Source organism: Streptomyces sp. NBC_01451 (genome assembly GCF_036227485.1).
Classification (GTDB): domain Bacteria; phylum Actinomycetota; class Actinomycetes; order Streptomycetales; family Streptomycetaceae; genus Streptomyces.
This window is the reverse complement of record NZ_CP109479.1, coordinates 632046-689519: the sequence shown is the minus strand read 5'-3', so window position 1 is coordinate 689519 and position 57474 is coordinate 632046. Positions and strand designations below refer to the sequence as shown.

Annotated in this window: 51 protein-coding genes and 1 pseudogene (2 of these 52 running past the window's edge); 25 read left to right on the top strand and 27 right to left on the bottom strand. The window is 71.3% G+C overall.

Annotated elements, in window-relative coordinates; translation table 11 throughout:
• Window positions 1-312: the beginning of a carbohydrate ABC transporter permease gene (locus OG595_RS03050; RefSeq protein WP_329267468.1), read on the bottom strand. 591 nt of this gene lie to the left of the window's left edge; the window shows 312 of its 903 coding nt (coding positions 1-312); it begins with the start codon at window positions 310-312; the stop codon falls past the left edge of the window.
• Between the two features lie 172 nt (window positions 313-484).
• On the opposite strand from OG595_RS03050, the gene OG595_RS03045 reads away from it, so the two are divergent.
• Window positions 485-1645 (top strand): ROK family transcriptional regulator, encoded by a 1161-nt coding sequence (locus tag OG595_RS03045; RefSeq protein ID WP_329267466.1) that lies wholly within the window; start codon window positions 485-487, stop codon window positions 1643-1645.
• Window positions 1646-1754: 109 nt separating this feature from the next.
• Complete coding sequence (locus tag OG595_RS03040; RefSeq protein ID WP_327699462.1) at window positions 1755-1940, top strand: hypothetical protein; 186 nt, start codon at window positions 1755-1757, stop codon at window positions 1938-1940.
• A 73-nt stretch (window positions 1941-2013) separates the two neighbouring features.
• On the opposite strand, the gene OG595_RS03035 is transcribed toward OG595_RS03040, so the two are convergent.
• The 3 genes from OG595_RS03035 to OG595_RS03025 all read right to left on the bottom strand — a co-directional run bounded on the left by OG595_RS03035 (window position 2014) and on the right by OG595_RS03025 (window position 5395).
• Complete coding sequence (locus OG595_RS03035; protein ID WP_329267462.1) at window positions 2014-3372, bottom strand: S1 family peptidase; 1359 nt, start codon at window positions 3370-3372, stop codon at window positions 2014-2016.
• 148 nt (window positions 3373-3520) lie between these two features.
• Window positions 3521-4342 carry an SAM-dependent methyltransferase gene (locus OG595_RS03030; protein WP_329267459.1) on the bottom strand — a complete coding sequence of 274 codons (822 nt, stop codon included), beginning with the start codon at window positions 4340-4342 and terminating at the stop codon, window positions 3521-3523.
• Between the two features lie 84 nt (window positions 4343-4426).
• Complete coding sequence (locus tag OG595_RS03025) at window positions 4427-5395, bottom strand: hypothetical protein (RefSeq protein WP_329267456.1); 969 nt, start codon at window positions 5393-5395, stop codon at window positions 4427-4429.
• A gap of 185 nt (window positions 5396-5580) precedes the next feature.
• Here OG595_RS03025 and OG595_RS03020 point away from each other — a divergent pair, with 185 nt between their 5' ends.
• Window positions 5581-5973: a PPOX class F420-dependent oxidoreductase gene (locus tag OG595_RS03020; protein WP_329267453.1), complete on the top strand. Its 393-nt coding sequence runs from the start codon at window positions 5581-5583 to the stop codon at window positions 5971-5973.
• A 64-nt stretch (window positions 5974-6037) separates the two neighbouring features.
• Here the strand turns inward: OG595_RS03020 and OG595_RS03015 are convergent, their stop codons facing one another.
• From OG595_RS03015 to OG595_RS02995, 5 genes are all read right to left on the bottom strand, one after another.
• Window positions 6038-8827: an alpha/beta hydrolase family protein gene (locus OG595_RS03015; RefSeq protein WP_329267452.1), complete on the bottom strand. Its 2790-nt coding sequence runs from the start codon at window positions 8825-8827 to the stop codon at window positions 6038-6040.
• A gap of 182 nt (window positions 8828-9009) precedes the next feature.
• On the bottom strand, window positions 9010-9417 hold the full coding sequence (locus OG595_RS03010; RefSeq protein ID WP_329267451.1) for a Zn-ribbon domain-containing OB-fold protein: 408 nt from the start codon (window positions 9415-9417) through the stop codon (window positions 9010-9012).
• Window positions 9418-9528: 111 nt separating this feature from the next.
• Window positions 9529-10230: a TetR family transcriptional regulator gene (locus OG595_RS03005; protein ID WP_329282603.1), complete on the bottom strand. Its 702-nt coding sequence runs from the start codon at window positions 10228-10230 to the stop codon at window positions 9529-9531.
• Window positions 10231-10333: 103 nt separating this feature from the next.
• Entirely contained in the window at window positions 10334-11641 is a 1308-nt protein-coding gene (locus OG595_RS03000; protein ID WP_329267450.1) for a cytochrome P450, read from the bottom strand.
• Window positions 11642-11717: 76 nt separating this feature from the next.
• On the bottom strand, window positions 11718-13088 hold the full coding sequence (locus OG595_RS02995) for a glutamine synthetase family protein (protein WP_329267449.1): 1371 nt from the start codon (window positions 13086-13088) through the stop codon (window positions 11718-11720).
• A 352-nt stretch (window positions 13089-13440) separates the two neighbouring features.
• On the opposite strand from OG595_RS02995, the gene OG595_RS02990 reads away from it, so the two are divergent.
• From OG595_RS02990 to OG595_RS02945, 10 genes are all read left to right on the top strand, one after another.
• Window positions 13441-13629, top strand: coding sequence for a ferredoxin (locus OG595_RS02990; RefSeq protein ID WP_329267447.1), 189 nt, complete (start codon window positions 13441-13443; stop codon window positions 13627-13629).
• A gap of 37 nt (window positions 13630-13666) precedes the next feature.
• Entirely contained in the window at window positions 13667-14947 is a 1281-nt protein-coding gene (locus OG595_RS02985) for an NAD(P)/FAD-dependent oxidoreductase (RefSeq protein WP_329282601.1), read from the top strand.
• The gene (locus tag OG595_RS02980) at window positions 14944-15756 is read left to right on the top strand and encodes an acetoacetate decarboxylase family protein (RefSeq protein WP_329267444.1); all 813 of its coding nucleotides are present in this window, start codon (window positions 14944-14946) and stop codon (window positions 15754-15756) included. The genes OG595_RS02985 and OG595_RS02980 overlap by 4 nt, the downstream gene beginning before the upstream one ends.
• Before the next feature lie 126 nt (window positions 15757-15882).
• Window positions 15883-17349: an aldehyde dehydrogenase gene (locus OG595_RS02975; RefSeq protein WP_329267441.1), complete on the top strand. Its 1467-nt coding sequence runs from the start codon at window positions 15883-15885 to the stop codon at window positions 17347-17349.
• The gene (locus tag OG595_RS02970; RefSeq protein ID WP_329267440.1) at window positions 17342-18262 is read left to right on the top strand and encodes a 3,4-dihydroxyphenylacetate 2,3-dioxygenase; all 921 of its coding nucleotides are present in this window, start codon (window positions 17342-17344) and stop codon (window positions 18260-18262) included. The genes OG595_RS02975 and OG595_RS02970 overlap by 8 nt, the downstream gene beginning before the upstream one ends.
• A 1-nt stretch (window position 18263) precedes the next feature.
• Complete coding sequence (locus tag OG595_RS02965) at window positions 18264-19109, top strand: fumarylacetoacetate hydrolase family protein (RefSeq protein ID WP_329267439.1); 846 nt, start codon at window positions 18264-18266, stop codon at window positions 19107-19109.
• 44 nt (window positions 19110-19153) lie between these two features.
• Complete coding sequence (locus OG595_RS02960; protein WP_329267437.1) at window positions 19154-19762, top strand: TetR/AcrR family transcriptional regulator; 609 nt, start codon at window positions 19154-19156, stop codon at window positions 19760-19762.
• A 204-nt stretch (window positions 19763-19966) separates the two neighbouring features.
• Window positions 19967-21427, top strand: coding sequence for an APC family permease (locus tag OG595_RS02955; RefSeq protein WP_329267436.1), 1461 nt, complete (start codon window positions 19967-19969; stop codon window positions 21425-21427).
• A gap of 102 nt (window positions 21428-21529) precedes the next feature.
• A complete protein-coding gene (locus OG595_RS02950; RefSeq protein WP_329267434.1) occupies window positions 21530-23020 on the top strand; it encodes an aldehyde dehydrogenase in 1491 nt (496 codons plus the stop codon).
• Window positions 23017-23739 carry a gamma-glutamyl-gamma-aminobutyrate hydrolase family protein gene (locus OG595_RS02945; protein WP_329267433.1) on the top strand — a complete coding sequence of 241 codons (723 nt, stop codon included), beginning with the start codon at window positions 23017-23019 and terminating at the stop codon, window positions 23737-23739. The genes OG595_RS02950 and OG595_RS02945 overlap by 4 nt, the downstream gene beginning before the upstream one ends.
• 141 nt (window positions 23740-23880) lie before the next feature.
• Here OG595_RS02945 and OG595_RS02940 read toward each other — a convergent pair whose 3' ends face one another.
• From OG595_RS02940 to OG595_RS02925, 4 genes are all read right to left on the bottom strand, one after another.
• Complete coding sequence (locus tag OG595_RS02940; RefSeq protein ID WP_329267431.1) at window positions 23881-25581, bottom strand: amidohydrolase; 1701 nt, start codon at window positions 25579-25581, stop codon at window positions 23881-23883.
• A 130-nt stretch (window positions 25582-25711) separates the two neighbouring features.
• A complete protein-coding gene (locus OG595_RS02935) occupies window positions 25712-26704 on the bottom strand; it encodes an ABC transporter permease (RefSeq protein ID WP_329267428.1) in 993 nt (330 codons plus the stop codon).
• Complete coding sequence (locus OG595_RS02930; RefSeq protein ID WP_329267425.1) at window positions 26701-28416, bottom strand: sugar ABC transporter ATP-binding protein; 1716 nt, start codon at window positions 28414-28416, stop codon at window positions 26701-26703. Before OG595_RS02930 ends, OG595_RS02935 begins: the two co-directional genes overlap by 4 nt.
• Window positions 28417-28425: 9 nt before the next feature.
• Window positions 28426-29460, bottom strand: a complete 1035-nt coding sequence (locus tag OG595_RS02925) for a sugar ABC transporter substrate-binding protein (protein ID WP_329267422.1) — start codon at window positions 29458-29460, stop codon at window positions 28426-28428.
• A gap of 334 nt (window positions 29461-29794) precedes the next feature.
• Here OG595_RS02925 and OG595_RS02920 point away from each other — a divergent pair, with 334 nt between their 5' ends.
• Together OG595_RS02920 and OG595_RS02915 are read left to right on the top strand one after the other, a co-directional pair.
• On the top strand, window positions 29795-30877 hold the full coding sequence (locus tag OG595_RS02920) for a LuxR C-terminal-related transcriptional regulator (protein WP_329282599.1): 1083 nt from the start codon (window positions 29795-29797) through the stop codon (window positions 30875-30877).
• Window positions 30878-30982: 105 nt separating this feature from the next.
• On the top strand, window positions 30983-31684 hold the full coding sequence (locus tag OG595_RS02915; protein ID WP_329267421.1) for a peptidoglycan-binding domain-containing protein: 702 nt from the start codon (window positions 30983-30985) through the stop codon (window positions 31682-31684).
• Window positions 31685-31734: 50 nt separating this feature from the next.
• Here the strand turns inward: OG595_RS02915 and OG595_RS02910 are convergent, their stop codons facing one another.
• The 5 genes from OG595_RS02910 to OG595_RS02890 form a co-directional block, all read right to left on the bottom strand.
• The gene (locus OG595_RS02910; protein WP_329267419.1) at window positions 31735-32124 is read right to left on the bottom strand and encodes a hypothetical protein; all 390 of its coding nucleotides are present in this window, start codon (window positions 32122-32124) and stop codon (window positions 31735-31737) included.
• A 314-nt stretch (window positions 32125-32438) separates the two neighbouring features.
• Window positions 32439-33362 (bottom strand): MurR/RpiR family transcriptional regulator, encoded by a 924-nt coding sequence (locus tag OG595_RS02905; RefSeq protein ID WP_329267417.1) that lies wholly within the window; start codon window positions 33360-33362, stop codon window positions 32439-32441.
• 47 nt (window positions 33363-33409) lie between these two features.
• Window positions 33410-35176, bottom strand: a complete 1767-nt coding sequence (locus OG595_RS02900; RefSeq protein ID WP_329267415.1) for a phospholipid carrier-dependent glycosyltransferase — start codon at window positions 35174-35176, stop codon at window positions 33410-33412.
• A 98-nt stretch (window positions 35177-35274) separates the two neighbouring features.
• Window positions 35275-37251 carry a phosphatase PAP2 family protein gene (locus OG595_RS02895; protein WP_329267413.1) on the bottom strand — a complete coding sequence of 659 codons (1977 nt, stop codon included), beginning with the start codon at window positions 37249-37251 and terminating at the stop codon, window positions 35275-35277.
• A gap of 216 nt (window positions 37252-37467) precedes the next feature.
• Entirely contained in the window at window positions 37468-38376 is a 909-nt protein-coding gene (locus OG595_RS02890) for an N-acetylglucosamine kinase (protein WP_329267411.1), read from the bottom strand.
• A gap of 329 nt (window positions 38377-38705) precedes the next feature.
• On the opposite strand from OG595_RS02890, the gene OG595_RS02885 reads away from it, so the two are divergent.
• The 6 genes and pseudogenes from OG595_RS02885 to OG595_RS45280 all read left to right on the top strand — a co-directional run.
• Window positions 38706-39836: an ROK family transcriptional regulator gene (locus tag OG595_RS02885; protein ID WP_329267405.1), complete on the top strand. Its 1131-nt coding sequence runs from the start codon at window positions 38706-38708 to the stop codon at window positions 39834-39836.
• 276 nt (window positions 39837-40112) lie between these two features.
• Window positions 40113-41435 carry an extracellular solute-binding protein gene (locus OG595_RS02880; RefSeq protein ID WP_329267403.1) on the top strand — a complete coding sequence of 441 codons (1323 nt, stop codon included), beginning with the start codon at window positions 40113-40115 and terminating at the stop codon, window positions 41433-41435.
• Window positions 41436-41555: 120 nt separating this feature from the next.
• Window positions 41556-42476: a carbohydrate ABC transporter permease gene (locus OG595_RS02875; protein ID WP_327699497.1), complete on the top strand. Its 921-nt coding sequence runs from the start codon at window positions 41556-41558 to the stop codon at window positions 42474-42476.
• Complete coding sequence (locus OG595_RS02870; protein WP_329267401.1) at window positions 42473-43375, top strand: carbohydrate ABC transporter permease; 903 nt, start codon at window positions 42473-42475, stop codon at window positions 43373-43375. The genes OG595_RS02875 and OG595_RS02870 overlap by 4 nt, the downstream gene beginning before the upstream one ends.
• Before the next feature lie 2 nt (window positions 43376-43377).
• Window positions 43378-45096 carry a hypothetical protein gene (locus OG595_RS02865; RefSeq protein WP_329267400.1) on the top strand — a complete coding sequence of 573 codons (1719 nt, stop codon included), beginning with the start codon at window positions 43378-43380 and terminating at the stop codon, window positions 45094-45096.
• Window positions 45097-45145: 49 nt separating this feature from the next.
• Window positions 45146-45652 (top strand): annotated as a pseudogene (locus OG595_RS45280) (hypothetical protein); the annotation flags it as partial.
• Between the two features lie 404 nt (window positions 45653-46056).
• Here the strand turns inward: OG595_RS45280 and OG595_RS02855 are convergent.
• From OG595_RS02855 to OG595_RS02845, 3 genes are all read right to left on the bottom strand, one after another.
• Window positions 46057-46746 (bottom strand): nucleoside/nucleotide kinase family protein, encoded by a 690-nt coding sequence (locus OG595_RS02855; protein ID WP_329267398.1) that lies wholly within the window; start codon window positions 46744-46746, stop codon window positions 46057-46059.
• Window positions 46747-46759: 13 nt separating this feature from the next.
• Entirely contained in the window at window positions 46760-47878 is a 1119-nt protein-coding gene (locus OG595_RS02850) for a serine hydrolase domain-containing protein (protein WP_329267397.1), read from the bottom strand.
• An 89-nt stretch (window positions 47879-47967) separates the two neighbouring features.
• Window positions 47968-48375: a TOBE domain-containing protein gene (locus OG595_RS02845; protein WP_329267396.1), complete on the bottom strand. Its 408-nt coding sequence runs from the start codon at window positions 48373-48375 to the stop codon at window positions 47968-47970.
• A 119-nt stretch (window positions 48376-48494) separates the two neighbouring features.
• On the opposite strand from OG595_RS02845, the gene OG595_RS02840 reads away from it, so the two are divergent.
• Entirely contained in the window at window positions 48495-49553 is a 1059-nt protein-coding gene (locus tag OG595_RS02840; protein ID WP_329267395.1) for a permease, read from the top strand.
• Window positions 49550-50311 (top strand): TIGR03943 family putative permease subunit, encoded by a 762-nt coding sequence (locus tag OG595_RS02835; protein ID WP_329267394.1) that lies wholly within the window; start codon window positions 49550-49552, stop codon window positions 50309-50311. The genes OG595_RS02840 and OG595_RS02835 overlap by 4 nt, the downstream gene beginning before the upstream one ends.
• 22 nt (window positions 50312-50333) lie before the next feature.
• On the opposite strand, the gene rpmF is transcribed toward OG595_RS02835, so the two are convergent.
• The 5 genes from rpmF to OG595_RS02810 form a co-directional block, all read right to left on the bottom strand.
• Entirely contained in the window at window positions 50334-50498 is a 165-nt protein-coding gene (gene rpmF, locus OG595_RS02830) for a 50S ribosomal protein L32 (protein WP_329267393.1), read from the bottom strand.
• 89 nt (window positions 50499-50587) lie between these two features.
• Window positions 50588-51589, bottom strand: a complete 1002-nt coding sequence (gene tgmB, locus OG595_RS02825; RefSeq protein WP_329267392.1) for an ATP-grasp ribosomal peptide maturase — start codon at window positions 51587-51589, stop codon at window positions 50588-50590.
• Between the two features lie 15 nt (window positions 51590-51604).
• Entirely contained in the window at window positions 51605-51796 is a 192-nt protein-coding gene (gene tgmA, locus OG595_RS02820) for a putative ATP-grasp-modified RiPP (protein WP_189150817.1), read from the bottom strand.
• A gap of 216 nt (window positions 51797-52012) precedes the next feature.
• Window positions 52013-52384, bottom strand: a complete 372-nt coding sequence (locus tag OG595_RS02815; protein WP_329267390.1) for a DUF6479 family protein — start codon at window positions 52382-52384, stop codon at window positions 52013-52015.
• Between the two features lie 75 nt (window positions 52385-52459).
• The gene (locus OG595_RS02810) at window positions 52460-53272 is read right to left on the bottom strand and encodes an SAM-dependent methyltransferase (RefSeq protein WP_329267388.1); all 813 of its coding nucleotides are present in this window, start codon (window positions 53270-53272) and stop codon (window positions 52460-52462) included.
• 202 nt (window positions 53273-53474) lie between these two features.
• Here OG595_RS02810 and OG595_RS02805 point away from each other — a divergent pair, with 202 nt between their 5' ends.
• Together OG595_RS02805 and OG595_RS02800 are read left to right on the top strand one after the other, a co-directional pair.
• Window positions 53475-55154: a hypothetical protein gene (locus tag OG595_RS02805; protein WP_329267386.1), complete on the top strand. Its 1680-nt coding sequence runs from the start codon at window positions 53475-53477 to the stop codon at window positions 55152-55154.
• A gap of 179 nt (window positions 55155-55333) precedes the next feature.
• A complete protein-coding gene (locus OG595_RS02800; RefSeq protein ID WP_329267385.1) occupies window positions 55334-56479 on the top strand; it encodes a M23 family metallopeptidase in 1146 nt (381 codons plus the stop codon).
• Window positions 56480-56496: 17 nt separating this feature from the next.
• Here OG595_RS02800 and OG595_RS02795 read toward each other — a convergent pair whose 3' ends face one another.
• Window positions 56497-57474, bottom strand: partial view of an MFS transporter gene (locus OG595_RS02795; protein WP_329267383.1) — the 3' portion only. Its footprint extends 405 nt past the window's final position; 978 of the gene's 1383 nt are visible here — the last part of the coding sequence; its start codon lies beyond the right edge, outside the window; the stop codon is at window positions 56497-56499.

Genomic DNA, 57474 nt, shown 5'->3' with positions numbered 1-57474 from the left:
CCGCTGGAGCAGTACGGCGATGGCGAGCGCCGATATCGTCTGCACACCGATGTTGATGGCGACGTACTCGACGGTGACGGTCAGCGAGTCCCAGAAGATGGGGTCGTTGACCATCCGGACGTAGTTGTCGAGACCCACCCACTCGGCGGGGGTCAGCAGGTTGAAGCGGGTGAAGCTCAGGTAGACGCCCCGCAGCGTCGGCCAGAGCAGGAACACCAGGAAGCCCAGCATCGCCGGGGCGACGAAGAGCGCCGCGAGTGCGCCGTCGCCGCGTGGTCGTCGCAGGGGAGGGCTGGTGGAGGCGACGGTCATGGAGAGACTCCCTCGTCTGCTCGTCGGCGGCTCGTCCTCAGGGCACTTACTTTCGAGGTGGAACAATCCATCCGTCAAGATGCGGGCAGACATCTTTTCCGGGCGGGGAATCCAGCCGTATGGTGACCTTGTTAGTTCCATGGCGAAAGAAAAGGTGAGGGGTCTGATCGTCATGACCGCAGTGACCGACGGCTGGCCGCCGCTGAGTCCCGGCGAGCGCTCGGTGGCGATCGAGGTGCTCGTCAACGGCCCGCTGTCCCGCGCCGAACTCGCCCGGCGACTCGACCTCTCCGCCGGCAGTCTGACCCGGCTGACCAAACCGCTGCTCGAATCGGGCCTGCTCGTCGAGGTGCCCGATGCGGGCTCCCCGGCCGAGGTGCGCCAGGGGCGGCCCTCGCAGCCGCTCGACGTCGTCGCCGAGTCCCGCGCCTTCCTCGGCTTCAAGATCACCGAGGACATGGTCTACAGCGTCGTCACCACGCTGCGCAGCGTGGTCGTAGCCCGCCTCGACCGGCCCCTCACCAGCCATGACCCGGCACGGGTGGCCGACCTGGTCGGCGAGATGACCGCCGAACTGACCGCCGCCCACCCCGCCGTGTCCGGTATCGGGATCGGCGTCGGCGGACGTGTCGAGAACCGCTCCGTGGTCGCCGACTCCGTCTTCCTCGACTGGTACGGCGTCCCGTTCGCCGATCTGGTCGAGGACCGCACCGGACTGCGGGTGGTCGTCGAGAACGACGTCACCGCCCTCGTCGAGGCCGAGAGCTGGTTCGGCGCGGGCCGCGGCCTGGACCGCTTCGCGGTCCTCACCATAGGAGCGGGCCTCGGCTACGGCCTGGTCAGCGGCGGCCGGCGCGTGCAGTCGTCCGAGGACGGCCTCGGTATCGGGCGCCGCTGGATCGTCAACCCGAACGGGCCGCTCACCCCCGACGGGGAGCGCGGCAGCGCCATCTCCCTGCTCACCATCCCCAGCATCCGCTACCAGATCCGCGCCGCCACCGGCCAAGACATGACGTACGACGAGATCCTCGCCGGTGCCGCCGCCGGTGACCCCATGGCCGCCCGCGTCGTCGACGAGGCGGCCCGCGCGCTGGGCGCGCTGGTCGCCCAGATCGCCAACTTCGCGATGCCCGAGAAGATCCTGCTCGCCGGGGAGGGGGTCGGGCTTGTCGAGGTGGCGGGCGCCGCGGTCGAGGAGAGCATCCTCGCCAACCGGCATCCGCTCGCGGACCCGGTCGATCTGGAGACCAAGGTCTCCGACTTCCACGACTGGGCGCGCGGGGCCGCCGTCCTCGCCCTTCAGGTGCTGGTACTGGGGGCTGCCGGCAGGTGAACACCCATGCGGAAGCGGCAGATAACGGGCGGCGGACGTGATCAGCAACACGGTCAGTAATGCGGGATATGTCCGTATTAATCTATTTGGTCTTCACTGGGAGCGGCATATGCTTCACAGCATGTCCACCACTCTTCAATCCGCCCCTGATCGCTCGGCAGCCGACGTCAACGAAGAGATCCGGGCCCTCTGGCTCCGGTCGGGCGGGATCCTCAACAGCGAGCAGCGGCTGACCTATCAGCAGCTCGTCGCCGAGTGGGCCGCGGCCTCGCCGCACCCCGGGCGCGACGCGTAACCACTTTCGTCCGACATCCGGGCAGCAGGGCCGGGGCCGCGCACCGCGCGTCAGCCCCGGCCTCTTGTGTTTCTCAGCTCCACGTCGCCGAGTACGACCGGCGGTAGTCCCGCCGGTCCTGCTCCACCCGGAACCACCGTGTGGCGACCAGGGCGATCAGGCTGCCGCCCACGATCAGCAGTCCGGGCCCCACGTTCTTCGGGTCCGCGAGCCGGTCCAGCAGGGCCTCCCCGGCGGAGCTGCCCGTCACCGGCGCCACCGAGCCCGGCTGGGCCTCCCCGGGAGCGACGGCGTTCTGGGTGGCGGTCGCGGCCGGTGCCGGAGCAGCCGCCTGGCCCGCCTGGCCGATCAGCCGGACGTTGAGCGCGGCCAGTGCCTTCGTCACCGGCTGGAAGAACGTCGTACCGCCGGTCTTGCAGTCGCCGTTTCCGCCCGAGGTGATCCCGAGCGCGATGCCCTCGGAGAACAACGGTCCGCCGCTGTCGCCCGCCTCGGCGCACACGGTGGTCTCGATCAGACCCGACACCGTGCCCTCCGGATAGTTGACCGTGGCGTTGAGCCCGGTCACCTTGCCGTCGCGCAGCCCGGTGGTGCTGCCGCTGCGGAACACCTTCTGGCCGACGGTCGGATCGGCCGCACCCGTGATGCGCACGCCCCGGCCGTTGCCGATGGCGACGACGTCGGCACCGTCACCGGCCGAGCCGCCGTTGTACTGCACCAGCGAGTAGTCGTTGATCGGGAAGCTGCTGCTGATCGTCTTGCCGATCTCCGTCGAGCCGCCCGTGTCCGCGAACCACACCGAACCGTTGGGCCCGCAGTGACCGGCCGTGAGGATGAAGTCGGCCGACCCGTTGGTCACGTTGAAGCCCGCCGAGCAGCGCCCTCCGGTCGACAGGATCGGCTGCGCCGCGTTGATACGGGTGGTGAAGGTGCCCCCGCTCCGCTCCATGCGTACGGAGCCGCCGATGCCCTTGGCGACCGCGGACAGCTTGGCCCAGTCGGCGGCCGACACGGTGCTGTCGGCCTGGACGACCACCTCGTTCTTCGTGTAGTCGACCGCCCACGCCGTGCCCGCCACACGCGGCGCCGAACGCAGTGTCTGCGTCGCCGACTTGAGGTCGTTCATGCTGTGGTCCACGACCTTCGCGCGGGCGCCCGCCTTCTCGACCATCGCCGCCGCCTGGGCGTCGGTGACCGCGACGACCGGCTTTCCGTCGGCCGCGATCCAGCTGCCCGCCGTCCGGTCGGTGCCGAGTTCGGTGACGAGCTCGCTGCCGGTGGTGCCGGCCGCCTGGGCGGAGCTGAAGGGCAGATTGGCTTGTGGGGGCTCGGTCGCCACAGCCTGGGTGACCATTAATCCGCCGAGGATGACTCCGCCGACGGCCGCCAGCCGTGTCGCTCGCCGGACGATCCGTCGTCGTGCGTGCCTCATCAATGGCTCCCGAACCCTGAACGCGCGGTGTCGACACCGCGGGGCCCTCCGGTCGTTGAGTGACCCTCACTTCCATACGTGGCGGGAGGTGTTCGTGTTCACCGACTCCAAGATCCCGTTCGGACACGCCGTCCGAGGGCGGACCGGGTCAGGCCTTGCGGGCCACTCCGCAGTACATGGCGACCTCCGCCGGCTCGCCCTCCCCGGCGGTGATTCCTTCCGGGCGCCAGTGCGAGCAGGACACGACGCCCGGCTCCAGGAGTTCCAGACCGTCGAAGAAACGTGCCACCTCTTCGGGGCTGCGCTGGGTCAGCCGGGGGGTGCCGTGCGTGTTCCAGTACCGGACCGCCGCGTCCACCTCGGCCAGCGCCGGGCCGGTGATCGTGTGCGAGAGCGCGAGATGGCTGCCGGAGGGAAGGGCGTCCAGCAGCCGTCGTACGACACCGTGCGGGTTCTCCTCGTCGCCGAGGAAGATGACCACCCCGAGCAGCATCACGGCGACGGGCCGGGTGAGGTCCAGGGTGCGCGCGGCCTGTTCGAGGATCGCGTCGACGTTGCGCAGGTCCTCGTCGAGATGGTCGGTGCGCCCCTCGGGGGTGCTGGTGAGGAGGGCGCGGGCGTGCACCATGACGAGCGGGTCGTTGTCCACATAAACGACCCGGGTGTCCGGCGCGATCCGCTGGGCCACCTCGTGCGTGTTGTCGGCGGTCGGCAGTCCGGTCCCGATGTCGAGAAACTGCCGTATCCCGCACTCGGCGACCAGATGACGCACGGCCCGCCCGAGGAAGAGGCGGTCCGCGCGGGCGTACTCGCCGATGCCCGGGTGCAGTTCACGGATCCGGTCACCCGCGGCTCGGTCGACCTCGTAGTGGTCCCGGCCGCCGAGCCAGTAGTTCCAGATCCGGGCCGTGTGCGGCTGTCGCGAGTTGATCCGTGCGTGCAGCGACGCGGCCGGCGGGTTCTCGGGCACGGGGGCAGCTCCAGGGCACCTGCGGGAGAGTGTCAACTGGCAATCTAGACAAGGTTGTTGATGTTGGCGAGGGCCTGGCAGGTCCTAGTTGTGAGCAGCTCCGAACAGCTGTCCCCGGCTGTGCTCGTCGCCCCACACGGACCGGGTGTCGACATAGGGGCGCAGCAGTGCCGTGAGCGTCGCGTCACCGCGTCCGTTCAGCTCGTGGGAGGCGATGCTGCGGGCGATTCCGGCGAGGAAGTCGGCCAGTTGCACGCGGGTGTCGTCCCGGGCCACGGCGAGTCGGAGGCCGCCGATCCGGGCGGTGCCCTTGAGCCACTCGATGCGTTCGTCCGTCAGCATGTTCTGTCGGTCGTGCACCAGCAGGACGGTCCGCCCGTCCGTACTCCAGTGGGCGGCCGTCCGGACGATCGCGGGCAGCAGCGGGTTGAGCAGGGGGATCAGGGGTGGGGCGGCGAGCCGCCGGGCGCGGTGGTCCGCGGCGCGGGAGCGGGCCCCGCCGAGCAGTCTCAGGACGTCCGCCGCGTCCGGGTCCCGGAGCTCCGGCGCCTGCCGGGCGAGGGCGTCCACCGCGCGGAAGAACGCGTCGACGGGCGCCTCGGGAGGGCTGTCGGTCTCGCCGCGCACCCGGAGCAGGGCGTTGGCCGCCGCCAGGAACTCCTTCCACCGGTCGGCGCCGAAGGTGTCGGCGCCCGCCCGGCAGAGGGGGAGGGCGCCGGCCGGGTCGCCGAGGAGCAGGTCGAGGACCCGCTCCACCATGAAGAAGGTCTTCTCCGTGAGATGGACGTACGCGCGCCCGTGCAGCGGACCGGAGGGGGCGAGCAGCCACTCCAGGACGGCCCGGTGCTTCTCCCGCAGCAGATGGTTCGCCTTGTACTCCTCGGCGGGCGACCGGATCCGGTCGCGTATCTCGCGGATGGCCGTCGCCGCCGACTCCATGGGCACATCCACGCTGGCGTGCGCGAAGACGTCGGTGTTCCCGCCGGTCAGGTTCTCGCCGTCCGACCCCGACTCGTCGCAGGCGATCTCGACTTCCCCGTACTGCCGGGTCACCCCGCGCACCTCGCACCGACCATGTCTTGACATATAGCCGAAACCGCTCGCAGCGTACAGCGATTATTTGTGGCCGTGGATGCCGTTCGTCGACGTGAACAGGGTTGCTTCTGGGGACGGGCAAGGAGGAGAGAGCGCCGGGGGTCCGGGCGTCAGGCGGAGTCCCGGCGCCTAGACTCCCGCCCATGGACGACACCAGCACCCTGGACCGGCTCGGCGCGGGCAAATACCTGTTGATCACCAGCTACCGCAAGAACGGCACGTCCGTCGCCACCCCGGTCTGGGTGGTGCGGGACGGGGACGCGCTCGGCGCCTGGTCGGCGGCGGACGCCTGGAAGGTGAAGCGGATCCGCAACCGGGCCGACGTCCTCGTCGGCCCCTGCGACGTCCGCGGCAACCCGACCGGAGAGCCGGTGCCCGGCACCGCCGAGATCCTCGACCAGCCCGCGACCGACGTCTACCGGCAGCTGCTCGCCCGCAAGTACGGAGTGCTGGGCCGCCTCACCCTGTTGGGCAGCAGGCTGCGGCGCGGCAGGACGGGCACGGTCGGAATCCGGATCACCCTCGTGAACAGCTGAAGGCGGGACCGCACCCCCGCAGGGGCAGCGGTCCCGCCTTCGGTCACTGGCTACGGGCGCACCTCTACGACGCGTCGAGCACGGTGCCCGTGAACTCGGGCCCGGGAATCGGCTCCCCGGTCTCGTCGTCGAAGTCGGTCACCCGCAGCCGCACCGACTCCTCCGGCTCCGTCACCGTGTCCGCGACCGTCGGCATGCCGAAGGTCGCCGTCAACTCGCCCGGCGGGATGGGCACGTACAACTGGAGCCCGTCGACCTGGGACAACGGGCGTTCCGGCAGCGGCGACTGACCGGTGGTGTCCGCCAGCCACGCCGGGTCGACATCCAAGGTGGACAGTTCGGTGCCGCCGGTGACCGGCAGCACCTCCAACATGGAGTACATGTCGGTTCCGGCGGGCGCCGACAGTGTCGCGCGCCAGGTCAGCCGCTGTCCCTCGGTGACCCGGTCCGCGACCGGGGTGACGGTGACCGTGGGCCGGGGATCGTCGTTCTCGATGGTCACCCCACCGCTGTACGAGCCGATGACCGCGCCGCGCACCGCCTTCACGAACACACTGCGCCAGACGTCGTAGTCGTACAGCGTGTCACCCTTCACCGTCACCGGTACGTCGATGCTCTGCTCGCCCTGTCGCACCGTGACCAGTCGGCTCGTCATCGTGTTCGTCCCGGGATCCTGGACGTAGAGCCGGACCGTGCCGCCACCCTGCCCGGCGATCCGGACCGGCATCCGGTAGGTACGGGTTCCGGAGTCGCCCTCCTTGACGGTCAGCCGTCCGAGGTCGACGCGCGGCAGCGCGGCCGGGCGCACCGCGGGTGTGCCGGGGCGCCAGCCCCAGGTGTCGATCAGCCAGGCCTGCCCCGCCCGGCTGCGCGGAGTCAGGTCCACGCTCCGCACCTTGCGCAGGTCGACCCCGGCCCGGGCGGCGGCGGACAGCGGCACCCGGACCTCCCGCGCCCAGTACGAGGCCGTCCGCGCGCTTCCGGGCAGCCCGTCCACGCGGACCCGGCCGAGCGTGGCGCGCTTGCCGGCGGTGTCGGTGACGGACACGTCCAGCTGGGTTCCGGTCGTTGCGGGCGGCACGATGACGCGCAGCGCGAGTGCCTTGGCGCCACCGAGGGACACCGGCCGCCCGGGGCTCACCCGCACCGCGGTCCCGGGCTGCGACCACTTGAGCGCGACCGCACGACGGCCGACCTCCCGCTCCGTCATCCAGCCCGCGAAGTGCGGGGACTGGCCGGCGTCCGCGGCCAGGCACCTGACCGAAGGACGGTCGTCCACCGCGGAGCACAGGCGCCCGCCGCCGCCCTGCACGGTCACCGCGCCGTCCGGCAGGATGCCGGCCGAACGGTTCCCGCCCACCGCGTGCGTGAGGACGCGCGCCGGGTCGGCGGACGGCGCCCGTCGGCCGGAGCCGTCGAGCAGCGGACGTACCCGGTCGTCGCCCGCGACGAACAGCCGGGCCGCCGCCGCGATGTAGGAGGCGCCCGCCCGGTGCTGCTGGTCGGCGGTCAGCCGGGTCCGGGTGCCCATGTCGCACACCGGGTCCTTCTCCTCCGGGTCCGACCAGAAGTCGTCGTCGGCCGGTGCCTCGGCCTGCCCCGGCGTCCACTCGGTGTTGAAGTAGTTGTGGTTGGCGCCGATCACGTAGACCGCGCTGTGCAGGGCGGCGCCGCGGCTGATCCCGCGGGTGCCGTCCACGGCCAACTCGCCCTGGAGATCGGACACATCGCCGTCGCAGCCGGGCAGAATCGTCACCGAGGGCACATCGGCGACCGGGTTCTGTCCGAAGATCGTCGGGCCGACGAGGACGGTGCCCCGGATGTTCCAGCGCACCGGGCCGCCGTACCCGTCCTGGTCGGCCGGCGGCCGGTACAGGCTGTCCATCGCGGCGCGGTTGACGCCCTCGCCGCCCCGCGAGTGGCCGACCAGCAAGACCCGTGCGAGGTCGGCGGGTGGCGCGGTCCGTACGATCGCCGGTGCCGAGGGCCGGTTCGCCGCCCAGTCGGCCCAGTGGGCGAGATGCTGCCGGACGAGGGAGGAGCGGGCCTGCGCCCCGGCGTCCTCGATCGGCGAGTCCTGGGCGTTGATGCCGTTGGCGGAGATCGACACCGTCACATAGCCCTGGGACGCAAGGAGTTTCTGGTCGCGCAGATAGCCCCGGTAACTCGGAATCTGCTTCTCGCCGGCCGGGCAGGGCCAGTCGCCGCTGACGTCGCTGGTGCCGGGCTTGTAGCAGGTGGAGTGGCGTCCGTGCAGGAACAGCGCGAGCGGCCTGCGGCCGGTGGTCCCGGTCGGGGCGACCACCACGGCCTTCATCTCCACCGGCACGGGCATCCCGGGCAGTTTCACCGGGTCGAGCGTGTACTCGCCCGAGACCGTACGGTACGAGCCCGGCTTGCCGGGGTCTACGGGATTGGCCGGCCCCAGGGCGGGCGGAGCGACCGGCGCGCGGCGCCCGTCCGGGACCTCCGCGCGTGCCGCGGCGTCCAACCGGCGTCCACCGGCGTGCACTTGGAGGTCCGTGAACGCCTTGGCACCCTTGAGTCCGCTGACCTTCAGTGCCTCTTCCAGTGGAAGCCGGAACGTCCGGCCGTCCTTCGTGGCCAGAGGCCGGCCCAGCAGCCGGTCGCCCGCGTAGAACTCGACGCGCGCGTCACCCATCGGCACCGGTCTGCCGGAGCGCCAGACGAGCTGCCGGTCCGTACCGTCACCGGTGAACGTCCAGCCCGTGGGCAGCTGTTCGGCCGCCACCTGCGACCGGGCCGGCTGCTGCGCCTGCGCCCAACCCGGCGATCCCCCCACCACCGCGAGCACCGCCGCAGCGGTGACCCATATTCGCCGCGCACGTAGCAACGGTCTCCTCCTCCTGGCCCTTGCTCAGGAGCCCCGGATTCCCGACGGCCCCTCTCGCCCCGGAGGACGGAATCAAGGACCTGTGGGTTGCCTGTGGAGGAGGAACAATGGAGGTGCGCCGCGCGGCGGTTGGGGAGGCGGCGAACGGACATGCCATCAGGGCAGGGCAAGTTGACGAAGTGTCAGATCCAGGCGCGGTACGGCTCGTCGAGCAGCTGGAACACCGGCTCGCCGCGCACCGGGTCCTTCGCCGTGGCGAGGCGGACCCGGTCTCCGCTGTGGATGCCGGCGGCCGGACCCATCACCCGGCCGCGTACCACGAAGCCCTCGGCCATCTCGACCAGCGACACATTGCGCGCGGCCGGCGTGTTCCGGTTGACCACGGTGGCGTGCCGGACCGTGCCCGTGCCCTCGCTGCGTTCCGTACGCAGGTCGCTGCCCGCGCAGACCGGGCAGAGCAGCCGGTGGTACATGGCGCTGGAGCACCAGCCGCAGCGCTGGAAGACGAGGGTGTTCGTGTCGGCCGGAGCCTCCAGCAGGCCCGTGGCGGAACCGGTCGTCGGACGCGTGGCGCCTAGTGAGTGGTACACGGTGTCATCTCCCTGCGCTCGGCCTGAATCCGAAGTGCGCGGTTCGCCGTGCCACCGTGCACGGCCTCAGGGTATGGCACTCAGTGTCACGCGTAAAGGCACTGCGTACCCTCAATTCTCGCGCTGTGTGGTGAGCGCGGACTCGATCTCCTGGACGACCCGCCACATGGGCGCCCCGCGACGCGAGACGACGACCACCACGTCCTCGGACCCGGACTCCGGCCCGGTTCCGGGCCCGTCCCGGCCGGGAGCCGGGGGCGGAGTGCCGAACGCGGCCTTCACATAGTCCAGGGCGTGGTCGACGGCCGTGGTCGAGTCGCCGTGGCCGTCCGAGCGCAGCCAGGAGCGCAGGGCGTTGTTGTGGGCCGCGACGACGGCCGCCGCGATCACGTCGGCCTGGAGCGTCCCGTCGGGCCGGCCGGCGAAACGCCCGCGCAGATACGCGGCCAGGGCGCGCTCGTACCGCCAGACCACCGACAGCTCGGACGCGCGCAGCCCGGGGACCTTCTTGGTGAGGCGGTAGCGCTGGACGGAGAAGGCCGGGTTCTCGGCGTACATGAGCAGGACCATGCGAGCGGCGTCGCACACCCGTCCGACCGGTTCGGCGTCCTCGGCGCTTTCGGCCAGGTAAGCGGTCATGTCGGCGAGGCACCGCTCGTGGTCGGGGAAGACCACGTCCTCCTTGGAGGGGAAGTAGCGGAAGAACGACCGGCGCCCCACCCCGGCCAGCGCCACGATGTCGTCCACGGTGGTCTGCTCGTAGCCCCGTTCCAGGAACAGCTGGAAGGCCGCCGCGACCAGGGCGTCCCGCATGGGCGGTTTGGTCATGGTCGGGAAACTAGCATCAGACCGGGGCCGATGGCACTCAGTGCGCTGTGTCCGGGGAACTGAGTGCACTCCCGGTCCCGCCGATGGCTCACGCGAGGGTGACCTCCACCGGCAGCTTCTTGATCCCGTTGACGAAGTTCGAGCGCACCCGGGGAACATCCCCGGTCAGCCGGATGTCCGCGAGGCGCGGGATCAGCTCCTCGAACATGATCCGGATCTCGGTGCGGGCCAGCAGGTTCCCCAGGCACAGGTGCGGGCTGCCCTTGCCGAAGGTGACGTGGTCGTTGTCCGCGCGGGCGACGTCGAAGGCGTACGGATCGCCGAAGACCGCCTCGTCACGGTTCCCGGAGGCGTACCACATGACGACCTTGTCGCCCTCCCTGATCTGCTTGCCGCCCAGCTCCACGTCGCGGGTCGCGGTGCGCCGGAAGTGGTAGACGGGGGAGGCCCAGCGCAGGAACTCCTCGACCGCGCCCGGGATCAGGGACGGGTCGGCCTTGAGACGGGCGAGCTGCTCGGGGTGCTGGAGGAGGGCCAGCATGGAGTGGCTGATGGTGTGCCGGGTGGTCTCGTTCCCGGCCACCACGAGGAGCAGGAAGTAGTTGTCGAAGTCCTGCGCGGACAGCGGCACTCCGTCGCGCGGGGTGGTGTTGACGAGCCTGGAGACCAGGTCGGTACCCTCGCCGCCGCGCCGCTGCCGGGCCAGCTCCCGTCCGTACTCGAAGACTTCGAGCGAGGCGGGGGAGCGGAAGGGCAGGTCGCGGTACTTCTCGCTCTCCGCGCTGTGCAGCAGCACGTCGGCGTAGTCGGGGTCGGTGTTGCCGATGATCCGGTTGCCCCAGTCGATGAGCCGCTGGTTGTCCTCCGGCGGTACGTCGAGGAGGCGGGCCAGGACGTTGATGGGGAAGTCGGCGGAGACCTCCTTGACGAAGTCGAAGCTCCCCTTGGCCAGCGCCGCGTCCAGGGTCTGCGCGGTGAGCCCGCGCAGGAAGTCGGTGTAGCTGTTGATGACGCCCGCGCCGAACTGCCGCTGGATCACGCTGCGCAGGGCCCGGTGCCGCACCCCGTCCAGCTCCAGGATGGAGGCGCGTTTCCTGATCTGGTCCTCGTCGACCTCTTCGAGGTTGACGAACTTCGTGGAGGTGAAGGTCTCCGCGTCGCGGTCGACGCGCGCGATGTCCGCGTGCCGGGTCACCGCCCAGAAACCGGAGTTGGGCGCCTCCTCGGGCTGCCAGTGCACCGGGTCCTCGTGGCGCAGTGTGTGGAACATCCGCCAGGGGGTCACCCCGTCGGTGAAGTTGTCGAGGTCGGCGAGGTCGACGGCGTCGAGGGGGAGCGGCTCAAGAGCGGCGGCGGGGTCCGCGGTGACGGCGGCGGAGGAGGCGGTCTCGGTCATCGAAGGCTCCAGCAGGTCGTACAGAGGCGATCAGGGCGATCGGAGGTATCGGGGGGATCAGAGTGGTCGGGGAGTATCAGAGGTGGTACGCGTACTCGGTGAACTCCCAGTCGGTGACGTGCCGTTGGAAGCGTTCGACCTCGTTGCGCTTGTAGGCGAGGAAGGAGGCGACGAAGTCCTTGCCGAGCACCTCGGTCAGCGCGGTGTCCGCCTCCAGGGCGTCGAGGGCGGCCGGCAGACTCATCGGCAGCACGGCGGACCTGTCGGTGTCGTAGCCGTAGCCCTCCAGCGGGGCCGACGGCTCTTCACCGGCCAGCACTCCGAGCAGCGCGGCGGCCACGGCACCGGCGATCGCGAGGTACGGATTGGAGCTGGCGTCGCCGAGCCGCAGTTCGAGCCGGGCCCCGGACCCGCGCTCCGGCGGGATCCGGACCATGGCGCTGCGGTTGTCGAGCCCCCAGTCGATCAGCCAGGGCGCGAGGGTGTCCGGACCGAAGCGCTTGTACGAGTTGACGGTCGGGTTGAGCAGCGCGGCGAGGGCGGGCGCGTGGGCGAGGAGACCGGCCGCCGCGTGCCGTGCCGTCGCGGACAGTCCGTACGGCCCCGAGGGATCGTCGAAGAGGTTGCGCGCGCCGCCGTCCCCGTCGGGGTCCGAGTCGCAGGAGAGATGGAGGTGGAAGCCGGAGCCGCCCGCGTCGTTGAAGGGCTTCGCCATGAAGGTGGCGAGCCGGCCCTCCCTGCGTGCAAGCTCCTTGACCGCGGCCTTGAACCGGAAGGCCCGGTCGGCCGCCGACATGGCCTCCGAGTGCAGCAGGTTGATCTCGAACTGCCCGCCGTCGAACTCGTGGTTTCCGCTGAGCACGCCGATGTTCAGATCGCGTACGTGGCGCAGGGTCCGCAGCAGGTGGTTGTCGGGGTCGGCGCGCAGACCGGCCGTGTAGACGACGCCCGGGTCCCGGTTGTACCGCTGCCAGCCGCTCGCGCCCTCCGGTGCGGGATCGCACAGGTAGTACTCCAGCTCGGGCCCGACGACGGGCCGCAGGCCGTGCTCGGCGCACCGGTCGAGTACGGCGCGGAGCAGGTCGCGGGGCGACTCGGGCGCGGGTGAGCCGGTCGCCGGGTCGACGACGTCCCCGAGGCAGGCCGCGACGCCGGGCTCCCAGGGCAGGGCTACGAGGGTGGACAGGTCGGGCCGGACGCAGATGTCGGGCAGCCCCGCGTCCAGGCCGCCGCTGACCGGCACCACATCGCCCTGGGGGCTGGTGTGGTAGACGGCCCGGCAGAAGGCGAGCCCGTGCTCACAGGCGCGCGACAGCCCGTCGACGAGTACGTCTCGGGCGCGGTCGGTGCCGATGAGGTCGGGATAGACCACCCGGACCACGTCGATCCCCTCGGCGGTGAGCCGCTCGATGTGCCGGCGGACTTCTGGAAGGTCGATTGCGCTCACCGTTGTCTCCTCGGGCGGACGTCGGGCACCTCCGGAACGGGGGTCCGGGAGGCGGGTGGCGTGGGGAGTGCGGCCGGGGCGCGCGGTGCGGGCGGACATCCCGGGCTCGTTGTTTGAGGCCAAACGGTATGGAGGAGTGGCCCGTCCCGCAAGAGGGTCGGGGAAAGAATTTATCCATCCGGATAGCTATTGACCAGACTCCGACTGCTTCCTATCTTGTTTGAAGCCAAACGAGTCAGGGGTCGGTTCACCGTCCCCTTTGGCCGGGGCCCGCTCCGACAGGGGTCGGGCCCCTCCCCAGCCTCTCCACCTCACCCCCGTACCGACGCCCTCACCACCAGGAGGACCGGCCATGAAGGTCGTCGTCGACATGAACAAGTGCCAGGACCACGGCCAGTGCGTCTTCGCGGCACCCGACGTCTTCTCGATGGACGACGGCGGTCACCTGCTGTACGTCTCCGACCCCGACGACGCGCTGCGCGACGAGGCCGAGGAGGCCGCGGACGTCTGCCCGCTCCAGGCCATCCGGATCGAGGACTGACGTGCCCGGCAGAACGGACGGGACCAGCGGGACGGACATGTCTTCGGGGCGTGTGGTCGTCGTCGGGGCCTCCATGGCCGGGCTGCGCGCCGCCGAGCAGCTGCGTGCGGCCGGCTGGACCGGGGCCGTCACGGTCGTCGGCGACGAACCGCACATGCCCTACAACCGCCCTCCGCTGTCCAAGGAGGTGCTGGCCGGCAAGGCGTCCTTCGACTCCCTCGCCCTCACCCCGAAGGCGTCGACGGCGGACGTCGAGTGGCGCCTCGGCACGAGGGCCGTCGCGGCCCGTCTCGACGAGCGTGCCGTCGACCTCGACGACGGCTCGACCCTCGCCTACGACGGTCTCGTCATCGCCACGGGGATGCGTCCCCGGCGCCTGCGCTGCTCCGGCCCGCGGACCGGCCGCCACACCGTACGCACCCTCGCCGACGCCCGGGGCCTGCGTGACGAGCTGACCCGGCCCGGTGTCAGGGTCGTCGTGGTCGGCGCGGGGTTCATCGGCTGCGAGGTCGCCGCCACGGCCGTCGGACTCGGCGTCACCGAGGTCACCGTCGTCGATCCGCTGCCCCTGCCCATGGTGGGCCCCCTCGGCGAACTCCTCGCCCGCGCGCTGCTCCGGCGGCACGAGGAACGCGGGGTGCGCTTCGCGCTCGGCACGGGAGTCGCCGGGTTCGAGGGCGACGACCGGGTCACCGGTGTCGTGCTCGGCGACGGTACGGTCCTGCCGGCCGACGTCGTCGTGGAGTCGGTCGGATCCGTCGCCAACGTCGAGTGGCTGGACGGCAACGGGGTCGATCTCGGCGACGGCGTGCTCACCGACGAGTGGCTCAGGGTGGGCGGACGCCCGGAGGTCGTCGCGGTCGGCGACGTGGCCCGCTTCCCCAACGCCCGCTACGACGGCGTACCCCGCCGCGTCGAGCACTGGTCCATCCCGACGGACACCGCGAAGCACGCGGCGAAGTCCCTGGCCGCTCATCTGGCGGGCAGGGAAAGGGAGTCGGCGCCCTTCGCCCCGCTGCCCACCTTCTGGAGCGACCAGCACGACTTCCGGCTCCAGTCCTTCGGCGCGCCGGTGCTGGGCATCGACGACGTACGGGTCCTGGACGGCGACCCGGACGGAGAGGTCGTCGTCGGCTACCACATCGGCGAGCGTCTCGTCGGTGTCGTCGCCCTCGGGGGGCATACCGCCGCCGCGAAGGCCGCCCGCTACCGGACCGACCTGCTCAAGCAGCCCACCCCCGCCGTGCCGTCCACCTCCACCTCCACCTCCACCTCCGCCGTGCCGTCCGCTCTCACTGTGCAAGGAGCCTCCAAGTGACCGGTCCCCGTGGGTTCTTCCACCCCAAGACGGTGAGCGGTGCCTCGTCGCTCATCCCCTCGCCGCCCTGGCGCTACTCGGGCGACCTGCTGACCGTCGAGTACCGCACGGACCCCTCGCGGGTGCGTGAACTGCTCCCCGAGCCACTGGAGTTGGCCGACGAGGAGCCGGGTGCGGTCGCCCTGATCTGGGCCGACTGGCAGTCGTGCTCGGAGTCGGGGGACGAACTGCTGGATCCCGTGCGCGGGCAGTACAAGGAGGCGTTCGCCGTCGTCCGCTGCAAGTACCGGGGCGAGACGTACTCGCGGTGCGTCTACATCTGGGTCGACAAGGACTTCGCGATCGCTCGCGGGCTGCACCAGGGGTATCCGAAGAAGTTCGGGTCGATTCATCAGACGCGTCCGCATCCGTACGGGCCCGCTCCCCGGATCGCGGCGGGGGCGCGCTTCGGCGCGACGCTGGCCGCCGCCGACCGGCGGTTGGCTCAGGCGGTGGTGACGTTGCGGGAGCCTTCCGACACCAACGGGTTCGTGAACGGCCACCCGATGGCCCATCACCGGTGGCTGCCGTCCATCGAGAGCGGAAAGGGCTTGGCTCTCGACGAGTTGATCGAGTCCGGGGCCGCCTCGTTCGAGGGCGGGCAGGCGTGGGTCGGGGACGCGGACCTGGAGTTGTTCCCGGCGCCCACGGAGGAGTTGGCCCGGCTGGAGATCCGGGAGCCGATCGCCGCGTACTACCGCCAGGTCGGCGTGGTCTGGGACGGCGGGCGGTTGTTGGAGTCGGGGACGTCCGGAGCGTCTGCCGGGTGAGGCAGTGGGCGGGTGCGGGGTGCGCCGTGGTTGTTCGCGCCCACGCGGCGGAGCCGCGAATGTCGCAGCCCCGCCCCCCTCAAAGCAGGCTGATCACCCCAACTTCCCTTCATTGGAGCCGTTCTTATGCCTGACAAGATTGTTGTCGCCGGAGTCGGTGTCGACACCCGGCACTGGATCGGTGGTGAACGCGTCGCGTCCGCCACCACCTTCACCGACACCTCGCCCATCGACGGCCGTGCCCTCGGTGAGATCGCCCGCGGCGGTCCCGCGGAGGCCGCCGCTGCCGTCGCCGCCGCCAAGGCCGCCTTCCCCGCCTGGGCCGCGACCTCGCGCACCGGACGGGCCCGCGTCCTGCACGCCATCGCCGACGGTGTCGAGAAGCGGATCGAGGAGCTGGCGATCGTCGAGACCAACGACAACGGCGCCCTCCTCCGCTCGCACCGCCGGGGTGTGATGCCCCGGGTCGCGCACAACTTCCGTTTCTTCGCCGACTGGTTGCTGAAGCTGGACCACGAGGACTTCGAGACCCGGGGCCACACGAACCACGTCTCGTGGGACCCGGCGGGCCCGAGCGTCCTGATCACCCCGTGGAACGCGCCGCTGATGCTGGCCACCTGGAAGGTCGCCCCGGCGCTCGCCGCCGGCAACACGGTGATCCTCAAGCCCGCCGAGTGGTCGCCGCTCACCGCCTCCCTGCTGGCCGACATCGCCGCCGAGGCGGGACTGCCCGCCGGCGTCCTGAACGTCGTCCAGGGATACGGCTCCGAGATCGGCGACGCGCTCACCTCGCACCCGGACGTACGGCGGATCAGCTTCACCGGGTCCGTGCCCACCGCCAGGCACATCGCCGCCTCGGCCGCCGCGAACCTCACCCCGCTCAGCCTCGAACTCGGCGGGAAATCACCGCTGTTGGTCTTCGCCGACGCCGACCTCGAACTGGCCGTCGACCTGGCCGTGGAGCAGTACGACAACGCCGGGCAGGTATGTCTGGCCGCGACCCGCATCCTCGTCGAGGAGTCGATCGCCGACGAGTTCATCCGGCGATTCACCGACAGAGCAACGCGGTTGACGCAGGGTGACCCACGCGACGAAGCCACCGACCTGGGCCCGAACATCCATCCCCGTCAGCTGGAGAAGATCGACGGGTTCGTGCAACGGGCCCTCGCCGCCGGGGCACGGGCGGTGATCGGCGGGCACCGCACGGACGGAGACGGCCAGTACTACGCGCCCACCCTGCTCACCGATGTCGCCCAGGACTCGGAGATCGTCCAGGAAGAGGTCTTCGGGCCGGTCCTGACCCTCCAGACCTTCGCCGACGAGGACGAAGCCGTCCGGCTGGCCAACGACACCCGGTTCGGGCTCGCGGCCACCCTCGCCACCGGCGACCCCGAGCGCGCCGAACGCGTCACCGCACGGCTCGTCGCGGGCACGATCTGGGTCAACTGCTTCTTCGTACGCGACCTCCAGGCGCCCTTCGGCGGCTCCCGTCTCTCCGGGGTCGGCCGCGAGGGCGGGACCTGGAGCTTCGACTTCTACTGCGACGTCAAGAACACCGTCACCGCGCCGAACGGATGGAACAACCATGGGTGAGATCGTCGGGGCGGGCCTGCTCGCCCACGTGCCCACCATCGTCCTGCCCGAGGCGGACCGGCTGGAACTGAACGAGGGCAGGGAGATCACCCTCGTCACCGGCCTGCACCAGCTCCGCGAGGACGTCTTCGACAACGACGCCGCGGGCGAGTACGACACGGTCGTCGTCCTCGACTCGCACTGGGCGACCACCGTGGAGTTCGTCGTCGGTGCCCAGCACCGCAGGGCCGGCCTCTTCACCTCCGAGGAACTGCCGCGCGGTATGTGCCGGATGCCGTACGACTATCCGGGGGACCCGGAACTCGCCCACAACATCGCCCAGTTCGCCGACAAGCACGGCACCTGGATCACGCCGATCGACGACGACCACCTGCCGGTGTACTACGCCACGATCAATCTGTGGAAGTTCCTCGGCGAGGGCCTGCCGGACAAGCGGTGGGTGACCATCGGGGTCTGCCAGACCGGTGACATGGAGGACCATCTGCGGCTGGGGCGGGCGCTCGCCGACGGTATCGCCGCCACTCCGGGACGCCGGGTGCTCGTCATCGCTTCCGGTGCCCTCTCGCACACCTTCTGGCCGCTGCGCCAGATCCGCGACCACGAGGCCAGCGACCCGTCGCACATCTTCACGCCGGAGGCCCGCGCCGCCGACGAGGAGCGCATCGCCTGGTTCAAGGAGGGCCGCCACGACAAGGTCCTCGACACCATGCCGGAGTTCTGGAAGTACAAACCCGAGGCGAAGTTCTTCCACTACCTGATGCTGGCCGGCGCCCTCGGCGAGCAGGCCTGCACCGCACCCGCCCGCCAGTACGGCGAGTACGAGAACTCCGTCGGCACCGGCCAGGTCCACCTGTGGTTCGACCGCCCCGCCGCCGGCTGGACCGCCCCCCGAACCCCCGTACAGGAGCGCTGACATGCCCGAATACCGCCGCATCCTCCTCGACGGCGCCACCGTCCAGGTCACCGTCGACGGTGACGAACTCGTCGCCGGGGACGGCCGCCGGGTCAAGACCGAGGAGGCACGGCACCTGCCTCCCGTCGTGCCTTCCAAGGTCGTCGCCGTGCACCTCAACCACCGCAGCCGCGTCGACGAGTTCCAGATCCGGCTCACCCCCACGCCCACCTACTTCCACAAGCCGACCTCCTCCCTCAACTCCCACCGGGGCGCCGTCGTCCGCCCGGAGGGCTGCAAGTGGCTCAACTACGAGGGTGAGGTCGCCATCGTCATCGGCAGGACCGCGCGGAACATCTCGCAGGCCGAGGCGGGGGAGTACATCGCCGGGTACACCGTCGCCAACGACTACGGACTGCACGACTTCCGTGACACCGACGCCGGCTCGATGCTCCGCGTCAAGGGCTCCGACACGCTCTGCCCGCTCGGCCCCGGCCTGGTCACCGACTGGGACTTCCACGGCAAGTACCTGCGGACGTACGTCAACGGGGAGATCGCGCAGGACGGTTCGACGGACGAGATGGAGTGGGACATGCACTACCTCGTCGCCGACATCGCCCGCACCATCACCCTCTACCCGGGCGACGTACTGCTCTCCGGTACGCCCGCCAACTCCCGGCCCGTCCGGCCCGGCGACGTCGTCGAGGTCGAGGTCGAGGGGCTCGGTCGGCTCACCAACCACATCGTCACCGGACCGGCCCCGATCCGCACCGACGTCGGCGCGCAGCCCACCGAGTCCGAGGAGGTCCTGTCCACCGCGCTCGGCGGCGACTGGGAGTTCCGCGGCATCCGGGCGCCACGGCGTTGACCGTGATCACGGGCAGGGTCACGGCCACGGGTAGGGTCGCGGGCATGACCGAGCCCGCCGCCCCGCGCCGCCGCCGCAAGCGCGTGACCTACGGAGCCGGCCGCGAGGCCCTGCTGAACGCCGCCGTACGTGTGGTGGCCCGCGGCGGGCTCCGCAAGCTCACGTACCGGGCTGTCGCCGAGGAGGCGGGGGTCACCCACGGGCTCGTCGTGCACCACTTCGGCTCGCGCGACGCGCTGATCGAGGAAGCCCTCACCCACGCCATCCGCTCCTCCCTGACCAGCAGCGACCTCGAAACCGGTACGGGCAGGGCGGCCGACTTCTCGGCCGGTCTGACGGAGATGGTGGAGAGCGGCCCCGACCTCCAGGCCTTCCAGTACGAACTGCTGCTGGAGTCCCGCCGCAGGCCCGAGCTGCTCACCCACCTGCGGGCCCTGTACGAAGGCGAGTACTTCGAGGCCACCCGGCGCGAGCTCTCCCAGCTGCTGCCGGGGCCGGTCGGCGAGGGCCTGTCCCGCATGGTCTTCGCCACGCTGGAGGGGCTGGTCCTCCACCAGCTCGTGTTCGGCGAGCGCGAGATCATCGAGGACGCGCTCGACGAGCTGCGCGACGTCCTTCGTATCCTGGCCGCCGACCGCTCCCGCGAGGCCTGAGCCGTCTCGGGCCGATCACGGCCGTGGATCACGGTCATGGATCACCTTCGCGCATCACCTTCGTGCATCACGGTCGTGCAATAAATCCCGTCGGTGCCCGAATCTCCGCGCCGAACCCCTTGCCAAACGGATAGTTCCACCCCACCATGAGGCAACTCGTTTGGCCTGAAACGATTACCCCTCTTTCCCTGGCAGGTGATCCGAGTGGACAGTCAGACGGTCTCCCCAGAGCAGACCGCGCGGGACGCATCCACCGCAGGCAAGCTCAAGCCCAACGCGCTCGGCGTACTGGGCATCCTCTTCCTCGTCCTGTCCGCCCAGGCGCCGCTCACCGGCATCGCCGGGTCGGTCCCCATCTCCGTGGCGATCGGCAACGGTCCCGGCACGGCCGGCGCGTACGTCCTCGTCGGGGTGGTGACCCTGCTCTTCGCCGTCGGCTTCGTCACCATGGGCCGGCACGTCGTCGACGCGGGCGCCTTCTACACGTACATCGGCAAGGGCCTCGGGCGGACCGCCGGCGCCGGCAGCGCGGGCGTGGCGCTCTTCGCGTACTGCGCCATCCAGGCCGCCATGTACGGGCTGTACGGCGCCATCGTCAACGGACTGGTCAGCGCGCACACGGGACTCGACCTCCCGTGGTGGGTGTGGTCGCTGGCCACGATGGCCCTCGTGCAACTGCTCGGCGCCACCGGCATCGACATGGGCGCCAGACTGCTCGCGGTCTTCGTCCTCGCGGAGTTCAGCATCCTGCTGGTCTTCAGCCTGGTCACGCTCTTCAAGGGCGGCGGCCCGGAAGGTCTGGGGATCTCCGAGACCTTCTCACCGAGCGCGGTGACCCAGGGCGCGCCGGGCGTGGCCGTGATGTTCGCCCTCGCGTCCATGTTCGGCTTCGAGGCCACCGCGATCTACGGCGAGGAGGCGCGCGAACCGAAGAAGACCGTCCCGCGGGCCACCTATCTGGCGATCGTCGTGGTCGTCGGCTTCTTCGCCCTGACGTCCTGGATGCTGGTCTCCGCACACGGCGCCTCGAAGGCCGTCGCGGCGGCGGGCCAGGCGCTGGAGAGCGGTGACTCGACGGCGTTCGTCTTCGCCCCGATCGCCGCCGAGTTCGGCAACTGGGTCAACGACGTCCTGCCGGTCCTGCTGGCCACCTCCCTCTTCGCCGGCCTCCTCACCTTCCACAACTCGGCCAACCGCTATCTCTTCTCACTGGGCCGCGACGGACTGCTCCCCGGCCGCCTCTGCACGCTCAACAGCCGCCGTTCGCCCTGGGTGGCGGGGTGTGTGCAGACGGCCGTCGCGGTGGTCCTGGTGGTGCCGTTCGCCTTCACCGGCAAGGACCCCGTGCTGACGCTCTTCTCCTGGTTCAGCGGTGTCGCCGTCCTCGGGATGATGCTCCTGTACCTGCTGACCTCGGTGTCCGTGGTCGTCTTCTTCCGCCGCGAGCGCCTCGACACACGGCTCTGGAACACGCTGATCGCGCCCGCCCTGGCCACGGTCGCCGTCGCGGGCGCCGTCTGGCTGATCCTCGACAACTTCACCACCCTCATCGGCGGCGACAGCGACACCGCCCTGTGGCTGGAGCTGACCGTCCCGGCCGTCATGGCCCTCGGTCTCGTCACCGCCCGGCTGACCCGCCCCCGCGCGACGGCCGGCGACGCCTGACCCGGCCGCGCGCCCGCCTCCGGAGCGGCACCCGCCGCTCCGGGGGCCTTCACCCGTGTCCTCGCCCATTCCCCGCACATCCATCTGTCTCTGGAGGCCCGCATGCCGCCTGTCACCCACGACGAGTGGCTCCGCCGAGCCAAGGCGCCGGTGGTGCCCGGCGCACACCACATCGACGGCCGGGACGAACCCGGCGGCGGTGCCACCTTCGCCGTCGTCTCGCCGCGCGACGGCCAGGTGCTGACCGAGGTCGCCGACGGCGGCCCCGCCGAGGTGGACGCCGCCGTCGCCGCCGCCCGCCGGGCCTTCGACACCGGCCCCTGGCCGCGCCTCGCGCCCGCCGAACGGGGCCGGGTGCTGCTGCGGCTCGCCGAACTCCTCGAAGAGCAGCGCGAGTCGCTCGCCCTGACGGTGACCCTGGAGATGGGCAAGCCGATCACGGACGCGCACGACATCGAACTGCGTGCCGCCATCACCACCTTCCGCTGGTACGGGCAGCTGGCCGACAAACTCACCGACGAGTCCCCGCACACCGCGCCCGACGCACTCGCCCTCGTCACCCGCGAGCCGGCCGGCGTCGTCGGCGCGGTCGTCCCCTGGAACTTCCCGCTCACGCTCGCCGGTTGGAAGGTCGCCCCGGCGCTCGCCGCCGGTTGCACGGTCGTCCTCAAGCCCTCGGAGAACTCCCCGCTGTCCGCCCTCCACCTCGGCAGGCTCGGCACCGAGGCCGGGCTGCCGCCGGGCGTCCTCAACGTCGTCGCCGGTGACGGCCCGGGTGCCGGACGAGCACTCGGACTCCACCCCGACGTCGACGTACTGGCGTTCACCGGCTCCACCGCCGTCGGACGCCACTTCCTGCACTACGCGGCCGACTCCAACCTCAAGCGCGTCTGGCTGGAGCTGGGCGGCAAGTCGCCCAACATCGTCCTTCCCGACGCCCCCGACCTGGAGAAGGCCGCCGCCACCGCCGCCTGGGGCATCTTCTTCAACCAGGGCGAGATGTGCACCGCACCCTCCCGGCTCCTGGTCCACTCCTCCGTCGCCGAGCAGGTCACCGAGGCCATCGTCCGCCGGGCACGCGAACTGCGCGTCGGTGACCCCCTCGACCCCGCCACGGAGATGGGCGCACTGGTCGGGGAGGCCCACCTGGGCCGCGTACTCGACCACATCGCCACGGGCGGGGAGGAGGGCGCCCGGCTGCGTACGGGCGGTACCCGCGTCCTGGAGACCACGGGCGGCACCTATCTGGAACCGACCGTCTTCGACCGGGTCGGGCCCGGCAGCCGCCTGGCCCGCGAGGAGATCTTCGGCCCCGTCCTGTCCGTCCTCACCTTCGACGACGTGGACGAGGCGGTACGGCTGGCCAACGCCACCGAGTACGGCCTCGCCGCCGGTCTGTGGACCTCGGACCTGACCACCGCCCACCAGGTCTCGCGGGCCCTGAAGGCAGGCACGGTCTGGGTCAACTGCTACGAGGAGGGCGACCTGACCGTCCCCTTCGGCGGCATGAAGCAGTCCGGCAACGGCCGCGACAAGTCCGCGCACGCCCTGGAGAAGTACACCGAGCTCAAGACCACCTGGATCCAGCTGTGACGACGCGGGCGACGAGGCTATCGAGGCCGCTCATCGCGATCCCGGCCCGCTTCGCCGCCTCCACGTCCGCGCTGCGCCACGCCGCCGAGGTCAACGCCCGCGCCCTGATCGAGGCCGTCTGGCGGGCGGGCGGTGAACCGGCGACGATCCACCCCGCGGACTGCGCCGACACCGAGGTCGCCGCCCGCCTCGCCCGCTTCGACGGTGTCCTGCTCCCCGGCGGCGGCGACCTCGCCCCGCACCGCTACGGCGCCGCCGACACCCACGACACGGTCTACGACGTCGACGACCTCCAGGACACCTTCGACCTCCAGGTCGCCCGCAGCACACTGGAGTCGGGCGTCCCGCTGCTCGTGATCTGCCGCGGCCTCCAGGTGGTCAACGTCGCTCTGGGTGGCACCCTGCACCAGGACATGGGCGGACCGGACCGCGAACACCGGCACGTCGTCCAGCCGGTGACGATCCGTCAGGACTCCCTGCTGGCACGGGTGATCGGTGCCGAGAAGGCGGAGGTGTCCTGCTACCACCACCAGCGCGTCGACCGCCCGGGCACCGGCCTGGAGGTCACCGCGACAGCGGCGGACGGCACGGTCGAGGCGCTCGAACTCCCTTACACCCGGGGCTGGTTCGCTGCCGTTCAGTGGCACCCCGAGGACACCGCGCACGAGGACCCGGCCCAGCAGGCCCTGTTCGACGCGTTGGTGGAAGCGGCCCGGTAGCCGGCCTTCGGACGCGAGCACATCGATGGAGCCCCGCGCCCCTTTCAGGGCGCGGGGCTCCATCGATGTGCTGCTCCGCCGAGTGGGCGCGACAGACCCTCACCGGCCGGCGGGCAGGGAACCGTCCGGCCCGCGGAGTGCTCAGCCCCGCTCGAAGACCACCCGTCCGTCGAACACCGTGAGATCCACCTCGACCTCGGTGATGTCGTGCGGGTCGATGTCCAGCAGCGGCCGGTCCAGCACGCACAGGTCCGCGACCCTGCCCGGCTCGATCGTGCCCTTCCAGCCGTCGGCGAAGTCCTGCCAGGCCGGGGTGGCCGTGTAGGCGCGCAGCGCCTCGGCGAGCGTGACGCACTGCTCCGGACCGCTGGGCCGGCCGCTGGCCTTCGACTCGCGCAGCAGCATCGCGGCCACTCCCTGCCGCCAGTCCGGCCTGGTGATCGGCGCGTCGGAACTCGCGCACACCCGCACCCCGGCCTCGACCGCCGACCGCACCGGCCACTGGTACGCCGACCGCACGGGTCCCACGACCTCGTCCATCAGGTCGGAGATGGTCCACTTGATGGCGGGGTTCATGTTGACCCCGTACCCGTGCGCCGCCAGTTTCGCCAGGCTGTCCGGGCCGATGAAGTCGCCGTGGATGACGTAGTGGCGGGCGTCGGCGCGGGGCGCGGCGGTCTCGGCGTCGACGAACGCGTCGACGACGGTGTCGATCGCCCGGTCCCCCGTGACGTGCACACCGAGCTGGAAACCGGCCTCGTGCGCGACCCGGATCATCTCGCGCAGCTCGTCCACCTGGAGCGCGGGCGTGGCCCCGTGCACGCACAGCGCGCCGTGGCCGCCCTCGGGATACGGCTCGTTCATCCAGGCCGTACGGTTCGGCGGCACCCCGTCGGCGAAGATCTTGACGCCGATGGCGTTGAGCAGCCGGGGATCGGCCGACTCCGGCCGGCGCAGCTCCGCCAGCCCCTTGCGCACGTCGTCGGCGGAACCGCCCATGGGCGCGGGCAGCAGCAGCACGCTGACGCGCGCCTCCAGTGCACCTTCCTCGGCGAGCTCGGCGTACGCCGTCCAGTTGTCGGTGCTCAGCCCGCCGAAGAAGGTCCCGGCGCCGCCCGGCCCGAGCCCCGGCTCGGTGTAACTGGTGATCCCGCGCGAGTGCAGCTCACGGACCACCGCCTGGATGGCCCGGCGCCGCTCGGCGACGGTGGGGGAGGGGAGGCCGGCCTGCACGAGCCCCTGGGCGGCCTCGCGCAGGATGCCGGTGGGCTGCCCGTCGAGGCCGAGGTCGATCACGCCGCCGCCCGGCGCCGCGCTGTCCGCGTCGATCCCGCACGCACGCAGCGCCGCACTGTTGAGCCACGCCATGTGCGAGGAGAAGTCGGTCAGACACACGGGGTGGTCCGGTGCGACAGCGTCCAGGTCCGCGCGGTGCGGAAGCCGCCGCGGATCGGCGAGACACTCCGCCAGATACCCGGGGTCCCAGCCGAGCCCGACCACCCACTCGCCGTCCCGCGCCTCCCGCACCGCCCGCTCGACGACACCGACGATGTCGGCGATCGACCCGACCGTGGGATGGCCGACGTCGAGGGCGAAGGGCGGCTTCGTCATCCCGTACGCGGCCCCGTGCAGATGCGAGTCGTTGATGCCGGGCAGAACCGTACGCCCGCCCAGTTCGACGACGCGGGTGTCCGGGCCGGCGAGGGCGCGCATCTCGGCGTCGGTCCCGACGGCGACGATGTCCCGACCGCGCACGGCGACGCCTTCCGCCACGGTGAAGTCCCCGTCGACGGTGAGGACCTGACCGCCGGTCAGGATCAGGGTGGGAGCGTTGTCGCTCACGCGGAAACCTCTTTCACGGAGTTCACGGAGTTCACGGAGTTCGCAGGGTTCACAGGGTTCACGGTGTTGATGGTGTTGGCGGCCCGGCTGGTGTTGACCGTGTTCACGGTCGACTGGTCGGCGGAAGGGTTCACCGGGCCGACGACCCGGCCGACCGGGGCGCGAAGTGGGCGAGCGCGGCGCCCGCCACCAGCGCGGTCCCCTGGGCCATCTGCTGCCAGAAGGTGGGCACGTCGAGCAGTGTCAGCCCGTTCTGCAGGCTGCCGAGGAACAGCACGCCGAGCAGCACCCCGAGAACCGATCCCGAACCGCCGGTCAGCGCGACCCCGCCCAGCAGTACGGCCGTCAGCACCGTCAGTTCGAACCCGGCCCCCGAAGTACCGGCGACCGCGCTGTCCAGCACCGACGCCTTGATCGCCCCGGCCAGCGCGGCGGCCACCCCGGTGACGACGAAGAGCGCGAAGGGCGTACGCCGGATGCTGATACCGGACAGATACGCGGCCTCCCGGTTGACGCCGATCGCGAAGACATGCCGCCCGGCCGGCGTGAACGCCAGGAACAGGGCGCCCGCGACCAGCACGAACGCGGCGATGACGACCGGCGCCGCGATCCCCGCGATCCGCGACCCGCCGAGCCACGCGAACCCGGCGCCGAACCCGCTGAGCGGCAGCGGGAAGAGCTGCTGCGCGAACCCGCGTACGGCGGTCAGCATGCCCAGCGTCACGATGAACGCCGACAGCCCGAAGTAGCAGCACAGCACGCCGTTCACCGCCCCGACCACCGCCCCGGCGGCCAGCCCGCCCAGCACGGCGACGACCGGAGACTGCCCCTGCCCGGCCAGTCGGCCCGCGACCAGTCCGCCCAGGGCGAGCGTCGAACCGACGGACAGATCGAGATACCCGCTGATCACCAACAGGGCAAGGGGAACGGCGACGATGGCGAGGGTGGCCGCGTCGGTGGCGATGCCGCGCAGATTGGCCGGGTCGAGGAAACTCCCCGTCGACACCTGGAACACCAGCACCATCACGGCCAGGACCAGGATCAGCGGATGCCGTCGCACGGTACCGAGACCGCCCGCGGCGAGGGCGCGCGGGCGCACGAGGACGGAGTCGGCGGTGGTCATACTGCTCCTTCGGCGGGGACGGACCGCTGACGTGCGGACGCGCCGTCCGGGATGTCGGATCCATCGGATTCTTCGGAGGGGGAGAAGGGGCCGGAGGCGTCGTGCACGGCCGACAGCAGGGCCTCCTCCGTGAGCCCGGCTCCGGACAGTTCGCCGACGACCCGGCCCCCGGCGACGACCAGACAGCGGTCGGCGAGGGCGACGATCTCCTCCGGGTCGCTGGACGCGAACAGCACGGCCGTGCCCCGGTCGTCGGCGAGGGAGCGCACGACCCGGTAGATCTCCTGCCGGGCGCCCACGTCGACGCCCTGGGTCGGCTCGTCGAGGAGCAGCACGCGGATGTCCCGGGTGTCGTTGATCCACCGGCCGAGGACCAGCTTCTGCTGGTTGCCGCCGGAGAACGAGGACGCCGGCAGCCGGGGCCGCGCCGGTCGCAGACCCACCTCACTGGCCAGCGCGTCGAACACCCGCCGTTCGGCGCCGAGAGCCCGTACGCCGTACCGGGACAGCGGGCGCACCGCCGGAAGCAGCGCGTTGTCCCGGGCACCCAGCGTCGGGAACAGCCCCTGTCTGCGCCGGTCCGCCGGAACGAGGGCGATCCCGGCGGCCAGCGCGTCGCCGGGCCGGGCGGCGGCGACGGTTCGGTCACCGACCCGCACGGTGCCGCCGGATGCGCGGCGCCTGCCGTACAGGGTCTCCAGGACGCGCGTACGGCCGGAACCGATGAGGCCGTACAGCCCGACGCGTTCACCGCTGCCCACGGTGAGGGTGACGGGTCCGAAACCGGGGCCGCGCAGGCCCTCCAGGACCAGGCCGCCGGAGGAGGAGCCCACACCCCGCGCCGCTGAACCGGCGGGGGAGGCCGCGACGCGGGGTGTGGTGTCGGTGTCGGTGCGGGGACGGTGACTGGGGGACCCGGCGCCGATCGGTCTCGTCTCGACACGGGTCTCGGCGTGGGTCCCGTCACCAGTCCGGGCGGGAGGCTCGGCCGGTCGTCCGGCGATGGCGGCGACCAGGTCCCGTCGGCGCTGTCCCGCCCCCACCGCGTGATGGGCGACCAGGCCGTCCCGCAGGACGGTCACCGCGTCGGCGAGGCGCTCGACCTCCGCCAGCAGGTGGGTGACGTAGACGATGGCCAGTCCCTGGGTGCGCAAATCCTCGACCCGTTCGGCCAGGGCGTCGCTCTCGGCGGTGGACAGGGCGGCGGTCGGCTCGTCGAGGACCAGGACGGAGGCGCTGCGGCTGAGCGCCTTGGCGATCTCGACCAACTGGCGCTGCCCCATGGGGAGTTCGCCCACCCGGTCGCGTGGTGAGCAGGTCGCCGCCACGCGTTCCAGGAGTCCGGCGGCGACCTCTTCCTGGGCGCGGCGGTCGATCCGGCCGTACCGCGTCCACTCCTGGCCGAGGAAGATGTTCTCGGAGACGGTGAGCGCGTCGACCACGCTCAGCGTCTGGAAGATGATCGCCACACCCGCCGCGATCGACTCGCGCGGGCTCAGCCGCTCGTACGCCCGCCCGCCGACCTCGATCGTGCCCGCGTCCGGCGGGTAGGCCCCGCCCAGGCACTTGATGAGCGTGGACTTGCCGGCGCCGTTGTGCCCGAGCAGGGCGTGGACCTGTCCCATCGGCACGGTCAGGTCCACGCCGTCCAGGGCCCGGACCCCGCCGAAGGACTTGGTCAGTCCGCGGATCCGGAGACTCACCTCCGTCATGACGGCCCCCTAGCCGTTCTGGGCGAGCAGCGCGTCGATCTTCGCCGTGTCCCGGGGGCCGACGAGCGTGATCGGTACCTCCACGCCGGGGTCGGCCTTGCCCGCGGCGACCGCGAGCGGCACGTCCACGATGGCGTTCGCGATGTCCTGCGGGGCGAGCGCGGCCGAGGCGCGGTAGAAGGTGCCCTGCTTGATCGCGATGAGCGAGGGCGCCGCCCCGTCCTGCCCGCCGACGAACGTCTTCGCGTCGTCCTTCGCCCGACCCGTCTGCTCCAGCGCCTTGTACCCGCCGTACGCGGACGCGTCCGTGACACCGAGGACCAGATTGAGGTCGGGGTGCTTGGCCAGGATGGCCTTGGTCCTGGTCAGGCCCGTGTCCGGGTCGATGGCCTGTTCCTGGGCGACGACGTCGACGCCCGGCGCGAGTTTGGTGAAGGCGTCGACCATGCCCTTGGTGCGCTCGCGGCCCAGTTCGATCGTGCTGTCGGTCAGGAAGGCGATCTTGCCCTTGCCGCCGAGGTTCTCCAGCGCCCACTTGGCCGCCGCCTCGCCGAGCAGGGCGCCGCCCTCCCGGAAGCTGAACCGGATGTCGGCACTCTGGTTCTCCAGCGTGCCGCCGTACGTCACCCAGATCAGGCCGGCGTCCAGCGCGGCCTTGGCGATGGTTTCGGTGGCCTCGAACACCATGGGGAACGAGACGATCGCGGGCGTCTTGCGGGCGACCCAGGTGTTGAGGTTGGTCGCCTGGGTGTCGGGGCTGCTGCCGTCGCTGGTCGTCAGCAGGGAGACCCCGTGCTTCTTCGCGGCGGCCGTGGAGAGCTTCACCAGCGTGGCGTAGAGCGGGAGTTGGGTGAACGGGTAGTCCAGGCCGATCTTCGTCAGGGGCTCACCGGACGCCTTGGCGGCGGCGGCCTTCTGCCCCGACGACGCCGTGTCGCTGCCGGGTGCCGAACAGCCGGCGGCGGCGAGGGCGAGGGCCGTGCCGGACCAGGCGAGGAACTGTCTGCGCGAGGTCGCGGAACCGGCGGACGGGGTTGTGGTCATGGCGGTGCTCTCCCAGGGGACGGGCCCGTCGGGGGGCGGGCTGCGAGGGGTGCGGCAAGAGGTTCGTGAGGCTGCCGGTCGGGAGGACCGGCCGTGCCGAACAGAAAAGACCCCCGCGTCCCGTCGCACCATCCGTACAAATACCGACTCCGTCCAGGCCCCGTCCTGACCGCCTCCCGACCACCTTCCGACCGTGATCCGAACCGGCGGTCCGGTCGGCAGCGATACGGTCACGTCGGGGCGAACGTCTTGCCCGGCACGGGGCGCGGCCCTAGCGTTAGGGGCCAAACGACTTTGCTGCTGGATGACTCCCGGGCAGCTCCCGGAGGCGCGCATGCTCAGCCACCACCAGATCGCGGCGGCCACCCGCATCGGCATGCTCACGCGCGAGCGCGACACCGTCTCGGCGTGCTCCCAGGCGCTGGAGGAACTCCGCCGTGCCCTGCCCCTCGACGTGGCGACGCTGCTGTCCATCGACCCGCTGACCGGCGAGCACGTCCAGGTCGCCGGCATCGGCTACACCGCCGAGAACTCGCAGGCGATGGCCGCGGAGTTCGTCGACACCCCCTGGTACCGCAACGTCGTCCGCCAGGATGTGCCGCCCTCCATCTCCGAGGACGCCGACGACCCCTGCCAGCGCTTCCGGCACGGCTGGTTCTACGCCGAGCGGGTCCGCCCGGCCGGCCTGCGCGACGCGATGACCGGGGCACTCCGGCACGACGGACGCCTCGTCGGCCTGATCAACCTCTCGACCCGCGACGCGGACGCCTACGACACCGAGGCCCGCCGCCTCCTCGCCTCCGTCATCCCCGCGCTCGGAGCGCTGGTCGACCCGACGGCACACACCGGCGACCTGCACGGACTGCCTGCCGAGGGCGCGGCGAGCCTTGTCGCCGAGGGCGGCAGCGTCGGCCTGCCGGGGTGGGGGCACGCCCGCGTCGCGGCGGACGACGAGTTCCGTCCCCTGCTGCGCGCCTTCGCCGGGACGGGCGGCCGACGGCTGCGGCTGCTGTGGCAACTCGACGGCACCTGGTACCGCGTCTCCCTGCACCGGCACACCACTGCCCCGGGGCTGACCGGTCCGGCGGAGGCGGTACTGGTCCACGAGACGCCGACAGAACTGCCGTACGGGCTCAGCCCGCGCGAGCTGGAAGTGCTCACGCGGGCCGCCACCGGGCAGACCAACCAGGCCATCGCGCAGGCCCTGTTCCTGTCCCCGCGGACCGTGCACAGCCACATCGAACATCTGCTCCGCAAGACCGGCGCCGCCTCCCGCGCAGAGGCCACCGCCCTCGCCGTCCGCGACGGCCTGCTGCGCCCGGCCCCGGACCACCTGGACCACTTCGTCGAGCGGTCCGGCCTGGGCGACGGCGGTACCGGACGCCGGGCGTCCGGCAACCTCCGCCCGTCGCACTGAACCCGGTGGCATCTGAACGCGTATCACTTCACGGAGCCGGTGGCATCGCCGTGCACGGCCCCGTGCGAAGTCCGTACGCAGGAGAACGCTGGGAAGGGAAGCCGAGTGTCTACACCGCCCGCACCGGGCCGGCCGGAAGGCCGCCGCCCCCTGGAGCCGACCCGCGTGGTGCGCCGTCGCCGCACCGAGGCACTGGCGCAGCTCATGCGGGAGCACGAGGAAGCGATGTCCGGAATGCCGGAGGGCTACGAATCCGTACCCCTGCCCCGGCCCGCACCCAGGCCCAGGCCCGCGCCCCGGCCGACGCCCGGCGCCGAGGACACGACGCAGGAGTTGCCCCCCGTCTCCCGTCGGCGGCGGGCCGCCCGGCGGGAACGCGACGACAGGGGCTTCGGATTCGGCCCGAACCTGCGCCGGGCCGCTGTCGTGGTCGCCGTCGGCGCGGCGGCCCTGGTCGGCTTCGGATCGGCGCTGCTGCTTCCGGGCAGCGCCGAGGGCGATGAGGTCCGGCCGACGCCCTCGGTCCCCCCGACCACCGCCCCCGCTCCGTCGGCGCCCGTCGCGGCGGACCCGGACGGCCCGGGCACCCTGCGCGAGGGGGCCAGCGGCCCGGAGGTGACCGACCTGCAGGAACGTCTGCTGCGCATCCCGGACGTCTACACCCACGGCGCCACGAGCGGCAATTACGACACGGCCCTCACCGAGGCCGTGGCCCGCTTCCAGCTCTGGTACGGCATCCGCGGCGACGAGTCGGGCGTCTACGGCGACGACACGCGCAAGGACCTGGAATCCCGCACGGGGTCCTGAACACACCGGTGACGGAGGGAAGGACGGCCGACCTGGCAGTCGGGCGGGCCTCAGCGGGCGGCGTGGGTGTCGACCAGGGCCTGGGTGACCGCGCGGATGCTGCGGGCGATGTGCTGGAGCTGGAGCACCTCGGCGGCGTACATCTTGATCGTGTGCTCGATGACCGACTCGCTCAGACCGAGGCCGGGCAGATCCGCGCGGGCCGTCTGGAGGGCGGTGCGGGCGACACGGATCTCGTGCTGGACCTGGATGTGCGCGTGGCGGGCCAGCAGGACGGGGTGGCGGATCAGCGTGGGGTAGCCCGCGTAGCGCGTCGGCACCAGCTCGCGAAGCCACTTGACCGCCGAGCGCTCCCAGTCGTAGCTGCCGGGGATCTTGACCTGACAGGGCCAGTCCGGGCTGGTCCGCGTGGACATCGTGGTCATCAGGGGCATGGTCATCGCTTCCGGGAGTGCGGCGTCGACAGGGTGATGCGACGGGATTCAGCGGCCCCGGCCCAGGGGATGGCCGGGGCCGCAACGGGCGTTCGCGCAGGCGACACCCGTCCGGACACCCACGGCGCCGACGCGGGTAGGAGACGGCGGCAGCGGGTGCACAGGCGTGGAACGTGTCCCGGAGTCCCGTCGGGACGCGATCCGTGAGCAGTATTTATATATGCCGTCCGGTTTGCAAGAAGTATAAAAAAATTCATGCACAAAACGGGATGAACGCCCATACGTGCACGCAGGAGGCGTTGGTGGCGCAGGCGACGGATTCAGTCCCGGAGAAAGAACTGGTGCAGGTCGGCGCTCTGCTCGTACTCCTCCAGGCGCCCCTGGGTCCGCTCCGGGTCGGCGTCCGTCATGGCCTGGAGCAGTGCCGCCGAGAGCACCACGGGCCCGGCGTACGAGTCGAACACCAGCCGGGAACCCGTGCCGGTGGCGAAGGTGATGTCGGCCTCGTCGGCCAGCGGGCCGAGGGCCAGGTCGGTGATCAGGGCCACCCGCAGTCCGGCCCGCCGGGCCACCCGCACCGCGGTGAGCGTCTCCTGGGCGTGCCGGGGCATCGAGAAGGCCAGTACCCAGGTGCCCCCGGCCTCCCGCGACTGCAGAAGCGCGTCGTAGGCGACGCTGCCGCCCCGGGTCACCAGCCGTACGTCGGGATGGATACGGCGGGCGGCGTAGGCGAAGTACTCGGCCAGCGACCCGGAGATGCGCAGGCCGAGCACGGTCAGCGGGGTCGAGCGCGACAGGCTCCGGCCGACCTCGATCACCCGGTCGGGGTCGGCGAAGTCCCGCCGCAGGTTCTCCAGGTTCGCGATCTCGGCGTCCACGGCCGCCTGGAGTTCGTTGCTCCGGTTCTCCTCCGCCGTGCCCGGCGCGCTCGCGAGGGTGCTGAGCGCGATGGCCTGGAGCCTCTCGCGCAGCGCGGGGTAGCCGCTGAAGCCGACGGCCGCCGCGAACCGGGTCACCGACGGCTGGCTCACGCCCACCCGGTCCGCGAGGTCCGTGATCGACAGGAACGCGGCCTCGGTGATGTGCTCGATCAGGTACTGCGCGATGCGCCGCTGTCCGGGGGAGAGCCGCGGCCCGTCGAACAGCTCCCGCAGCCGGGAGGCCGGCGCCGCCTCCACCTCCGGGGCCGTCTTCCCCGAGGTGATCGCGGACGCCTGGGCGCGAGCCTGCTGCGGCGATGGCACCGATGTGCCTCGTTCGTCTCCCACAGCGACTCAACATAGCTCACCGTTCACCGGCGGAAGATCGTGATCGAGTGGCCGACCTCGTCGACCTCGTGGCTGCTGTGGATCAGCCGCGCGAGCGGTCCCCGTGCCTTGGCGACCGACGAGTCCGACACCACCAGCACTCCGCGCACCTTCCGTTCGGGCTGTCGGCGCGGATCGGACGCGTGGATGCCGTAGTACGACGGCACACCGCTGCCCTTGTAGACCAGCCAGACCCGCTGACCCGTGTACCGGTCCCGCAGCCGGTCCGCGAGCCGCCCCAGGTCCTGGCCCCAGTCGACGTTGGAGTCGTGCAGCCGTTCGTGCGTCTTCGCCGTCGAGCCGAACGCCTCGTTGGAGTACGGCAGATAGAACGGGAACGTCCGCAGCGAACTGACCGCCACGAACGCCAGCAGCCCCGCCGCCACGACCGGCACCCAGCGCCGCCGCAGCGCGAGCACGCCGGCAGCCGCCACCGCTCCGAACATCGGCACGAAGATGGCGTACCGCACCCCGAAGTCCCGCTGCCCGTCCATGGCCGCGGCCAGCAGTACCGCCGCCGGAAGCAGCAAGTAGGGTGCGACGGGCCGGAGCTGACGTGCCGTCAAGACCGTGACCGTGCCCGCCGCCCACAGTGCCAGCATGCCGAGCGGTGTCTTCACCAGGAGTGCGGCCGGCAGGTAGTACCAGAGGGAACCCGCGTAGTGCCGCCCGAAGAGGAAGCCCTCCCAGTGCGCGTTCTCCAGGCCGAACTGCATCCGCGTTCCGTCGCGGTAGGCCTCCGGGAAGGGCAGCAGACCGGTGAGTCGCCCCCGAAGTCCGTGCACGACCGGTACCTCGCCGGCGGACGGCGTCCAGCGCAGCCGGGGATCGACGGCCAGGTACGCCGCCCATACGACGGCCACCGCGACCAGAGCCACCAGGGCCGCGCCTGCGACGGCGCGTACGAGAACCTTCAGCCGCGCTCCCGGAACCGTCGTGCGCCGGGCGCTCCACACCGACAGACCGGCCAGCAGGAGCAGTACGGGGACGGCGGCGAGGGTGTTCATCTTGGTGGCCACGGCCGCCCCGAGCGCCGCCCCGGCGAGCGGCAGATACAGCCGGGGCCGCCACCTCGCCCGCCACAGCAGCCACACAGACGTCAGCACGAACCCGGCCGCCGGTACGTCGAGGGTTGCCAGCGAGCCGTGCGCGATGACGTCCGGCGAGAACGCGTACAGGGTGAGTGCCCCCAACCCGCCCACCGTGCCGCAGAGTTCACGGCCGAAGGCGAACACCACCAGCCCGAAGAGCAGCGTCAGCGCGATCACCGGCAGACGGGCCCACAGCATCAGCCGCCAGGGGTCGTTGCCGGACTCGTAGAGAAGATGACGGCCCACGTGACTCTGGTCGCCGGAGTAGCCCCGGTCGAAGTGCGGGTCGGCCGCCGCCACACCGGCCGCGATGAGCAGCTTGCCCAGCGGCGGATGCTCGGGGTTGAGACGCAGGCTGTGCTCGTGGAGATAGACGGCCGCCGTGCCGACGTACACGGGCTCGTCGATGGTGGGCGTCTGTTCCACCGCTGTCGTGACCATCACCACGGCCATCTGGAGGAGCAGGACGGCCACGGCGAGCGGGACCAGCAGACGGCGATGGCGTCCGAGACGGGCGAGCGGGCGCGCGCGTCCGGCCGGGGTCGCCGGTGCGGCGGGAGCGGCACCGGGGAGCACCTCCCCCGGAGCCTCGGAGCCGGGCGGGCTCCCCGCGTGCGGGGGAGTCCTGGGGTCGAGAAGCGTGTACCGATCGCGCGTCATCGTCCGCCCCGCGACGACGCCGACCGCGCGGTGGCGGGAGTGATCCGGAGCCGGGCCATGGCCCTACTCTCGCATCAGCTCCCGCCCCGCGGCGTGCGTTACCGCTTCAGGAGTCGTACCGACAAGCCCTTTGCCGTGTAGACGGTTACGGCGCGGATCTTGTCCGAGTTCACCACGACACGGGCGAAGCGGCCATGGAACGCCGAAGCGCCTATGACGGGGACGACGCTGCCCACGGCCGGCGGGTTCTTGGCGTCGAGGGTCAGCGACAGGACGCCGTTCTTCCCCAGTTGCACCTGTCGGGCGACCGTCACGGCCGCCTTGTGACGGTCCTTGCTCAGCGTGACCGCCAGCGTTCCCGCGTCCTGGACGTACGCGCCGTGCAGCTGCACCTGCTCGGTCACCCGCAGGGTCCCGGCCTGCACACGGACGTCGCCGCGGCCCAGCGCCTGGGGCGAGGCCGAGACCAGCGTGCCGGCCTTGAGGACCGTCCCGCCGGTGTAGGTGTTCCGGCCGGTCAGCGTGAGCTTGCCGGTGCCGGTCTTCGTCAGCCGGCCCCGGCCGTCGATGTCGTTGCGCCAGGCGTCGGCCGCACCGAGGCCGTGGGCAGCCGCGTCGAGCGTGACGGTCACGTCGGACTCGAAGGAGCCGTAACCGTCCGCCGCGGCGAACAGGTTGAGGCGCCCCCACTGCTCGAACCCGTCGAGCAGGACGTACCCGGAGGGCAGCGCGGTCGAGCGCAGCACCGCCCGGCGCTGGTCGGCCGTCAGGTAGGGAAGCCGCGTCTCCAGCAGCACCTCGGCGCCCTTCGGCACGGTCAGCGGCGTCGAGCGGCCCTGCCGGTTCAGGACGTACGTCAGTTTGGGCGTGACCAGGGCGAGGTTCGCGGCCCGGTCGGCGTACTTGTCGCCTGCGTCGGAGTGCGCGTACGCGAACAGCGTGTCGGCGGTCGTGCCCGTCTTGGCCTGGAAGTACTCGGCGGCCTGCTTGCGAGCGGCGGCCTTGAGCGCGGTGTTCTCCGGCTTGTACAGCACGGCGGCGGCCAGCGCGGTGGCCATGATCCGGCCGCCGATGACGTCGACCGTGGAGTGCATGCCGGACATGATCCGGGTGTGGCTCAGCTCGAAGGCGCGGGTCACGATCTCCTGGAAGCGCTCCGGGACCGCGTACGCGTACGCCAGGGCCGCCAGGTGGAAGGCGTTGGTGTGGCCGCTGGGGAAACCGCCGTCCTCGGCCGGGGCGTCGCTGCGCTGCCGCAGCAGCTGCGTCACGACGACGACGTCGGAGTCGTAGACCGGGTAGCCGAGTCCGTCGACCTGTCCGGTGTCGACGACCTGGCTGTCCTCGTTCATCCGCCACGGCCGCGGGTACTGGTAGCTGAACTTGGCGGGGTTGCTGGAGGTGAAGTCGCCGCGCACGGTGTCGACGAGCTTGGCCACCAGGCCGAGGTCCGAGTCGTACGAGCCGGCGCCCAGGGCGGAGCCCGCGGGCGCGTCGGCCGGGACGGCGTCGCTGATCTTCGCCGCCGGGATGCTGTGCGGGGCCGAGGTGATCGAGGTGACCGCCTTGGCGCCAGAACGGTACAACTCCGCCAGCGGGCCGAGGCCGTTGATCATGGCGTAGCTCTGGTGCTGCCGGTCGTAGACGAACGCCTCCCGCGCCTGGGCCTCCGTGCGCAGCCCCGTGAGCTGGATGCTGTACCGCACGTTGGCGCGCAGGACCGCGGGCTGCAGCGGCGTGCCCGTGTTCCAGGCGTCGCCGGTCTTCCACACCTTCGCGAAGCCCTCCAGGGCGCGGACGACCGCGTTGGTCTCGGGCGTCGAGTTGGCGACGATGTTCGTGCTGTAGTCGTCGACGAACGGCAGAGGAGTGGCGGCGGTGTTTGTCTCGGCCGTCACCGCGAGAGGCGTGGTGGCGGCCTTCGCGTCGGCCGCGGTCAGCCAGCTGACCGCGGTCGGCGCGGCGAGGATACCGGCCGACGCGCCGAGGGAGGTACGGAGGAACCCGCGTCTGTCGACCGCGAGTTCACGGCCACGGGCCGACGGGGTGGCGTGGTGCCCGGCTGCTGACGGCATGCGATGCCTCTCTTGAGTTCTTCGGCCCTGCGGCCGGGTGACGACGTGCGGACAGCGGTGCCTCAGATGCGCATGGGGCACATGAGGTTTATGAGGCCTGCGTGTTGTGTGTTTCTGGAGGGGGAAGTGCACAGTACGAGGAGTACGAGCGAAGATCTACGGCCGGAGCATGTATCGATGCCCATGATCCGGCGACCGTGAGACGGCCACGAACTGTCATGCGAGTGAACGAGCCAGTGCCACGGCCCCTTCGACCGGCGGCACCCGCAACGGCCACAGCCGGGCGCCGGGGACGAGTATGGCAAGTGACGCCAACAGCGCGTCGTGCAGGGCGGGTTGGGCGAGCACCGTACCGCCGGAGACCACCACGTCGTCAACGGGGACCCCGCGTCCGGCGAGCCGCACCACGAGCGAGGCGAGCGAACGGCCTCCCTCGGCGATCACCTCACCGGCGATCAGGGAACCGCTCGCGGCGGCCTCGAACACCACGGGAGCGTGTCGTCCCCACTCCGCTGAGACATCCGTGGCGCTCTCCAACGCCGCGCCCAGCGCGGGGACTTCACTCACCCCGAACGCGGAGATGAGCCCCTCGGCGAGCCGGTCGGGCGCCTCGCCCCGGTCATGGGCGGCCCAGACGGCCCGCGCCGCCTCGCGCACGAGACCGGCGGCCCCTCCTTCGTCACCGAGCACCGCGCCCCAGCCGCCGACCTGTACGAGAGTGCCGTCGGCGCGCCGTCCCACGGCCACCGAGCCGGTGCCGGCGACCAGCCCGACACCCTTGTCCAGTCCGGCCGCGGGGACCAGCAGTTCGGCGTCGCCGACGACCAGACACGGCACACCGAGACGTGCCTGAAGGAGGGAGCGGATCTCCTCGCACTGCCGGGGCGTCTCACAGGCGTGGGCGCCGACGGCCACCGAGGAGGGACGGTCGCCCGAGGGCAGCGCCTCGTCGATCAGGGCGCACAGCCGGTCGGCGGCGGCCACCGGGTCGTGTGGCCGCCAGCCGCTGCTCGAACGCACGTGGTCGGCGACCGGATCGTCCCCGGCGCAGGCGCGCAGGTGCGTCTTGGTGCCGCCCACGTCGATGCCCACGACGAGCGGGCGCGGGAAGGGGGAGTCCTGCACGGATCCTCTTTCGTCGTTGCGCTGTGGCTGCGACGGTGGGCGAACCGTGCCTGGAACAGGGAAAACCTGATGTACAGAAGAGCTAGGGAAGCCCCGGGACGGGCCTCTGAGCGGGCACGGCAGGCGAGTACCGTGACATTCGTTAGGAAGTTAACTAACGAAGTACAGTGCGTGTCAAGAGGTATCGCGGACTCGACCGCGGCGGTGGCCCGACCGGGCCGGAACGCGGCGGGAAACCGCCATACCAGGGCGTCCCATCGCCGCATCCCACGACATCGAGCCGACGGGGGAGCGCGGCCTTCGACCTTGGGGAGACTGTGGAACACGACGTGGCGAAGGCCCCCCGCCTGACCGAGAGCGCGAGCGCGGTGTTCGCCGTGCTGGCCGGGGCGGGCACGGCCACCCGGCCGCAGCTCGCGAGTCTGGCCGGCCTGTCGAAGCCGACCGTGTCCTCCGCCGTGGTGGAGCTGGAGAGCGCCGGGCTCGCCGCCCACTCGGGCGTCGCCTCCGGCGGTACCGGCCGTTCCGCCGCCGTATACGGACTCGGCCCCGCCGCCGGCTCGGTACTCGCCGTCGACCTCGGCCCCGCCCTGACCCGGGTGCGCGGCTGCGCCCTGGACGGCACCCTGCTCGCCGAGGCCACCGGCTCCCGCGAGGAGCCCGCCGACGTGGTGCGCGAAGCGCTGTCCGCGCTCCCTCCCGACGCTCCGCTGCGCACCATCGTCGTGGCCGTCGGTGACGTCACCGCGCGCGCCGAGGAGGGCACCGCGCGTCCGGCGACCGCCAAGGCGGGACCCGTCTTCGACGCGGTGGCCGTGGCGCTGCCGCCCGGGGTGCCCGTCCACCTGGAGAACAACGTCAACTGCGCCGCGCTCGCCGAGCTGCACGAGGGCGCGGCGCGCGGCCGGCACACCTTCGGCTATCTGCGGATCGGTGTCGGTATCGGTCTCGGCATCGTGGTGGGGGGCCAGGTGCTGCCCGGGGCCAACGGGGCCGCCGGAGAGCTCGCCCGGCTGCCCTACCCCTGGGACGACCACGTGGAGCCCCGGCAGGAGGCCCTGGAGGAGTACATCGGCGCCCGCTCCCTGCTGCGCCGGGCCGCCGAGGCGTGGCCGGAATCCGACGGTTCGTGCCCCCGTACCGCCGAACGGCTGTTCCTGCTGGCGGGACAGGGCGCCGCCGCGGCCCGCGCGATCGTCGACCGGCACGCGGTGGACGTGGGCCGGCTGGCCGCCGCGGTGACCGCCGTACTGGACCCCGGGCTGCTCGTCCTGGGCGGCAGCACCGGCGCGTTTCCGCAGCTCCTGCCCGGTGTCCGGGCGGAGCTGGAGCGGCTGAGCTGGCCCACCGAAGTGGTCAGCAGCCAGGTGGGTGATCTCGGCACCGTGGTGGGCGCGGCGCGGCTCGCCGTCGCGAGAGGAGTCCAAACCGTGACCGAGGCGGCGGGGAAGAAGGATTGACGGTTTCGGACTCGGTCTGCCAATGTCCGGACAAGCGCTTTCTAAGTCGGCCGGGACGCCGGCTTGGGGCGAGCCTCCCGCCCGTACTCGACGTACGGCAACCGCACGAGGGCGTGCCCGTGCGGTGACGGCCAGAACGGCCGGGGATCCCGCCCCGCGTGGACGACGCGGCCGGGCGAGGCTGCGCCCCCGGAAGGCAACCTTTCCTGCAAACTGCACCCGTGCCGCCTTGATCGGCGCCGTGCTCTGTCCCCTACCGAAAAAAAGGGATCGAAGATGACCACTGTGGGTGTGCGGCGCTCCCGCCGACTCGGCCGCGGCGGTATGCGCCGCCTGGCTCCCCTCGCTGCCGTTGCCACGGCAGGTGCCCTGCTGCTCTCCGCCTGCGGCGGGGGGTCCGACTCGGGCGGTACGTCCAAGTCGCTGACGTTCTGGATCTCCACGGTTCCGGGGCAGGACGCGGGCTGGAAGAAGATGGTGGCGCAGTACAAGAAGGAAGCCGGCGTCAACGTCAAGCTCGTCAACATCCCCTACGACGGCTACACGACGAAGCTGCACAACGCCGCGCAGGCGAACTCCCTGCCCGACGTGGCGGCCGTGCCGGCGCTGGACCCGATCTGGTCGAGCAAGCTGATCGACCTCAAGGCGATCGCCAACAACGCGACCAACAAGATCAACGCCAACTTCCTGGCGAAGGACTCGTCCGGGAAGGTGCTGGCCATCCCCTCGGACGTCACCGCGTCCGGCATGTTCATCAACAAGACGCTCTTCGAGAAGGCCGGCGTCTCCTTCCCGACCTCGCCCGCGAAGACCTGGACCTGGGACGACTTCATCAAGGCGGCGGACGAGGTCCGCGAGAAGACCAAGGCCAAGTACTCCCTGACGTTCGACCAGTCGCCGTCCCGGCTCCGTGCCATGGTCTACGAGATGGGCGGCCAGTACGTCCACGCGGACGACTCCGGCAAGTTCTCGGTGGACGCGGCGACCAAGAAGGCCGTGAACACCTTCGTCGGATGGAACGACGACAAGACCATGCCGAAGTCGGTGTGGACCAGCGGCGCCGACCCGTCCGCCATGTTCCAGAGCGGTGACGTCGTCGCCTACTGGTCCGGTGTGTGGCAGGTGCCCGCCTTCGCCGAGAGCATCAAGAAGTTCGAGTGGGCGAGCGTCCCGACCCCCGCCCAGCCGGTGCAGGCCAGTGACGTCAACAGCGGCGGCCTGACGGTGGGCTTCAACAACAACGCCGACGCGGCCACCGCCGCGACGAAGTTCCTGTCGTGGCTGTACGAGCCCGCCCACTACCAGGCGCTGTGCGAGGCTTCCGGGTTCCTGCCGGTCGAGAGCGGTCTGAACCCGACGTACCCCTTCAAGTCCGAGGCGGCGCAGGCGGCGTTCAAGCTGTACAACGAGTCGATCCCGCTCTACGCCCCGATCTCCGGCTACTTCAGCGGCGCGCAGACGAACTGGGTGCTGAAGGGCAAGAGCCTCACCGAGGACCCGACCAAGACGGAACTCGGCAAGGCGATCAACGGCCAGCAGTCGGCCGACAAGGCCCTGGAGAACATCGTGGCCGGCTACAACCAGCAGGTCGGCGGCTGATCGCAGGCCGGAGGGCGGGCGGCGGGGTCGAGACGCCGCCGCCCGCCCCGGGCGCCCGCGCAATGCCGGGCTCATGGTGTGAGCCACCGGAATCCATTCCACCAGCACGGAGTCAGGAAGATGACAAAACGCGCCCCGGACGTGTCCGCGAGCCGGCCGAGCCCGTCCAGGAGACGCAGTAAGTACACGCTTGCGCCGCTCGTCCTCATCGCGGCCAATGTCGTGCTCTTCTCGCTGTTCTTCGTCTGGCCGGCGGTGATCGGGCTCGTCTACTCGTTCACGAACTACACGGGAGTGGGGGCGTTCCAGTACATCGGACTGGACAACTACCACAACCTGTTCGGGGACTCCACGTTCTACGACGCGCTGAGCCGGACGCTGCTGTACGCCGTGCTCTTCGTACCGCTGAACTTCGTGGTCTCGCTGCTCGCCGCCAACCTGGTGGTGAGCAAGAACGCCAAGGGCGGGTCGGTCGCGCGCGTCATCTTCTTCATCCCGTGGCTGCTGTCGCCCATCGTCGTGGGTGTCCTGTGGCGGTGGATGTTCGGTGAGAACTTCGGACTGGTCAACTACGTCATCGAGAAGTTCGGCGGCGGCGCCGTTCCGTGGCAGTCGGACGCGGACCTGTCGCTGCTGGTCGTGGTGTTCGCGGCGTCCTGGGCCTGGACGGGCTTCTCGATGCTGCTGTTCATCGCGGCGATCAAGAACGTACCGGTGTCCTACTACGAGGCCGCCTCGCTCGACGGCGCCGGCCCCTGGCGTCAGTTCTTCAGCATCACGCTGCCGAGCATCGCGCCCACCTCGTTCATCGTGATCCTGCTCAACACGATCAACGCGATGAAGGAGTACCCGGTGTTCGTCGCCCTCAACAACGGCGGCCCCGGCACTTCGAACAACCTGCTCGTCCAGTACATCTACGAGACTGGCTTCAAACGGGGCCAGATCGGCTACGCGAGCGCCGCGTCGTTCGTGCTCATGCTCATCCTGATGGCCGTCGCGATCGTCCAGCTGATCGTCAACCGGCGGGTGGAGAACCGATGACAACCACAGACATGCCGCGCCCGCTCGACGCCGACGCCAAACGGCCCACCGTCAAGAAGCGGCCCCGCGGGGCGGCCGGCGGCGGCCTCCGACGGGCGATCGCCCCGACGACACTGCTGTGGATCATGGCGTGCCTGTACGGGTTTCCGGTGCTGTGGTTCATCCTCAGCTCCTTCAAGCCGTCCAGCGACCTGTTCTCCTATCCGCTGACGCTGGTTCCGCGCGACCCCACCCTGTCGGGCTTCAAGGCGGCGTGGGACAGCGCCAACTTCTCCCAGTACTTCATCAACACGGCCATCGTGTGCGTGATCACGACGATCCTCACGGTGGGCGTCAGCTGCTGCACCGGGTACGCGCTGGCCAAGTACGACAACCGATGGCTCAAGGCGTTCTTCATCTGCATCCTGGCCACCACGATGCTGCCGGGCGAGGTCATGCTCGCCCCCGAGTTCCTGGTGGTCCGCAATCTCGGCCTCTACAACTCGTTCGCCGGCATCATCCTCCCGGCCGTGCTCACCGCGACCGGCTGCTTCATGTTCCGCCAGTTCTTCCTGACGGTTCCCGACGAACTCGTGGAAGCCGCGCGCATCGACGGCGCACGTGAGCTGGCGATCTTCGCGCGGATCATGGTGCCGATCTCCCGGCCCATCATGCTGACCCTCGCCATCCTGTCCTTCCAGTGGCGCTGGAACGACTACATCTGGCCGCTGCTGATGCTCAACGACCCCAACAAGTTCACCGTGCAGATCGGCATCCAGAGCATCGTCGGCGCGCAGAACATCAACTGGTCGGTACTGCTCGGCGCCTCGGTCATCTCCATGATCCCGCTGATCCTCGTCTTCCTTGTCTTCCAGCGCTACGTCATGGGCGCCGACATCAACGCCGGACTGAAGGACTGACCTTGCCCACCCCGCTCGACCACGAGTTCGTCCGGTCGGTGGCCCGCGCCGCCGACCGGCAGGCCGCCCCCCTGGCGGCCCGTCCCGACGAGGAACCCGCCGGTGTGCCGCACCGTGGTCTGGCGCGGCGGGTGAAGACCCTGATCGCGGCCTACCGTTCGCCGGACTCGGCACTGCACGGCAGCGAGGAGGCTGTCGCCGCCGCGACGACCCACCTCCGCGCCCTGCGGGCCACACAGACCGGCACCGGTCTCTTCGCCGGCGGCGACAACGTGCAGTCACCCCCGGACTCCGGCTTCACCGTCAACGACGTGTGCGACGCGCACGTCCTCGCCGCGGGCGCCGGGCCGGAACTGCGCGACGTCACGGCCGCCCTCGCCGAGATCGCCGGTGCCGCCACCGGCAGCCTCCTCACCGGCGGGGTCCACACCCCGAACCACCGCTGGGAGCTGAGCGCGGCGCTGGCCCGGCTGCACCGGTCGTTCCCGGACGACCGGCTCCTCGACCGCGTCGAGGAGTGGCTCGCCGAGGGCGTCGACATCGACGCGGACGGCCTGTACTCGGAACGCAGTGCCAACTACGCGGCCCACGTCTCCAATCCGTCGCTGCTCCTGCTGGCCGAGGTCCTCGGCCGCACCGACCTGCTGGACGCCGTCGAACACAACCTGGCCACCACCCTGGACCTCATCAGGCCCGACGGCACGGTGGAGACCGTCCACTCGCGACGGCAGGACCAGAAGGACCGGTTCCCGCTGGCGCCCTACCTGCCGCACTACCGGCTGCTCGCGATCCGCACCGGCCGGGGCGACTTCGCCCGCGCGGCGCGGCTGGCGGAAGCAGACGGGATCGACGACCCCGACCTGCTCGCCGAGACCCTCCTCACCCCGGACCTGTGCCGCCCCCTGCCGGCCCCGGCCCCGGAGACCCTCCCGCGCGACAGCCACCTCACCACCGCACGCCTCGCCGCACGCGCCTCGGCCACCGCGCACACGGTGGTGTACGGCGGCTCCGACGTGCCCGAGCACCGGCGCATCCGATCGGGCCTCGCCTGCAACCCCACCTTCCTGCGCCTGTTCGCCGGGGACGCCGTCCTCGACGCGGTCCGTCTCTCGCGGGGGTTCTTCGATCTGGGCCCGTTCCGCGCCGCCGGCATGGAACAGCCCGCCGACAACAGCTACCGGCTCACCCAGACGCTCAACGCCGCCTACTACCAGCCGCTCCCGAAGGACGAGAGGCGGGACGACGGCGTCTACCGGCTGGTGGACGACGGGCGCTTCTCGGCCTCGATGGCCTTCCCGGACCGGCCTCGGGACGAGGTCTCGCACACGACCCGCATCGAGGCGGACCTGCGGGAGGACGGTGCCGACCTGCGGATCGACATCAGCGGACCACGGGTGCCCTGGGCCCTCGAACTGACCTTCCGCCCGGGCGGAGTGCTGGAGGGCGCCGAACCGATCGGCGACGGACGCTGGTCCCTGACGAGCGGCCCGATGACCTACCGGGTCGGCGACGACGAGATCCGGGTCGAGGCCGGCATCGAGGCGGGCGAACCGCTCGCCGGACCGGACCGGAGCGACGTACTGCGCTACGACCCGGGCCAGGACTACACCGTGGCGGGCGGCACCGACGCGACGACCGGGAACCGCGTCTACATCGGGGGACTCGGTCCGCACACACTGACCGTCGCGCTGCGCGCCCGCAGGCCCGCACCTGTCGGATGACTCCGAAGGACCACGCCATGGCCACCCCGGGCACGATGGGCTCAGGGCCTTGCATCTCCCGCACCGACGAAGGGCGTTGCACGATCTGCCGGCGACTCCGGCGGACCACGACGCCGTCCTGACCGCCGTCGCGGGTGAGGCGCTCACTCGCCTCACCCGCGACGGCAACCCCGAACACCCCGACTGCGTCGACGACACCTACCTCGGCGTCACCTCGCTGCCGGCCCTGGCCCGGCAGCGCGACAAGGACCCGCGCCTGCCGGAGGCGGTGGCCCGCAGCCTCGCCTTCCCCCTCCGCGAGCGGGTCCGCACCGAGGACAACCCCGGCTACCCGAATCTGCGGACCCGCGACTCCGGTCTCCCGTAAGCCCGTTACGTGCTGGAGTCCGGCGCCCACCCCATCGGCGACTGGCCGAGCACGGTGTGGGCGCTGCTCCGGGCGGTGAACGTCCTGGACGCGGCCGAGGGGCTCGTCGCCGACGAACAGCGCGTGGAACGGGTCGAGTTGGCGCGCGGCTACGGGCGCCGACGGATTGAGGCGACCTTCTTCGGCCCGGGGGCGCGGACCGCTTCGACGCCCGCGCGGAGACGACCGAGGAGCAGGCGGCCTTCGCTCTCACCGCCGACCCGCGCGGCTACGGCAACCCCGACGAGGGCCGGCGCCACCCGGTCGGCTCCACGGCACTGGAGGCCGACCCGGCGCCCGGCGCACCGGAGGGGCTGAGCGTCTTCGCCGTACGGTACGGCGGTGACGGCGGTGCCGGGTTCGAGCCGTCCATCGAGGTCACGCCGAAAGGCCCGCGGGTGCGCACCGAGGCGTTCACCGCCGTGATCGACGAAGTGGCGGGCGAGGCCCACGGTGAACCGGAGCCGACACTCGTCGGCCGGGCAGGCTGAGCAGGACCGCGCAGGACGTACGAGGCCGAGCGGCTCACCCGCGCGCTGCTCGGCCTCGTCGTGTCACCGGGCAACCCGGTAGCGCATCGCCCCCGGTACCACCAGGTCCGCCCGGTCCCGGGTCGCGGCGACCAGGTCGGCGTTGCGCTGGTCCGTGCCCCGCACCCACGCGACGGCCGTGTCGTGGTCCTTGCCGAACTCCTCGTGCCGGGCGACGAGCCTGCGGACGCGCTCACCCTCGTCCAGCTCGCAGAACCACACCTCGTCGAGCTGGGACCGCACCCGTGCCCACGAACCCTCCGCCAGGAGAAGGTAGTTGCCCTCGGTGACGACAAGACGCGCGGACGGAAACACCGGGATCGCACCGGCGATCGGCTGCTCCAGCACCCGTTCGAACCCCGGCGCGTAGACGGTCTCTCCGCCGCCCGCCCCCTTGTTGTCCTCACGAAGCCGCCGCAGGAGTGCCGCGTACCCCGCCGCGTCGAACGTCTCCGGCGCGCCCTTGCGGTCCCGCAGGCCCAGCCGTACCAGCTCGACGTCGGCGAGATGGAACCCGTCCATCGGCACATGGGCGACCCAGGGATCGCCGTCGCCGTTCAGCGCGCCGACGAGCCGTTCCGCGAGCGTCGTCTTGCCCGCGCCGGGACTCCCGGCGATACCGAGCACCGCGCGCCGGTCGTCCCGGACCAGCGCCCGGGCCCGGCCGAGGAGTTCGTCGAAAGCGGGCGCGGGGGAGGAGAGGGGGCGTTCCACGCGGCCGAGTCTCTCACCCGGACAGTCCTTCGTAGGCCGCCGCCAGCATCAGGAAGGCCCGGTCGTCGCCGAGGCCGTCCGCGTCGATCATGCGGTTCATGACGTACGCCACCGTCAGGCGCGCGTCCAGGTCGACCAGGACCATCGAACCGCCCCAGCCACCCCAGAAACACGTGCGGGGGTTGGGGAGCCGGCCGTTGTTCAGGCCGTACCCCAGGCCCCAGCGCATGGGCACGCCCAGGATCGAGTCCGTTCCGGCGAACTGTTCCTCCATGACGCGTTCACAGCCCGCCTCCGACAGCAGCCGTACGCCTCGTGCGGTGCCGCCGCAGGACAGCACCGACTGGACGGCGGCGACCGAGCGGGCGTTGCCGTGGCCGTTCGCGGCGGGGATCTCGGCGCGCCGCCAGGCCTCGGTGTTGGCGGTGGTGGACGGGACGTACGGGTTGCCGGGGCGGTCGCGAGGCAGGGCCGCGTCCGGGTCGAGCACCCGCTCGGGCGGGGTGATCACGGGCGCGACGCGGTGGTCGTGCTCGGCGGGCAGCCCGATGTGGAAGTCGGCGCCCAGCGGCCCGGCGATCTCCTCGGCGAAGAAGGTACCGAGCGTGCGGCCGGTGACCCGGCGGACCACCTCGCCGACGAGATAGCCGTAGGTGACGGCGTGGTAACCGCCCTCGGTGCCGGGCTTCCAGGCCGGGGCCTGGGCGGCGAGACGGGCGGTGGCGGTCGGCCAGTCGTAGAGGTCCTCGACGGTCATCGGCTCGTCCCAGGTGGGCAGGCCCGCCGTGTGGCCCAGCAGGTGCCGTACGAGGACGTCGTCCTTGCCGTTCGCGGCGAACTCGGGCCAGTAGCGGGCGACCGGCGCGTCCAGGTCGAGTTCGCCCCGGTCGGCGAGGACCAGGGCGCACAGCGCCGTCATCGTCTTCGTCGTGGACCACGTGTTGGTGAGCGTGTCGCGCTCCCACGGCACGGTATGGGCCTCGTCGGTGTGGCCGCCCCACAGGTCGGCCACCGGTTCGCCGTCGAGGAACACCGCCACGGACGCGCCCACGTCCTTGTCGTCGAGCGAGGCAGCCAACGCCTCCCGTACGGGGGCGAACCGGTCGGTACACGTGCCGGAGGTCTCCACCATGCCGCGACCGTAGCCAGGCGTCGTCGGCAGGGCCACCGATTATTTCCGGCCCTCCGCGCGTCCCGTGCGCGCGGGGAACCGCGCCCGGCTCAGGTCCGGTCGATGTGCACGCTCGTCGACTTCACCCGGGCCGTCGCCTCCACACCGACCTCAAGGCCCAGCTCCTCCACCGCCTCCCGGGTCAGCAGCGACACCAGCCGGTGCGGACCCGCCTGGATCTCGACCTGTGCGGCGACGTCGCCCAGCTTCACGGCGGTGACGATGCCGGAGAAGGCGTTGCGGGCGGAGGTGTACGACGGCTCCTCCTCGCCGGAGCCGGTGCCCGGACCGGAGTTGGCCAGCTCGATCGAGAAGGCGGCCAGATCCCGTCCGTCGATCAGCCGCCGCCCACCCTCGTCGCGGTGGGTCTTCACCCGGCCCGCATCCGCCCACCGCCTCGCGGTGTCGGGGCTCACGCCCAGCAGACGGGCGGCCTGACCAATGGTGTAGGACTGCATACGCGCCAACCTAGCTCGTTCCCCGATCTCGCAAAATGAGCAACCGTGCCCGTCCAGGCGTACTGAAGTGGTAGGGAACGCACGCACGCTGCACAGCCACGCCCGGAGGTACCTCACCCGTGAGCATCACCAAAGCGGCCCCGCCCGGGGCCGGCCACCGCGACACGGAGGCGCCGCCCGACGAGGCGAAGGGCGGCGCGAAGGACGGTGCGACCGGCGAGCAGCAGGGCTGGCAGTTCAGCTCGCCGCTCGTCCTGACCATGCTGCTGATCCTGGTGGTCGCCCTCCAGGGGCCGATCCGCCGGGGGGTGTCCGCGCCCGTGATGCAGAGCTGGATGACGGTGTTCGTCGCCGTCGTGGTACAGGCCCTGCCCTTCCTCGTCCTCGGTGTGCTGCTGTCGGCGATGCTCGCGGTGTTCGTGCCGCCGTCGTTCTTCGTCCGTGCCCTGCCCGGCAGGCCCGCCCTCGCGGTGCCGGTCGCGGGGATGGCCGGAGCGATCCTGCCCGGCTGCGAGTGCGCGTCGGTGCCGGTGGCCGGCGCGCTGGTGCGGCGGGGTGTCGCCCCCGCGGCGGCGCTCGCGTTCCTGCTCTCCGCCCCGGCGATCAACCCGATCGTGCTGACCGCGACCGCCATCGCGTTCCCCGGCAGGCCGGAGATGGTCGTCGCCCGGTTCGTCGCGAGCCTGCTCGTGGCGTGCGCGATGGGCTGGCTCTGGCAGCGGCTCGGCCGCACCGACTGGCTGCGCCCGCCTGCCCACCCGTCGGACGGCGGCCTCGGCAGGGGCGCCGCGTTCTGGAGCTCCGTACGGCACGACGTGATGCACGCGGGCGGCTTCCTGGTCGTCGGCGCGATGGCCGCCGCCACCCTGAAGGCCGTGGTGCCGGCGAGCTGGCTCGGTCTCGCCGCGGACAACCCGGTGGTGTCGGTGCTCGCGCTCGCCGTCCTCGCGGTGCTGCTGTCGATCTGCTCGGAGGCGGACGCGTTCGTCGCCGCGTCCCTGACCCAGTTCTCGCTCACGGCCAGGCTGGCGTTCCTGGTGGTCGGCCCGATGATCGACCTGAAGCTCTTCGCCATGCAGACGGCGACCTTCGGCCGCGGGTTCGCGCTGCGCTTCGCACCGGCCACCTTCGTCATGGCCGTGGCGTCGGCCGTCCTCGTCGGGGCGGTGCTCCTGTGAACCGGCAGGCACAGGCGGTCGTCCTGTTCCTGGTCGGCGGAGCGATGGTGCACGCCGGTACCACCGACCTCTACCTGCGCTACGTCAAGGCAGGGCTCCAGCCGATGGTCGTCGGCGCGGGAGTCGTGCTGATGGTGGCCGCGCTGGCGACGGTCTGGTACGAGCGGAAGAGCTCAACAGCCGGCTCCGGGAGCGCAGTCCACGGACACGGTGAGGAGACGCACGCGGACGACCAGGAAGGTCACGTCCACCGTGAACCGCGCGTCTCCTGGCTTCTGGTGCTTCCCCTGTTCGCGCTGATCCTGGTGGCCCCGCCCGCCCTGGGCTCCTACAGCGCCCTGCGCACGGGTACGGCCCTCCAGGCGCCGCTGGCCTATCCGCCCCTGCCCTCCGGCGATCCCGTCCGCCTCAGTCTGGTCGACTACGCGGGACGCGCGGCCTACGACCACGGACGCTCGCTGGGGAACCGGCGGATCGCGATCACCGGGTTCGTCGCACTGGACGGCAAGGGCACCCCGTACCTCGTGCGGATGGCCCTCAACTGCTGCGCTGCGGACGCCCAGCCGGTCAAGGTCGGGCTGACCGGCCACGTCCCCCCGGTGCTGCAGCCGGACACCTGGCTCGAACTCACCGGCACCTACACCGATCGGCAGACCAAGGACCCGGTGAACAAGGGACGCATCCCGTTCTTCGACATCGCCGAGGCCAGGCCGGTCCCGACCCCGCGCGACCCGTACGACGAGAGCTGGAACAGCTGAGGCCGGGGCCGGGAGGGCGCGGTCAGGGCTGGATCAGGCCGCGTTCGTACGCCTTGACCAGCCGCTGCGGGACCATGTGCTCGACCCCGTCGACGGCGACCGGCACCAGCTGGGTCGTGGTCGCCTTCCACTGGGCGCGGCGGTGACGGGTGTTGCTGCGGGACATCTTCCGCTTGGGAACGGCCATGGGAGTCCTCCTCGGTTGGCAAGCGAGACAGGACGCTACATGAAAATGGATCCCATTAACAGTTGAGTGCGGTCGGCCCGGCCGGCCTCTCAGGGAGCCGTGCGCATGGAGCCGTGCGAGTCGCGGGGGCCCTGGGGATGCGGCGGAGTCTGTGGCCCTTCCCCGGCCAGCCAGTCGGCGACGCACTGGGCTATCGGCTGCCCGGTGTCCATCTCCACGAAGCCGAACTGGCCCGACTGGTTGCATTCGAGGAACCACCAGACGCCGTCGAGATCCTCCGCGAAGTCGAAGGCCCCATAGGCGAGTTCGGCCCCCCGCAGATACCGGTGCACGGCTTCGGTGACGGCGGGCGGCACGTCGACGGGCCGCCACGGCTCGTCCGAGGGCGCGAAGCGGACATCGATGTCGTCGGGATGCGCGTCGGGCGAGACGGTCTTGCGGGCGGCGAGGATGCGGTCGCCGACCGCCGTCAGGCGGATGTCCGCCCGCTTGTCGATCCGGTGTTGAAGCAGGGTGGGCCCGAAGGCGACGGGCGTGAAGTCGACATCGGGTGCCACCCGGCTCGTCGGCACCACTCTGGGCGGCTCCTGCGGATGCGATCCGGAGACGGGCTTGACGACCAGGTCGGGAAAACGCCGCGCGAAGTCCCGGGCGGCCTGCGGGAACGTGGTGATCAGCGTGGCCGGTACGTGCAGTCGGCTGCGCTGCGCGAGATGCAGCTGCCAGGGCTTGTGGCGGGCCCGGACGGCCGCGTCGGGATGGTTCATCCAGCGCACACCGGCCCCCCGGAGCATGCCGTAGAGGGCCTGTGAGGCCTCCTCGGTGAGCCAGCCGGACGGCGCGGCGGCCCGCGCCCCGGGAACACCGGGCCTGCGCACCCAGACGGACCGCAGCCCCTCCATGCTCACCACCCTGCCACCGGCGGAGAGGTGCCCGCGGAAAGCGCCGTTCACGTACTCGCCGGACAGGGCGACCTCGCCGGGCAGATCGGCGGGATCGAGCCGGACCACGGGAATGCCGGCGCCGTTCAGCCGGGCCACCACGAGATCCGCCGTCACATCCTCCTCGGACGTCAGAACCAGGACCGTCATCGCGTCAGGTCCACGTCAGTCGTCGAAGTGTGTCTTGGAACCGGCAGTTGACGTGGTGGACCCGAATTCGCGCATCACCGCATGGTCGTGAGCGGCAATCCGCCCGCCCGGCAACACATTCAACTGCAGTCCGCAGTCGTAGCTGTACGGAGTGCTCACCTCCAACTGCTCAGCTGGGCGCGCGTAGTTCAGGACGAACAGCTGCATCGCTTCTCCTCGATCGGCGACGACGTCGGTCAAGTGGATGGTGGAGCTCCGGTAATACAACTGTCCCGTCTCGCTTGCCCCGCCTCCAAGGAGTTATACGAATCGAACGAGTGAATGGTTGCCTCACGTTGTCGGCAACTGCGTCCGGGCAGCATTTCGCGAGCCGTGAGCCGCACGCGCGGGTTGCGGCTCGCGGGGAGCAGGTCCGGGGGCGGGTCAGTGGCGTCCCAGGCCGCCGCTGCCGAAGGAACCGCTGGAACCGGGATCCCAGCGTCCCCGCTGCTGGTCCTCCCGCCGCTTCGTCGACGCGTGATGGAGGTCGTGCGGCATGAGCCGCTCCCGCTCCTGAGCCGCGCGCGGCATCTCGTCGGGCTCTCTCATTTCGCGGATCTCGTGCACGGGACCGTAAGGCGGGAGCTTGGGTTGTTCGTCGGGGCGGGGCCGGGCGGATTCCCGGTCCCGGACCCGCATGCCGAACCAGAAGGCCCAGATCAGTGCACCAGCGATGAACAGGCCCGCGACAAATGCGGCCGTTACGTTGAGTAGATCGCTCGACGCGGCCAGTAGTTCAGACGTTGTCGTACTCATACGCCGATTATCGCCGACAGCATATGAATGCGCGTCCGAAAAGAGTCTGTGGAATCCCTGTCCCTTTTTTGTCGGTCAGGGCTTCACGGCGACGGCTCCGAATTGCGGAAGAGTGGCTGCGGGGTCGCTCTCCGGGCGCCACTGCGCGCAGGACACGAGCCCCGGGTCGAGCAGGTCCAGGCCGTCGAAGAAGGCGGCGACCTCGGCTCGTGGACGCGCGGTGATCGGCGGGGTGGCGTTCTCGTTCCAGAACTTCATCGCCTCGATGTTCCCCTCGCCGTCGAGGTCCGAGTCGGTCGTCGGATGAGTGAGGACCAGATAACTTCCCGAGGGCACCGACGCCATGATCCGGCGCACGATGTCCTGCGCCTGCCCCGTGTCGAGCACGAAATTCAGGATGCCGAGCATCATGACGGCGACGGGACGCCCGAAGTCGAGGGTCTCCGAGGCGCGCCGGATGATGGAGTCGGGGCGGTGGATGTCCGCGTCGATGTAGTCCGTGGCCCCCTCAGGCGTGCCGGTCAGCAGCGTACGGGCGTGCGCGAGCACGATCGGGTCGTTGTCGACGTACACGATCCGTGACTCGGGCGCGAGGCGCTGGGCGATCTCATGGGTGTTGTCCACCGTCGGCAGCCCTGTCCCGATGTCCAGGAACTGCCGCACGCCCCGCTCGGCGACCAGGAAGCTCACGGCCCGCCCGAGGAAGGCGCGGTCGGCGCGGGCCACGCTGCGGATCAGCGGGAACATGGCGTCGATGTGGTCACCGACCCCCTGGTCGACCATGTAGTTGTCCTTGCCGCCGATCCAGTAGTTCCACACCCGCGCGTTGTGGGCCACCGAGGTGTCCAGCCGGCCGCGTCCCTCTGACGTGCTGCCCTGCTCACTCACGTCGGTTCCTCTCGTTCACTTCCCTTGCCCCGCACGGACATTGACGGGCACACGAGCCGTCAACATCGTTCGCGCCTACGAGGGTGATCTTATGGCCGGGCTCTTCGCGGCCGGCGAGGGAGGCGCCGGACCGGGTGCTGACGCGGGCCGGCGGCGGCCCCTAGTCTCGCGGGACAGGCCTCAGGGAGCGAGAGACACGGACATGGATCACTACGACTACGACCTCGGTACCCACGGGCGGCCGGTGACGACCTCGTCCGCCGAGGCCCAGAGGTGGTTCGACCGGGGCCTGGTGTGGACGTACGGCTTCCATCACGAGGAGGCCGTCGCCTGTTTCGAGGCCGCCGCCGCGGCGGACCCCGGCTGTGCCATGGCCCACTGGGGCATCGCGTACGCGCTCGGCCCGAACTACAACAAACCCTGGGAGTTCTTCGACGGCGAGGACCTCGCACGGACCGTAGCCCGCACCCACGCGGCCGTCGAACTCGCGCAGCGGAAGGCGGCCGGTGCCACCCCCGCCGAACAGGCCCTGATCGGCGCGCTGCGGGCCCGCTACCCGCAGGCGGAGGCCGTCGAGGACTGCTCGGTGTGGAACGAGCCCTACGCGGACGGCATGCGGACGGCGTACGAACTCGCCCCCGACGACCTCGACATCGCCGCGCTGTACGCCGACGCGCTGATGAACCTGACTCCCTGGCAGCTGTGGAACGTACGCACGGGCGAACCGGCCGAGGGCGCCCGCACCCTCACCGCGAAGGCCGTCCTGGAGCGGGCGATGGCGACCGAGGCCGGCTCGCGCCACCCGGGCCTCCTGCACCTCTACATCCACCTGATGGAGATGTCCGCCGCCCCGGAGACCGCCCTGCCCGCCGCGGACCGGCTGCGCGGCCTGGTCCCGGACGCCGGCCACCTGCAGCACATGCCCACACACCTCGACGTCCTCTGCGGCGACTACCGGCGGGTGGTGGCGGACAACGGCACGGCGATCGTCGCCGACGAGAAGTTCCGTGAGCGGTCCGGCGCGATGAACTTCTACACCCTCTACCGGGCGCACAACCACCACTTCAGGATCTACGGCGCGATGTTCCTGGGGCAGTCCAGGACCGCGCTCGAAGCCGCCGCGCGACTGGAGGCCGCCGTCCCGGAGGAACTCCTGCGGGTGCAGAGCCCGCCCATGGCCGACTGGCTGGAGGGCTTCCTCGCCATGCGCGTCCATGTGCTGATCCGATTCGGCCGCTGGCCGGACATCCTCGAACTGCCGCTGCCCGCCGATCCGTCGCTGTACTGCGTGACGACGGCCATGCTCCGGTACGCCCGCGGGGTCGCACTCTCCGCCACCGGCCGGATCGCCGACGCCGAGGCCGAGCGCGAACTGTTCCGTGCGGCGCTCGCCCGGATCCCGGAGACCCGGATGCTGTTCAACAACACCTGCTCCGACATCCTCGCCGTCGCGTCGGCGATGCTCGACGGCGAACTGGAGTACCGCAAGGGCAACCACGAGGCCGCCTTCGCCGCGCTGGAGCGCTCGATCGAACTGGACGACAACCTCCCCTACGACGAGCCCTGGGGCTGGATGCAGCCCACCCGGCACGCCTACGGCGCCCTGCTCCTCGAACAGGGGCGGGTCGCCGAGGCGGAGGCCGTCTACCGTGCCGATCTCGGCCTCGACGAGACCCTTCCGCGCGCCGTGCAGCATCCGGGCAACGTGTGGTCCCTGCACGGGTTCCACGAGTGCCTCGTCCGTCTGGGCCGGGAAGGGGAGGCGCGGATCGTGGCCCAGCAGCTGAAGATCGCGCTCGCCCTGGCGGACGTCCCGGTCCGGGCGTCGTGCTTCTGCCGACTGGACGTCGACACCGGCCGCGAGGACGCCGGTTGCTGCTGAACGCTCCGCCGGACGAGCGGTGCGGTCCGGTGGGGGCTGGACGCGCCGACGCGGCGGGTCTGCCCCTGAGGGCGCCCCGCCCCTGCCCCGGACCCTGCCCCGGGGGCCGCTGACGTCAGATCGACCCGGCGCTAGCGTCCGGACGTGAGAACGAAGAACTCCCCGCAACGGCCGGTTGAGTGAGCGACGACAACGCCGTCGGGACACCACGGCACGGGGCGCCGCCCGCCGTGGACCGGGACGACACGGTCCCTGCTACCACCGCCCCGCCGCCGCAACACGAACGGCCCGAGGAGCGCCCCCGTCGAAGCGGTCCGGGGTTCTTCACCCTGATGGTGCTCCCGTGCCTGGCCACCCTCTCCGTGGTCGCCGGCTTCCTCGCCCTGACGGGCGGTCTGCCCGGGGACGGGACCTCGGACACGGATCCGGAGCAGAGCGCGGCGGGCGGCGTCAACGACACCTACGGACCGTGGCTGCGCAGGGCCGCCGCCTGCACCGTCGTCGCACCGTCCGTGCTCGCCGCCCAGATCGACCAGCTCACCGGCTGGCGCGACGACACCGGCGAGCTCTCGGGCGAGCAGGGCATCGCCGGATTCACTGCCGCACAGTGGCGGACCTGGGGCAGGGACGACGACGGCAACGGAACCGCCTCGCCGCGCGACGAGGCCGACGCGATCATGGCGCTCGGCCGACAGGACTGCTCCCTCGCCCGGAAGATCACGGACCTCAGAACCGAAGGCACCGTCAACGGCGAACTGGTCGACCTCACCCTCGCCGCGTACGCCGTGGGCATCCGCGAGGTCACCGAAGCCGGACGCGTGCCCGCCGGAGCCCGGACCTACCTCGCCGAGATCAGGGAACTGCTCCCGCGCTACGAGGCGTTCGACCGGGAGCCCCCGGCCGGCGGCGGACCCGCGAACGCGATCCTGGCCGCCCCCGTCGGCACCCTCGTCGTCACCTCCCCCTACGGGTCACGTCAGCACCCCCTCACCGGTGTGACCAAACTCCATACAGGCGTGGACTTCGGCGCGCCCCAGGGAGCACAGGTCTACGCCGCCCGCCAGGGCCGGGTGGTCTTCGCGGCCCTGACCAGGGCCTACGGCAACCGCATCGTCATCGACCACGGCACGATCGAGGGCAAGCGCCTGGAGACGACGTACAGCCATCTGTCCGCGTTCGACGTCACCGTCGGACAGACCGTGTCCGGCGGCACCCCGATCGGCCGGGTCGGCTCCACCGGCCTGTCCACCGGCCCCCACCTGCACTTCGAGGTGATCTACGACGGCTACTACGCCGATCCGCAGCCGTGGCTGGCGGCCGGCTGACACCGGACGGGGCACGGTCAGCCGTGGGCGTGCAGGCCGTCGAGGAGCGGGTGGTGGCTGTGCCGCCAGCCGCCGCCGACCCGGCGCGCGTCGGCCAGATGCGGGTGCCAGGCGGGAAGACCGGCGTGCTCGTGCTCCACCGGCGCCGGCCCCCCGGCCGGCCACAGGCGTACGGCGAGCAGCGCGGCGGCCAGGGCGACGGCGCCCAGGGCGAGGACCGCCGACCGGAACCCGGCCGTCGCGCCGAGCCATCCGGCCAGCGGGTACGTGAGCAGCCAGCAGCTGTGCGAGAGGGAGAACTGCGCCGCGAACGCGGAGGTGCGCGCCTCCGCGGGCACTGCCCGGCGGATCAGCCGCCCGGTAGGGGTGAGCACCATCGAGCAGGCGGCACCGAACGCCGCCCAGGCGGCCAGCAGCGCGGGCCAGCGCCAACTGCCGCCGCCCGCCTCGGTGATGGCGCCGAGAACGACGAAGACCGGGGTGAGCAGCAGCGCTCCCCGCAGCATCACCGCACGGTCCGGCACACGGTCGAGCACCCGGGGCAGGAGCAGCGCCACGACCATCGAGCCCGCACCGAACGCGCCGAGCGCCGGCGGCAGGTCGCCGGCGCTCCGGCCGAGCAGGTCGCGGACGTACACCACGGTGTTGACGGTGACCATGGCGCTCGCGGCGGCCACCGCCAGATCCAGGGCGAGCAGGGCGCGCAACTGCGGGACGGCGAGGAAGAGACGGAGGCCCGCGGTCGCCCTCGTACGGACGCTGCCGGTCGGTGGGGCGGAGGCGGTTGTGGAGTCGGTGGGACTGGAGCTGGCGAGGGGACTGGACCTGGCGGGCCCGGGCAGTACGGCGGAGGCGACCAGGGCGGCCGAGGCCAGGAAACCGGCCACCGTGCCCAGGAACAGCCAGTTGTAGGTGATCAGCGACAGCAGCGCGGCGGCGAGGGCCGGGCTGAAGAGGCTCTCCAGGTCGTAGGCGAGCCGGGACAGGGACAGGGC

What these genes read in the sequence shown, in the direction of transcription:
- OG595_RS02950 (WP_329267434.1), top strand. Translation starts at nt 21,530, where the DNA reads ATGCCGCCTGTCACCCACGACGAGTGGCTCCGCCGAGCCAAGGCGCCG.
- OG595_RS03035 (WP_329267462.1), bottom strand. Translation starts at nt 3,372, where the DNA reads ATGAGGCACGCACGACGACGGATCGTCCGGCGAGCGACACGGCTGGCG.
- OG595_RS03040 (WP_327699462.1), top strand. Translation starts at nt 1,755, where the DNA reads ATGCTTCACAGCATGTCCACCACTCTTCAATCCGCCCCTGATCGCTCG.
- OG595_RS02930 (WP_329267425.1), bottom strand. Translation starts at nt 28,416, where the DNA reads ATGACGGAGGTGAGTCTCCGGATCCGCGGACTGACCAAGTCCTTCGGC.
- OG595_RS02910 (WP_329267419.1), bottom strand. Translation starts at nt 32,124, where the DNA reads ATGACCATGCCCCTGATGACCACGATGTCCACGCGGACCAGCCCGGAC.
- OG595_RS02965 (WP_329267439.1), top strand. Translation starts at nt 18,264, where the DNA reads ATGCCCGAATACCGCCGCATCCTCCTCGACGGCGCCACCGTCCAGGTC.
- OG595_RS02870 (WP_329267401.1), top strand. Translation starts at nt 42,473, where the DNA reads ATGACAACCACAGACATGCCGCGCCCGCTCGACGCCGACGCCAAACGG.
- OG595_RS03020 (WP_329267453.1), top strand. Translation starts at nt 5,581, where the DNA reads ATGGACGACACCAGCACCCTGGACCGGCTCGGCGCGGGCAAATACCTG.
- OG595_RS02815 (WP_329267390.1), bottom strand. Translation starts at nt 52,384, where the DNA reads ATGAGTACGACAACGTCTGAACTACTGGCCGCGTCGAGCGATCTACTC.
- OG595_RS03045 (WP_329267466.1), top strand. Translation starts at nt 485, where the DNA reads ATGACCGCAGTGACCGACGGCTGGCCGCCGCTGAGTCCCGGCGAGCGC.
- OG595_RS02990 (WP_329267447.1), top strand. Translation starts at nt 13,441, where the DNA reads ATGAAGGTCGTCGTCGACATGAACAAGTGCCAGGACCACGGCCAGTGC.
- OG595_RS02845 (WP_329267396.1), bottom strand. Translation starts at nt 48,375, where the DNA reads ATGCAGTCCTACACCATTGGTCAGGCCGCCCGTCTGCTGGGCGTGAGC.
- OG595_RS03005 (WP_329282603.1), bottom strand. Translation starts at nt 10,230, where the DNA reads ATGCGGGACGCCCTGGTCGCGGCGGCCTTCCAGCTGTTCCTGGAACGG.
- OG595_RS03000 (WP_329267450.1), bottom strand. Translation starts at nt 11,641, where the DNA reads ATGACCGAGACCGCCTCCTCCGCCGCCGTCACCGCGGACCCCGCCGCC.
- OG595_RS02900 (WP_329267415.1), bottom strand. Translation starts at nt 35,176, where the DNA reads ATGACGCGCGATCGGTACACGCTTCTCGACCCCAGGACTCCCCCGCAC.
- tgmA (WP_189150817.1), bottom strand. Translation starts at nt 51,796, where the DNA reads ATGCAGCTGTTCGTCCTGAACTACGCGCGCCCAGCTGAGCAGTTGGAG.
- tgmB (WP_329267392.1), bottom strand. Translation starts at nt 51,589, where the DNA reads ATGACGGTCCTGGTTCTGACGTCCGAGGAGGATGTGACGGCGGATCTC.
- OG595_RS02925 (WP_329267422.1), bottom strand. Translation starts at nt 29,460, where the DNA reads ATGACCACAACCCCGTCCGCCGGTTCCGCGACCTCGCGCAGACAGTTC.
- OG595_RS02875 (WP_327699497.1), top strand. Translation starts at nt 41,556, where the DNA reads ATGACAAAACGCGCCCCGGACGTGTCCGCGAGCCGGCCGAGCCCGTCC.
- OG595_RS02850 (WP_329267397.1), bottom strand. Translation starts at nt 47,878, where the DNA reads ATGGTGGAGACCTCCGGCACGTGTACCGACCGGTTCGCCCCCGTACGG.
- OG595_RS02975 (WP_329267441.1), top strand. Translation starts at nt 15,883, where the DNA reads ATGCCTGACAAGATTGTTGTCGCCGGAGTCGGTGTCGACACCCGGCAC.
- OG595_RS02985 (WP_329282601.1), top strand. Translation starts at nt 13,667, where the DNA reads ATGTCTTCGGGGCGTGTGGTCGTCGTCGGGGCCTCCATGGCCGGGCTG.
- OG595_RS02895 (WP_329267413.1), bottom strand. Translation starts at nt 37,251, where the DNA reads ATGCCGTCAGCAGCCGGGCACCACGCCACCCCGTCGGCCCGTGGCCGT.
- OG595_RS02880 (WP_329267403.1), top strand. Translation starts at nt 40,113, where the DNA reads ATGACCACTGTGGGTGTGCGGCGCTCCCGCCGACTCGGCCGCGGCGGT.
- OG595_RS02960 (WP_329267437.1), top strand. Translation starts at nt 19,154, where the DNA reads ATGACCGAGCCCGCCGCCCCGCGCCGCCGCCGCAAGCGCGTGACCTAC.
- OG595_RS02970 (WP_329267440.1), top strand. Translation starts at nt 17,342, where the DNA reads ATGGGTGAGATCGTCGGGGCGGGCCTGCTCGCCCACGTGCCCACCATC.
- OG595_RS02935 (WP_329267428.1), bottom strand. Translation starts at nt 26,704, where the DNA reads ATGACCACCGCCGACTCCGTCCTCGTGCGCCCGCGCGCCCTCGCCGCG.
- rpmF (WP_329267393.1), bottom strand. Translation starts at nt 50,498, where the DNA reads ATGGCCGTTCCCAAGCGGAAGATGTCCCGCAGCAACACCCGTCACCGC.
- OG595_RS02920 (WP_329282599.1), top strand. Translation starts at nt 29,795, where the DNA reads ATGCTCAGCCACCACCAGATCGCGGCGGCCACCCGCATCGGCATGCTC.
- OG595_RS02805 (WP_329267386.1), top strand. Translation starts at nt 53,475, where the DNA reads ATGGATCACTACGACTACGACCTCGGTACCCACGGGCGGCCGGTGACG.